At 64.8% G+C, this 49,886-nt stretch carries 51 protein-coding genes; 21 read left to right on the forward strand and 30 right to left on the reverse strand.

Features of this window, described 5'->3' with window-relative positions:
* Positions 1–51: 51 nt before the first annotated feature.
* Positions 52–741, reverse strand: a complete 690-nt coding sequence (locus U5805_RS27055; protein WP_322106581.1) for a hypothetical protein — start codon at positions 739–741, stop codon at positions 52–54.
* 170 nt (positions 742–911) lie between these two features.
* The gene (gene hpnA / locus U5805_RS27060) at positions 912–1,928 is read right to left on the reverse strand and encodes a hopanoid-associated sugar epimerase (protein ID WP_322106582.1); all 1,017 of its coding nucleotides are present in this window, start codon (positions 1,926–1,928) and stop codon (positions 912–914) included.
* Between the two features lie 135 nt (positions 1,929–2,063).
* Between hpnA and U5805_RS27065 the strand changes: the two genes are divergently transcribed.
* Positions 2,064–2,360, forward strand: a complete 297-nt coding sequence (locus U5805_RS27065) for an acylphosphatase (protein WP_322106583.1) — start codon at positions 2,064–2,066, stop codon at positions 2,358–2,360.
* A 90-nt stretch (positions 2,361–2,450) separates the two neighbouring features.
* Here U5805_RS27065 and egtD read toward each other — a convergent pair whose 3' ends face one another.
* A complete protein-coding gene (gene egtD, locus U5805_RS27070; protein ID WP_322106584.1) occupies positions 2,451–3,440 on the reverse strand; it encodes an L-histidine N(alpha)-methyltransferase in 990 nt (329 codons plus the stop codon).
* 439 nt (positions 3,441–3,879) lie between these two features.
* On the opposite strand from egtD, the gene rarD reads away from it, so the two are divergent.
* Positions 3,880–4,773: an EamA family transporter RarD gene (rarD, locus tag U5805_RS27075; RefSeq protein ID WP_322106585.1), complete on the forward strand. Its 894-nt coding sequence runs from the start codon at positions 3,880–3,882 to the stop codon at positions 4,771–4,773.
* A gap of 51 nt (positions 4,774–4,824) precedes the next feature.
* Here the strand turns inward: rarD and U5805_RS27080 are convergent, their stop codons facing one another.
* On the reverse strand, positions 4,825–5,373 hold the full coding sequence (locus tag U5805_RS27080) for a DUF962 domain-containing protein (RefSeq protein ID WP_322106586.1): 549 nt from the start codon (positions 5,371–5,373) through the stop codon (positions 4,825–4,827).
* Between the two features lie 151 nt (positions 5,374–5,524).
* Between U5805_RS27080 and U5805_RS27085 the strand changes: the two genes are divergently transcribed.
* The 3 genes from U5805_RS27085 to U5805_RS27095 all read left to right on the forward strand — a co-directional run bounded on the left by U5805_RS27085 (position 5,525) and on the right by U5805_RS27095 (position 8,429).
* Positions 5,525–6,232, forward strand: a complete 708-nt coding sequence (locus tag U5805_RS27085; protein WP_322106587.1) for a Crp/Fnr family transcriptional regulator — start codon at positions 5,525–5,527, stop codon at positions 6,230–6,232.
* Positions 6,233–6,384: 152 nt separating this feature from the next.
* The gene (locus U5805_RS27090; RefSeq protein ID WP_322106588.1) at positions 6,385–7,023 is read left to right on the forward strand and encodes an HAD family hydrolase; all 639 of its coding nucleotides are present in this window, start codon (positions 6,385–6,387) and stop codon (positions 7,021–7,023) included.
* Between the two features lie 164 nt (positions 7,024–7,187).
* The gene (locus U5805_RS27095; protein ID WP_322106589.1) at positions 7,188–8,429 is read left to right on the forward strand and encodes a dienelactone hydrolase family protein; all 1,242 of its coding nucleotides are present in this window, start codon (positions 7,188–7,190) and stop codon (positions 8,427–8,429) included.
* A 13-nt stretch (positions 8,430–8,442) separates the two neighbouring features.
* Here U5805_RS27095 and U5805_RS27100 read toward each other — a convergent pair whose 3' ends face one another.
* On the reverse strand, positions 8,443–8,703 hold the full coding sequence (locus U5805_RS27100) for a hypothetical protein (RefSeq protein ID WP_322106590.1): 261 nt from the start codon (positions 8,701–8,703) through the stop codon (positions 8,443–8,445).
* Between the two features lie 264 nt (positions 8,704–8,967).
* Here U5805_RS27100 and U5805_RS27105 point away from each other — a divergent pair, with 264 nt between their 5' ends.
* The 3 genes from U5805_RS27105 (at position 8,968) to U5805_RS27115 (ending at position 10,882) form a co-directional block, all read left to right on the forward strand.
* The gene (locus U5805_RS27105; RefSeq protein WP_322106630.1) at positions 8,968–9,264 is read left to right on the forward strand and encodes a hypothetical protein; all 297 of its coding nucleotides are present in this window, start codon (positions 8,968–8,970) and stop codon (positions 9,262–9,264) included.
* Between the two features lie 2 nt (positions 9,265–9,266).
* Positions 9,267–10,241, forward strand: a complete 975-nt coding sequence (locus U5805_RS27110) for a M23 family metallopeptidase (protein ID WP_322106591.1) — start codon at positions 9,267–9,269, stop codon at positions 10,239–10,241.
* A 68-nt stretch (positions 10,242–10,309) separates the two neighbouring features.
* Positions 10,310–10,882 (forward strand): YSC84-related protein, encoded by a 573-nt coding sequence (locus tag U5805_RS27115; protein ID WP_322106592.1) that lies wholly within the window; start codon positions 10,310–10,312, stop codon positions 10,880–10,882.
* Between the two features lie 40 nt (positions 10,883–10,922).
* Here U5805_RS27115 and U5805_RS27120 read toward each other — a convergent pair whose 3' ends face one another.
* On the reverse strand, positions 10,923–11,567 hold the full coding sequence (locus U5805_RS27120; RefSeq protein WP_322106593.1) for a DNA/RNA non-specific endonuclease: 645 nt from the start codon (positions 11,565–11,567) through the stop codon (positions 10,923–10,925).
* On the opposite strand from U5805_RS27120, the gene U5805_RS27125 reads away from it, so the two are divergent.
* Complete coding sequence (locus tag U5805_RS27125; RefSeq protein WP_322106594.1) at positions 11,566–12,003, forward strand: hypothetical protein; 438 nt, start codon at positions 11,566–11,568, stop codon at positions 12,001–12,003. The genes U5805_RS27120 and U5805_RS27125 overlap by 2 nt on opposite strands.
* A 34-nt stretch (positions 12,004–12,037) precedes the next feature.
* Here U5805_RS27125 and U5805_RS27130 read toward each other — a convergent pair whose 3' ends face one another.
* Together U5805_RS27130 and U5805_RS27135 are read right to left on the reverse strand one after the other, a co-directional pair.
* Positions 12,038–12,397: a DUF3564 domain-containing protein gene (locus U5805_RS27130; protein WP_322106595.1), complete on the reverse strand. Its 360-nt coding sequence runs from the start codon at positions 12,395–12,397 to the stop codon at positions 12,038–12,040.
* A gap of 242 nt (positions 12,398–12,639) precedes the next feature.
* Positions 12,640–13,137 carry a GNAT family N-acetyltransferase gene (locus tag U5805_RS27135; protein WP_322106596.1) on the reverse strand — a complete coding sequence of 166 codons (498 nt, stop codon included), beginning with the start codon at positions 13,135–13,137 and terminating at the stop codon, positions 12,640–12,642.
* 98 nt (positions 13,138–13,235) lie between these two features.
* On the opposite strand from U5805_RS27135, the gene U5805_RS27140 reads away from it, so the two are divergent.
* Positions 13,236–14,726, forward strand: a complete 1,491-nt coding sequence (locus U5805_RS27140) for a PLP-dependent aminotransferase family protein (RefSeq protein WP_322106597.1) — start codon at positions 13,236–13,238, stop codon at positions 14,724–14,726.
* A 1-nt stretch (position 14,727) separates the two neighbouring features.
* Here the strand turns inward: U5805_RS27140 and U5805_RS27145 are convergent, their stop codons facing one another.
* The 12 genes from U5805_RS27145 to U5805_RS27200 all read right to left on the reverse strand — a co-directional run bounded on the left by U5805_RS27145 (position 14,728) and on the right by U5805_RS27200 (position 28,684).
* Entirely contained in the window at positions 14,728–15,702 is a 975-nt protein-coding gene (locus U5805_RS27145; protein WP_322106598.1) for an aldo/keto reductase, read from the reverse strand.
* A gap of 130 nt (positions 15,703–15,832) precedes the next feature.
* Entirely contained in the window at positions 15,833–17,140 is a 1,308-nt protein-coding gene (locus U5805_RS27150; protein WP_322106599.1) for an FAD-binding oxidoreductase, read from the reverse strand.
* The gene (locus U5805_RS27155) at positions 17,137–18,429 is read right to left on the reverse strand and encodes an FAD-binding oxidoreductase (protein WP_322106600.1); all 1,293 of its coding nucleotides are present in this window, start codon (positions 18,427–18,429) and stop codon (positions 17,137–17,139) included. Before U5805_RS27155 ends, U5805_RS27150 begins: the two co-directional genes overlap by 4 nt.
* Before the next feature lie 46 nt (positions 18,430–18,475).
* Positions 18,476–20,053 (reverse strand): DUF3138 family protein, encoded by a 1,578-nt coding sequence (locus tag U5805_RS27160; RefSeq protein WP_322106601.1) that lies wholly within the window; start codon positions 20,051–20,053, stop codon positions 18,476–18,478.
* Positions 20,054–20,102: 49 nt separating this feature from the next.
* The gene (locus tag U5805_RS27165) at positions 20,103–21,008 is read right to left on the reverse strand and encodes an ABC transporter permease subunit (protein ID WP_322106602.1); all 906 of its coding nucleotides are present in this window, start codon (positions 21,006–21,008) and stop codon (positions 20,103–20,105) included.
* Positions 21,005–21,946 carry an ABC transporter permease subunit gene (locus U5805_RS27170; RefSeq protein ID WP_322106603.1) on the reverse strand — a complete coding sequence of 314 codons (942 nt, stop codon included), beginning with the start codon at positions 21,944–21,946 and terminating at the stop codon, positions 21,005–21,007. The genes U5805_RS27165 and U5805_RS27170 overlap by 4 nt, the downstream gene beginning before the upstream one ends.
* A 13-nt stretch (positions 21,947–21,959) precedes the next feature.
* Complete coding sequence (locus tag U5805_RS27175; RefSeq protein ID WP_415914675.1) at positions 21,960–23,111, reverse strand: ABC transporter ATP-binding protein; 1,152 nt, start codon at positions 23,109–23,111, stop codon at positions 21,960–21,962.
* A gap of 243 nt (positions 23,112–23,354) precedes the next feature.
* The gene (locus tag U5805_RS27180) at positions 23,355–24,467 is read right to left on the reverse strand and encodes a polyamine ABC transporter substrate-binding protein (protein WP_322106604.1); all 1,113 of its coding nucleotides are present in this window, start codon (positions 24,465–24,467) and stop codon (positions 23,355–23,357) included.
* 79 nt (positions 24,468–24,546) lie between these two features.
* On the reverse strand, positions 24,547–25,980 hold the full coding sequence (locus U5805_RS27185) for an aspartate aminotransferase family protein (protein WP_322106605.1): 1,434 nt from the start codon (positions 25,978–25,980) through the stop codon (positions 24,547–24,549).
* 19 nt (positions 25,981–25,999) lie between these two features.
* Positions 26,000–27,334 carry a glutamine synthetase family protein gene (locus U5805_RS27190; RefSeq protein WP_322106606.1) on the reverse strand — a complete coding sequence of 445 codons (1,335 nt, stop codon included), beginning with the start codon at positions 27,332–27,334 and terminating at the stop codon, positions 26,000–26,002.
* 31 nt (positions 27,335–27,365) lie between these two features.
* On the reverse strand, positions 27,366–28,175 hold the full coding sequence (locus tag U5805_RS27195; RefSeq protein ID WP_322106607.1) for a gamma-glutamyl-gamma-aminobutyrate hydrolase family protein: 810 nt from the start codon (positions 28,173–28,175) through the stop codon (positions 27,366–27,368).
* Positions 28,176–28,459: 284 nt separating this feature from the next.
* Positions 28,460–28,684, reverse strand: coding sequence for a hypothetical protein (locus tag U5805_RS27200; RefSeq protein WP_322106608.1), 225 nt, complete (start codon positions 28,682–28,684; stop codon positions 28,460–28,462).
* Between the two features lie 488 nt (positions 28,685–29,172).
* Here U5805_RS27200 and U5805_RS27205 point away from each other — a divergent pair, with 488 nt between their 5' ends.
* Positions 29,173–29,700, forward strand: coding sequence for a cupin domain-containing protein (locus U5805_RS27205; RefSeq protein WP_322106609.1), 528 nt, complete (start codon positions 29,173–29,175; stop codon positions 29,698–29,700).
* A gap of 86 nt (positions 29,701–29,786) precedes the next feature.
* Positions 29,787–31,277, forward strand: coding sequence for an aldehyde dehydrogenase (locus tag U5805_RS27210; RefSeq protein WP_322106610.1), 1,491 nt, complete (start codon positions 29,787–29,789; stop codon positions 31,275–31,277).
* Positions 31,278–31,314: 37 nt separating this feature from the next.
* Here the strand turns inward: U5805_RS27210 and U5805_RS27215 are convergent, their stop codons facing one another.
* Entirely contained in the window at positions 31,315–31,755 is a 441-nt protein-coding gene (locus U5805_RS27215; RefSeq protein WP_322106611.1) for a MarR family transcriptional regulator, read from the reverse strand.
* A 130-nt stretch (positions 31,756–31,885) separates the two neighbouring features.
* Here U5805_RS27215 and U5805_RS27220 point away from each other — a divergent pair, with 130 nt between their 5' ends.
* Entirely contained in the window at positions 31,886–33,427 is a 1,542-nt protein-coding gene (locus U5805_RS27220; protein ID WP_322106612.1) for a DHA2 family efflux MFS transporter permease subunit, read from the forward strand.
* 116 nt (positions 33,428–33,543) lie between these two features.
* Positions 33,544–33,702 carry a glycine zipper 2TM domain-containing protein gene (locus U5805_RS27225; protein ID WP_322106627.1) on the forward strand — a complete coding sequence of 53 codons (159 nt, stop codon included), beginning with the start codon at positions 33,544–33,546 and terminating at the stop codon, positions 33,700–33,702.
* A 159-nt stretch (positions 33,703–33,861) separates the two neighbouring features.
* On the opposite strand, the gene U5805_RS27230 is transcribed toward U5805_RS27225, so the two are convergent.
* From U5805_RS27230 to U5805_RS27240, 3 genes are all read right to left on the reverse strand, one after another.
* Complete coding sequence (locus U5805_RS27230) at positions 33,862–34,707, reverse strand: carbohydrate ABC transporter permease (protein ID WP_322106613.1); 846 nt, start codon at positions 34,705–34,707, stop codon at positions 33,862–33,864.
* The gene (locus tag U5805_RS27235; protein ID WP_322106628.1) at positions 34,704–35,609 is read right to left on the reverse strand and encodes a sugar ABC transporter permease; all 906 of its coding nucleotides are present in this window, start codon (positions 35,607–35,609) and stop codon (positions 34,704–34,706) included. The genes U5805_RS27230 and U5805_RS27235 overlap by 4 nt, the downstream gene beginning before the upstream one ends.
* A 188-nt stretch (positions 35,610–35,797) precedes the next feature.
* The gene (locus U5805_RS27240; RefSeq protein ID WP_322106614.1) at positions 35,798–37,030 is read right to left on the reverse strand and encodes a sugar ABC transporter substrate-binding protein; all 1,233 of its coding nucleotides are present in this window, start codon (positions 37,028–37,030) and stop codon (positions 35,798–35,800) included.
* A 358-nt stretch (positions 37,031–37,388) separates the two neighbouring features.
* Between U5805_RS27240 and U5805_RS27245 the strand changes: the two genes are divergently transcribed.
* From U5805_RS27245 to U5805_RS27255, 3 genes are all read left to right on the forward strand, one after another.
* On the forward strand, positions 37,389–38,162 hold the full coding sequence (locus tag U5805_RS27245; protein ID WP_322106615.1) for an SDR family oxidoreductase: 774 nt from the start codon (positions 37,389–37,391) through the stop codon (positions 38,160–38,162).
* Between the two features lie 127 nt (positions 38,163–38,289).
* Positions 38,290–39,351, forward strand: a complete 1,062-nt coding sequence (locus U5805_RS27250; RefSeq protein WP_322106616.1) for a sn-glycerol-3-phosphate ABC transporter ATP-binding protein UgpC — start codon at positions 38,290–38,292, stop codon at positions 39,349–39,351.
* Positions 39,352–39,409: 58 nt separating this feature from the next.
* Entirely contained in the window at positions 39,410–40,318 is a 909-nt protein-coding gene (locus U5805_RS27255; protein ID WP_322106617.1) for a MurR/RpiR family transcriptional regulator, read from the forward strand.
* Positions 40,319–40,354: 36 nt separating this feature from the next.
* Here U5805_RS27255 and U5805_RS27260 read toward each other — a convergent pair whose 3' ends face one another.
* Genes U5805_RS27260 through U5805_RS27275 form a run of 4 tightly spaced genes read right to left on the reverse strand, consistent with a single transcriptional unit; the run spans position 40,355 to position 43,879 of the window.
* The gene (locus U5805_RS27260) at positions 40,355–41,803 is read right to left on the reverse strand and encodes a cytochrome P450 (RefSeq protein WP_322106618.1); all 1,449 of its coding nucleotides are present in this window, start codon (positions 41,801–41,803) and stop codon (positions 40,355–40,357) included.
* Positions 41,800–42,663: an IclR family transcriptional regulator gene (locus U5805_RS27265; RefSeq protein WP_322106619.1), complete on the reverse strand. Its 864-nt coding sequence runs from the start codon at positions 42,661–42,663 to the stop codon at positions 41,800–41,802. The genes U5805_RS27260 and U5805_RS27265 overlap by 4 nt, the downstream gene beginning before the upstream one ends.
* The gene (locus U5805_RS27270) at positions 42,660–43,610 is read right to left on the reverse strand and encodes an IclR family transcriptional regulator (RefSeq protein ID WP_322106620.1); all 951 of its coding nucleotides are present in this window, start codon (positions 43,608–43,610) and stop codon (positions 42,660–42,662) included. Before U5805_RS27270 ends, U5805_RS27265 begins: the two co-directional genes overlap by 4 nt.
* Positions 43,607–43,879 carry a hypothetical protein gene (locus tag U5805_RS27275; RefSeq protein ID WP_322106621.1) on the reverse strand — a complete coding sequence of 91 codons (273 nt, stop codon included), beginning with the start codon at positions 43,877–43,879 and terminating at the stop codon, positions 43,607–43,609. Before U5805_RS27275 ends, U5805_RS27270 begins: the two co-directional genes overlap by 4 nt.
* On the opposite strand from U5805_RS27275, the gene U5805_RS27280 reads away from it, so the two are divergent.
* Genes U5805_RS27280 through U5805_RS27290 form a run of 3 tightly spaced genes read left to right on the forward strand, consistent with a single transcriptional unit; the run spans position 43,878 to position 46,835 of the window.
* Complete coding sequence (locus tag U5805_RS27280; protein ID WP_322106622.1) at positions 43,878–44,837, forward strand: MBL fold metallo-hydrolase; 960 nt, start codon at positions 43,878–43,880, stop codon at positions 44,835–44,837. The two genes, U5805_RS27275 and U5805_RS27280, sit on opposite strands and share 2 nt — an antisense overlap.
* A gap of 40 nt (positions 44,838–44,877) precedes the next feature.
* Positions 44,878–46,593: an FAD-dependent oxidoreductase gene (locus U5805_RS27285; RefSeq protein WP_322106623.1), complete on the forward strand. Its 1,716-nt coding sequence runs from the start codon at positions 44,878–44,880 to the stop codon at positions 46,591–46,593.
* A gap of 17 nt (positions 46,594–46,610) precedes the next feature.
* Positions 46,611–46,835, forward strand: coding sequence for a DUF2783 domain-containing protein (locus tag U5805_RS27290; protein WP_415914676.1), 225 nt, complete (start codon positions 46,611–46,613; stop codon positions 46,833–46,835).
* 117 nt (positions 46,836–46,952) lie between these two features.
* Here U5805_RS27290 and U5805_RS27295 read toward each other — a convergent pair whose 3' ends face one another.
* A complete protein-coding gene (locus tag U5805_RS27295; RefSeq protein ID WP_322106624.1) occupies positions 46,953–47,435 on the reverse strand; it encodes an Lrp/AsnC family transcriptional regulator in 483 nt (160 codons plus the stop codon).
* Positions 47,436–47,792: 357 nt separating this feature from the next.
* Between U5805_RS27295 and U5805_RS27300 the strand changes: the two genes are divergently transcribed.
* The gene (locus U5805_RS27300) at positions 47,793–48,419 is read left to right on the forward strand and encodes a LysE family translocator (protein ID WP_322106625.1); all 627 of its coding nucleotides are present in this window, start codon (positions 47,793–47,795) and stop codon (positions 48,417–48,419) included.
* 212 nt (positions 48,420–48,631) lie between these two features.
* Here U5805_RS27300 and U5805_RS27305 read toward each other — a convergent pair whose 3' ends face one another.
* Positions 48,632–49,606: a DUF2242 domain-containing protein gene (locus U5805_RS27305; protein ID WP_322106626.1), complete on the reverse strand. Its 975-nt coding sequence runs from the start codon at positions 49,604–49,606 to the stop codon at positions 48,632–48,634.
* Positions 49,607–49,886 lie beyond the last annotated feature (280 nt).

The following is a 49,886-nucleotide window of genomic DNA, read 5'->3' on the forward strand; positions in this document are numbered from 1 at the left end:
GCCGTCGACATCGACGGCTTTTTCCTTGTTTTTGCCTTGTTGCAACGCCGCCTAGCGCTGCGTGAGCATCATGTACATCTGCACGACCACGTCGGGCGAGAACGTGAACGGCACCCAGCCGTGACCCGTGTGGCGCAGCACCAGCAGGCGGTCGCCGTTGGACTGCTTCTGCACCGCCATCACCGGGTTTTTCGTCGATGCAAAACGCCAGCCGGGCGGAATGCCGGGCGGCGGCTCGGGCTGCATCGAAGCGCGCGCGTTCGCGAGTTCCTCGACCATCTGGCCGACTTGCAATGCGTTGAGCGTGACCGTCTGGCCGCCGATCGTCAGCGTGATTTCGTTCTGCGAAGGGCGCGCCAAGCGCAATTCGGGCTGCGCGTCGGCGTCTTGCATGGCGGGCGATTCGGTCGCTTCCGGGGTTTGCGTCGCTGTGTGGGCTGCGGTCGATTCCGCGGTCGCGCTTTCGGCCGTATTTCCGGCCGCGTTTTCGATCCCGCCGTCGTTCGCCGTGCCGCTTGCCGCGCCGTCGTTCGCTTCGACGTTCGCTTCGACGTTCGCTTCGGTGACAGGCGCTTCGACGGCGTTGGCGCCATCGACCGCGCCGGCGGCGTGCGCGGCGTTTCCGGCCGATGCGGGCGGGTTTCCGGCGGCGCGTTCGTCGGCGCGCGGGCTGTGCGCGGCGGCCTGAAGGAGCTGATCGACGCCCGCTTCGAGCACGCCGATCTGTTCTTGAAGATTCATGCGTGGCTTCTCAAATAAGACCGGCGATTTTACCCGCAGCGCGCGCCCGATGCCGTCGTGCCGTTGCAGGCATGTTGAAACAAAAGTTGTAACAAATTGCGCGGGGTTGACGTGCGATCAATAAAAGAGACTTAAATGCGCCCGATTCCGGCGTTGGCGGATTCGTGCGGTCAATTCAGATAACCGGCCTCGCGGAACCATGCGAGCGCATCCTTCAGCCCGTCGCGGTACGGCCGCGCGCGATAACCCAGCTCGCGCTCCGCTTTGGCCGAAGTGAAATACATCTTGTTTTTCGACATCCTGAGCGCGTCCACGGTCACGAACGGCTCGCGCTTCGTGAACCGCGCCACGGCTTCCGCGCCCATGGCGAGCGGATAGAGCGGCCAGCGCGGCAGCGCGATCGTCGGCGGCTTGCGGCCGACCATGCCCGCGATATCGGCGAGCATCTGCTGAAGCGGCAGGTTTTCGCCGCCCAGAATGTAGCGCTCGCCCACGCGCCCGCGCTCGAGCGCGAGAAAGTGGCCGTTCGCCACGTCGTCCACGTGTACGAGATTCAGCCCCGTATCGACGAAAGCGGGAATCTTGCCCGTCGCCGCTTCCACGATGATGCGGCCCGTGGGCGTGGGCTTCACGTCGCGCGGCCCGATGGGCGTGGACGGATTGACGATCACGGCGGGCAGGCCGTCGCGCTCGATCATGCGCTCCACGGCGCGCTCGGAAAGCACCTTGCTGCGCTTGTACACGCCGATCGCCTGGTCGGCCGTGAGCGGCGAGGTTTCGTCGGTGGAGTTGCCCGAGTTCGTCACCTTGAGCGTGGCCACGCTGCTCGTGTAGACGATGCGCTCCACGCCCGCGTCGAGCGCGGCGCGCATGGTGGCTTGCGCGCCTTCCAGATTGGCGCGCTCGATTTCGTGCGGATCGGGCGCCCAGAGGCGATAGTCGGCGGCCACGTGAAAGAGATAGCGCACGCCGGCAAGCGCTTTGCGCATGGAGGCGGCGTTGCGCATGTCGCCGGTCACGATTTCCGCGTCGAGCGATTCGAGATTCTTGCGCGGGCTCGTGGCGCGCACCAGCAGGCGCACGGCATGGCCTTTTTCCAGCGCGATGCGGGCGACGGCCGAGCCGACAAAGCCGGACGCTCCGGTAATCAGCACGAGGTCCTTGTTGGCGCGGGAAGTATCGGTCATTGCAGATTCGCTTTCGGGTGATGGAACGGCGTGGCACCGGATTGTACGCGGCGCGCGCGAGGCGTTGGCCGACGCGCGCAAGGGATGACGACTACAATGCGGTCCGTATCGGCAGAGGAAGCGGAGTAAGGAACGATGAGCGAACCGGATCTTGATGCGCGCGTGGAAACGTATTACGTGCGCGTGCGCGGAACGGTGCAGGGCGTGGGGTTTCGGCACGCAACGGTGCGTCAGGCGCACGCGCTGCGCATTCGCGGCTACGTGGCGAACATGGAGGACGGCTCCGTGGAAGCCGTGATTCAGGGCACGGCCAATCAGGTCGATCGCATGCTCTCGTGGCTGCGGCATGGGCCGCCCGCCGCGCGCGTGAGTTCGGTGGAAAGCGAGGAGCGTTACACGGAAAAACGCTACGAGCGCTTCGAGCAGCACTGAAGCCGCGCGAGCGGCGTCGGCATCATCGAAAAAGCGGTGCGCCATGCGAGTGGCGCACCGCTTTTCGTTGGCGAACCGCGGCGAACGCGCTCAACGCACCGCGAGCAGGCTTTCCGCGAAACCCCATTCTTTCTCGATCCACTGATGCTCGCAGACGAAGCCCGCGTCGGCGGCGATGGCGGGAATTTCGTCGGCGTGATACTTGTGGCTGCTTTCGGTCCAGATCGTTTCGCCCGCGCGCAGGTCGACGTCCAGATGCGCCGCGCCCACGTGCGCGTGTACGTCGCGTTTGGCGCGCAAATGCATTTCGATGCTGCGCACGTCCGGGTTGAAACGCGCGACGTGCTCGAAGTCGTGCAGGTCGAAGTCGGCGTCGAGTTCGCGATTGATGCGCGAAAGCAGGTTCAGGTTGAACGCGGCCGTGGCGCCGATCGCGTCGTCGTAAGCGGCCACCAGCGTCTCCACGGGCTTCACGAGGTCCGTGCCGAGCAGCAGCGTGTCGCCGGGGCGCAGCATCGCGCGAATGTCGCGCAAAAAGCGCGTGGCCGCGAGCCGCACGAAATTGCCGATCGTGCTGCCGAGAAACAGCACGCACAACTGCTCGCCGGGCTTGCGCTGGCGGCTCACTTCGGCGAGACCCGCGAGGTAATCGCGTTCGTAACCGACGATGGAAATGCGCTCGATGTCGGCGAGTTCGCGGCGGCACAGTTGCAACGCGGCGCGCGAGATTTCGATGGGGTAATACGAGGTCGGGCGCTTGCGGCACAGCGCTTCGAGAATGCGGCGCGTCTTGCGGCCGCTGCCGCTGCCGAGTTCGGCCACTTTCACGTCGGGCGGCAGCGTATCGACGATTTCGGTCGCGTAGCGCGTGAGCAGCTTTTCCTCGCTGCGCGTGACGCCGTATTCGGGCAGCACGGTAATGACTTCGAAGAGGGCCGATCCCACTTCGTCATACAAATATTTCGAAGGCAGCTCCTTTTGCGGCGCGCGCGCGAGGCCCGCGCGGACGTCGGCGGCGAATTCGGCGGTGCTGGAACGGGCGGGGTCGGCAACGGCGGGGCGGGACGCAGGAAGTGTCATGCGGGCTCCAGGATGCGTTGGACGTAAGGAAGGCGTCGAGAATCGCGCTGGCCGCCGAAGTGCGATGGAGAGGCGGCGCGCGAGCGAATGGCGAATGCGCTGTTCTGCCGGCAACGGCCGGCGGCGGCGCTGGGCGCAGCGAGACTTACGTTCTAGTCCATCGTTTCCTGGTCTGCCGGACTAATTCGCGGTGTGCGCTGCGACGGCGAAAGCGCGCATCGCGCATGCCCGCACCCGCATTAGCCGTCGCGCGCCCGCCGTGCGGCGCTTCGCAGCCGCCGCGCCGCGCGCAAACGCGCATAGAATGCGGTCTCGCCGCGAACAGGACATTCGCGCGTCTTATTCAATAAACGATTCAAATGACAACGCTTTTACCCGTGCGCGCAATGCGCCGCGTTTTTTCCGCCGTTGCCGCTTTTTCCCCGCGACGCGCCCGCCGATGAACGCCTACGAGCCCGGCCGCGGCATCGCGCTTTCCGTGGGCGCTTCCGCGTTGTTCGCGCTGATGTCGGCGTACACGTTGCTGCTCGCGCCGCTCGGCGGCCTCGACATCTTTGCCTGGCGCGTGATCTGGACCGTGCCCGGCGCGTTCGCGCTGCTGCTGTTGCGCAAGCGCGGCCCGCAACTGCGCGCGCTGCTGGCGCGCATGGCCACGCAGCCGCGCACGCTGCTCGCGCTCGCGGCGTGCGCCGCGCTGCTCGGCTCGCAATTGTGGGTGTTTCTATGGGCGCCGCTGCACGGGCGCCTGCTCGAAGTGTCGCTCGGCTACTTCCTGCTGCCGCTCATCATGGTGCTGGTGGGGCGTTTTCACTACCACGAACGGCTCGAACCGCTGCAATGGACGGCCGTCGCGTGCGCGGCCGTGGGATGCGCGCACGAACTGTGGGCCACCCATGCGTTCTCGTGGCCGACGCTGCTCGTCGCGTTCGGTTATCCGCCGTATTTCGTGCTGCGCCGCAAGATTCACGCCGATTCGCTCGTCACGTTCGCCGTGGAAATGCTGCTGCTCACGCCGGTAGCGGCCATTGAAGTGCGCGCGGGCGGCTCGCTCGCGCTGCTCGGGGCGCACGGCTTTCTCGCGTTCGTGCTGCTGCCGGGGCTGGGCCTGCTGAGCACGGTTGCGCTCGCGTCGTATCTGAAGGCGAGCCGCCTGCTGCCGATGGCGCTGTTCGGCATTCTCGGCTACGTGGAGCCGGTGCTGCTCGTGATCGTTTCGGTGACGATGCTCGGCGAGCATCTGGGCGTGCGCCAGTTGGCGACGTACGTGCCGATCTGGCTGGCCGTGGCGCTGACGGCGCTGCACGGCGCGCGGCTCGTGCGGTTTTCGCGATAACGCCGGCTGCCGTGGCGGCGGGCGCATTCGCCTCGGCGCGCGCCGCCGCGCTCAAGGCCGCGCCGCGTGAGCGCGCGGCGGATTGATGCGCGTGGGGCCGGCCTCTGCCTCGATGGCCGCGCGCAACGCGGGGCGCCAGCCCACGCTGAACAGCGCCTCGGCGAGCACGAACAGCGGCCCGATCATGAGGCCGATCACGTCGTCGACGAACGCGGGCTTGCGATGCTCCCACGCAAGGTGCCCGACGAACTGAAAGATCCAGCCGATCACGAACAACCCGACGCCCACGCCCAGCCACGTTGCGGTGCCCGCCTGCGCGACCCACGCGCCGAACGCCACGCATGCCGCCGAAACGGCCGCCATCGTCAGCCCGAGCGGCACGTCGAGCACCAGGTAATAGAGCGTCGCGGCGATAAACAACGCCCACGCGGGCGAAACCGGCAGTGTCCAGCCAAACGCGCCGAGCGCGAACGCCGGACGCGAAAGCAGCACCGCCAATGCGAGCACGATCAGCGGAATGCCGACGAAATGCGTGCCGATATTGCGCGTATCGCGGTGATAGGCGGCGTACTGCGTCAATTGCTCGGTCAGGTTTCGCATGGATGCCCCTCTATCTCCAAAATCATTATGATCGTCGGGCACCCGGGCGCGAGACTTTCGCCTGGCCGACAATTGCGCCGTGTTTTTCGCGCGGCGCGTTTCGTTGCGGTTCGTGCGCCTCGCGCGCGGCCGTCCGTCCATTTCGATTCTCATGACCGTTCCCGCCGATTCGCCGCCCGAATCTCCCGCCGATATCGCCCGCGCGCTCGACCGCGGCGCATGGTTTCGCGGCGCGCCCGAGCCGTTGCGCGACGCGCTGCGCCGCGCGGGCCGCGTGCGCACGCTCGCGGCGGGCGAGCGCCTTTTCATGCGCGGCGACGCCGACGACGGCCTTTACTGCGTGCTGGGCGGCGCGGTGCGCGTGGGCGCGGCGAGCATCGGCGGACGCGAGGCGCTGCTGGCCGTGGTCGGCCCGGCGCACTGGTTCGGCGAGATTGCGCTGTTCGACGGCGGCGCGCGCACCCACGACGCCTACGCCGAACGCGACGCCACGCTGTTTCACGTGCCGCGCGCGGCGCTGGCCGCGTTGCTCGACGCCACGCCCGCGTACTGGCACGCGTTCGGCGTGCTGCTGGCGCAGAAGCTGCGCCTCGCCTTCGACGCCATCGAGGAAACCGCGCTCTTGCCCGCCGCCGCGCGCGTGGCGCGCCGCCTGCTGCTGCTCGCCGACGAATACGGCGAAGCCGCCGCACGCCGCGTCGTGAACGTGCCGCAAGAACAACTCGCGCTGATGCTCGCGCTTTCGCGACAAACGGTGAACCAGATCCTGCGCCAGTTCGAGCGCGAAGGGCTGGTGGCGCTGCATTACGGCGAGATCGAAATCGTCGATGCGGACGGGCTGGCCGCGCACGCACGGTGAGCGAGCGCTTACATCGACGCTATGTGCTGCCGAAACGGTTTCGAGGCGACGCCATGCCGGGCGCGTTGCAGCGCGTTCGCATTTGCATCGACAATGGCGCGGGTTCGCGTTCCCGCCGGGTCGCGGCCTTTTTCTCTTTCCTGGAACGATTCATGACCGAGCGCGTCGTCGCCGCATTCGACTTTGACGGCACCATCACCACCACCGACAGCTTTCGCGCCTTCATGCTCGACACCGCCGGCCCCGCGCGCTTCGTGTACGCGGCGCTGCGCTGCCTGCCCTGGCTGATCGGCATCCAACCCGGCTGGTCGCAACGCGGGCCGACCAAGGCGCGCTTCCTTTACGCCGCGCTGGGCGCCGTGCGGCGCGACGCGCTGGAAACGGCGGCGCAGCGTTTTGTCGAACGGCGGCTGCCCGCGCTGCTGCGCCCGGAAATGCTCGCGCGCATCAAGGAACATCAGGCGCTGGGGCACGAAGTGGTGCTCGTGAGCGCGTCGCCGTCGATCTATTTGCGTAAGTGGGCGCTCACTGTGGGCATTGGCACGGTGCTGTCGAGCGAACTGGAATGGCGCGACGGCGTCTATACCGGACATCTCGCGGGGCGAAACTGCTGGGGCCCGGAAAAGGTCGCGCGGCTGCGCGGCTGGTGGGGCGCCAATGCGCCCGCCACGCTTTACGCCTACGGCGACAGCCGCGGCGACCGCGAAATGGCCGAACTCGCGCAGCATGCGTGGATACGCGGCGAATCGGCGCTGCCGCCGTTGACGCCGGCCGGATTCGGCGCGGTTTGATTGCACGACTGCACGACGAGGCACTGTCGCAACTAACAGCAGTTCCGTTGCGCCGCGAGGGAAACGGAGGCGGCCATGCAACCCGGCCGGCTCGAAATCGGCTTAAAACGGCTTAAATCGGCTCGAAATCGGCTTGAAAATCCGCTCAAGAAAGGAGACACGGCATGAACGGACAATGGACTCAGGTGAAGTCGCGCGACGGCGGCGAATTCCGCGCCTATACGGCTTTGCCGCCCGAAGGCAGCGGCCCCGGCCTCGTGCTGCTGCAAGAGATTTTCGGCGTGAACGACTATTTGCGCGCGCTGGCCGACCGCTACGCCGAAGAGGGTTACGTGGTGATGGTGCCCGACCTGTTCTGGCGTCTCGAGCCGAACGTCGATCTCAGCTACGACGGCGCCGACGCGCAGAAGGCGTTTTCGCTCTACGAGCGTTTCGACGTCGATCTCGCGATGCAGGACGTCGCGCAAACGCTCGCCGCGTTGCGCGCGCATCCCCAGCATCGCGGCAAGGTGGGCACGGTGGGCTTTTGCCTCGGCGGACGGCTCGCGTATCTCGCCGCCGCGCGCACCGGCGTGGATTGCGCGGTCGGCTACTACGCCGTGGGCCTCGAAGATCGTCTCGACGAAGCCGCGCGCATCCAGTGTCCGCTGATGCTGCACTTCGGCGCAGAAGACGCGCATTGCGACGCCGCCACGCGCGAACGCATCGCGCAGGCGCTGGCGGGCAAGCCGGGCATCGAGCTTTACACGTATCCCGGTTGCGACCACGCGTTCGCCTCGCCCGCGCGCCCGCAATTCGACAAGGCCGCGACGATGATGGCGTACTCGCGCACGCTCGCCATGCTGCGCCGCGTGCTCGGCCCCATCTACGACTTCAACGCGCTCTGGGAGGAGCATTGCTACCACGAGTTCGTCGCGCGCAATCCCGACGACGTGATGCCCACGATGGTCGCCGAGCCCTACGTCAACCACATTCCGACGATGACGGGCGGCGTCGGCCACGACGAACTCAAGCGCTTTTACACGCACCACTTCGTGCATTCGAACCCGGAGGACACGCGCCTGATCCCGATCTCGCGCACGATCGGCTCGGATCGCGTGGTCGACGAATTCATCTTCTGCTGCACGCACGACCGTGAAATCGACTGGCTGCTGCCGGGCCTGAAACCCACGGGCAAATACTTCGAAGTGCCGATGCTGGCGGTGATCTGCTTTCGCGGCAACAAGCTCTATAACGAGCACATTTACTGGGATCAGGCTTGCGTGCTCGCGCAGATCGGCGCGATCGACCCGACCGGCCTGCCGATCGCCGGCGCGCAGGCCGCGAAGAAGCTGCTCGACGAAACGCTGCCTTCGAACACGCTGATGGCGCGCGCGTGGAGCGAGAGCGAAGGCAAGCCGTTCTGATTCGCGCGGCGCGTCAGTTAAACGGGTTATCGGCGACGCCGGGCTTCTGGTCCGGTTCGTCGGCGACTTTCGCGGGCAGGTGCGGGTCGGCTTGCAGCTTCTTCACCATGTCGTCGATGGCGGCCTTGAGCGCGAGCGCCGCCGCGAGCCCGCGTTTGTCGCGCGTGATTTCCAGCGTGCCCGCGAGCGTCACGCGCGTGGTGCCGTTCGTGAGCGTGAGCGCGTCGCCCTGAACGTTCAGGACGTCTGCGTCGTTGGCGTATGCGTCGAACATCTTCGTTTCTCCTTGTGCGGTGCTGGGTCGTGCGGCCCGCATTATAGAAAGCCATGCGCGTGCGCGTCGAATTCTCGTCTGCGCTTCCTCAATTCCTACGCTTGTCGGCGAATGTTTTGCTCCATTGTCAGGGCGAGATGACAACACGCTCGCCGTGCTGACGCACATCAAACCGGCCGCGCTAAACCGCAGCGCAAACGGGCAAACCAACGATGATGACGCACCGCGCCGGTTGGCGCGAATCGTTTGGGCAAGGAGTCATCAATGGGAATTCTGGATAAGGTAGCGGAAGTCGCGGGCGCGGTCGCGGCGGTCGAAGCGGAGAAAAAGCTCAACCCCAACGCTTCGCTGTTGGCCGAGGGCGTGGCAGCCGTGCTCGGCTTCAAGGGCGGCGGCACGCTCGCCACGCTGGCGGAAGGTGGAATCGGCGCGGCGCGCGCGGCGAACGAAGCGCAAAGCGGCGCGCAAGCCGGTTCGGAAGCCGATGCAGAAGCGGTTGCGGAAGCAGGCGCGGATTCCGGCGCTCGACCGGGCGCGCAGTCCGGCGAATTTGGAGTGTGACGATGCGCGGCCTGCTCGATGGCGCTTCTGGCCGCGCGGGCGCCTTGATCCGTAGCGCGGCAATGGGCGCGGTGTTGGCGCTGGGCGTGAGTGCATGCACGATCACGCCGTGGCGCACGGCCGCGGGCGATGCTTCGCAGCCGTCGCCGGGCGCGAGCGCGAAGGGTACGCCGCTGACCGTGGAAACCTCGCCGGTGCCGACGCCGCCGGTCGCGGTGGCGGCGGCGAACGACGCGGCGGCGGCGCCCGGCTTCTATCGCGTGAAACCCGGCGACACGCTGTATCACGTCGCGAAGGCCCGCAATTTGCGTCCCGCCGACGTCGCAAGCTGGAACAAGCTGCCTGTCGACGCGAAAGTGCAGGCGGGACAAATGCTGCGCGTGACGCCGCCCCCGGCAGCGGCCGGCGCGTCAGCCGCCGCCGCTTCCGATGCCGCCGCCGACGCGAAGAACGCGGCGGCGAAAAGCGTTGCGCCGAAGCCCGCCGCCGCCGTTGCCGCGAAAGCCGAGCCGAAGTCCGAACCGAAGTCCGAACCCAAGGCCGAGCCGAAAGCGGAAGCTAAAGCGGAACCGAAAGCGGAATCCAGGGCCGAAGCCAGAACGGCGGCAACGCCCGCGCGCAGCCCGCGCTTCGTCTGGCCGATCGAAGGCAGCGTGACGCAGCCGTTCAAGGCGAAGTCGAAAGGCGTGGTGATGGCGGGCCCGGCGGGCCAGGACGTGCGCGCCGTCGCGAGCGGTTACGTGGTCTACGCGGGCAGCGGCATGAAATCGTATGGCAAGCTCGTGATCGTGAAGCACGACGCGCATCTGATCACGGCGTACGGCCGCAACGGCAAACTGCTCGTGAAGCAGGGCGATGCCGTCAAGCAGGGCGAGCCGATTGCCGTGAGCGCCACGGACAACGGCAAAGCCTCGCTCGTGTTCGAGATGCGCGAGGACGGCAAGCCCGTCGATCCGCTGGCGCGGTTGCCGCGCTAGCCGCCCACGTGGTTGCCGGGGTCATCGCCGGAATCGTCATTACAGAAAACACGGAAGCACGGAAGCGCATGAAAAGAAGAGTATTTCTCACGGGTTCGCTGGGCGCGGCGTGGCTTGCGGCCACGGCGGGTTGCACGACCACGGGTTCGTCGCCGACGAATCCCGCCGCCGAGCGTCGTGAGATCGACAGCGGCGTGGACGAAGCGCTCGAACGCCTCTATCGCACCGTGCCCGGCGCGCGCGATTTGATCGCCAAGGCGCGCGGCGTGCTGGTGTTCCCGGACGTGGTGGGCGCGGGTTTCGTGATCGGCGCGGAATACGGGCGAGGCGCGTTGCGCGTGGAAGGCAACACGATCGGCTATTTCTCGACGATGGGCGGCTCGTTCGGCGCGCAGATCGGCGCTCAATCGCGCGCCATCATCTATGCGTTCATGACGCGCACCGCGCTCGACCGCTTCAAGCGCAGCAGCGGCTGGAAAGCGGGCGCGGATGCCACCGTCGCGCTCGTGAAGATGGGCGCCAACGGCAGCGTGGACACGACCACGGCCATCAATCCCGTGGAAGCTTTCGTGATTACCAACGCCGGCCTCATGGCAGGCGTTTCGCTGGAAGGCACGAAGGTTTCGCGGCTCGACCTCTGACGTTTCAGGCGCGCCGCACGCCGGCGCGCCTCGATGCGGCTTAGAAGCCCCACTTGCTCACGGCGAAGCGCGTGCCGTTGAACGACACCTTCGCCTTCGCGGCCGCGCTCGCGGGAATGCCCGGAAACGCGATGCCGCTCTGCGCTTCCAGATCGCGCACCGAACGCACGTCGTAGCGGTTGTCGTCGGCGTTGTCGGCGACGATGGCGAACGCCAGTTGCTGCGAGGGCACGTACACCACCTTGAAGATTTGCGTCGGCACGAGCACGCGCGTGGCGCCGATCGTCTGCAACTGCGCGCCCGCGAAAAGCGGCCCGGTCACGACATACGCCTCGCCGTATTGCGTCGCGAGCTTGCGCACGGCCGTTTCGATATGCGACCACAAGCGCTGATTGTTTTCGCGGTTCTGCGGCACGACGTTCGCGAGCGAAAACGACTCGGCCATGGCCTGCGGATTCCAGCGATTGCCGGCCGGGCTCATGTGGCCGCGATCGAACCCGCTGCGCTTGTAGTCGGCGAGCGTGGCGCCTTCGCCGGCGGGCAGGCGGTCGTCCTCGAAAAAGCGGTTGGTGCGCGTCATGTCCTTCGCGGCTTCGAGATGATCGCGCGTGAGATGTTCGGCGGACCACAGCGGGCCGTGCGTGATGCCGGAATGCAGCACGACGAAATCGGAATAGCAGAGCATGCGCGTCCTGGGCGCCATGCGTGCGTTCGTGAGCGTGGGAAACTGGCCGTTGGGAACGAAATTCGAACAGGCCGGTGCTGCGAAGGCGTGGCTCGCGACGGCGAACAACGCACTGGAAAAAATCGAAACGAACAGCTTCTTCATCGAAAGGCAGATGGGGAGGAATCAAGCGGGGAGCCAGTATAGCGGGCGCGATCCCTTGTGTGCGCAATGCGGCGGAGCCAGGCGCGAAAGAATGAAAGCGCGGGCGAAGATGCGAACGAAAGCGTTCGCGAAGAAGCGCGCGAAGCGCGGTGAAAACGGGGAAAAACCGGGGAAAAAACGCGCGCCAAGCCAGCACAAGGCGCGGTCGCGATACCGCGCGAAGAAATTTTGCGGACGAAAAAAACGCCCGCTCGACGAGCGGGCATTCATGAGAAAGGTGAGGACGTTTTAGCACCGCCGCGCGGCGGCGCTAAATGGCGCGCAGCTTAACCGGCGAACAAGGCGTTCTCGGCGCTAACCACCTGGCGGTCCACCGCCTGGAGGCGCCACTGACCTTCCATTTGCGCGCGCGAGCGCTCGCACGCCCAGGTGGCGTCGCCGTGCGCGGAACTGATTTCCTGGCGCCGATTCACGTGCAGGCCGCGCAGCGTGCAGAGCGGCTCCTGCGCGAGCGGCGCGCACAGCGAAGTAACGCCGTCGACGTCGTGCAATTCGCCCCATTCGGGCAGGTCGATCCCATCGTGAGACTCGCGCGACCAGCGGCGCTGATCGGTGTCGAGCCAAAGCACTGCATAGTCGTGATTGACGGTCGGATCGGAACCGTTGATCAAGATCGTAAGTCGCATGGCATCTCCGCAAGTTGGCAGGCGCAAAGTTGGCAAGCATTTTCGCGTCCGCAATTCCACAGTCTAGGACGTGTACGCCGACAAGCAAGCCGATCATGCGAGGCTCGTGCAGGACCAATTGTCGCGCGCCATGCATGCCCCGAACGGTGCGTTCCGCATCGTTCGGCATGAACGTTCGGACTCCCGTTCAATGATGGGTCACGATCGCTGCGCCATTTTCATGCAGGCGGATGCCGCTGGCGTTACACGTCCTGGCGATACATCACGAAGCCCGGCTTCACGGCCACGTCGTCGTATAGACGCATTGCCGTGCGATTCGTTTCGTGCGTGTGCCAATACACGCGCTCCGAATTCGACGCCTTCGCGTGCGCATAAACGGCCTCGATGAGCGCGCGCCCGACGCCCTGGCCGCGCGCATCTTCCACGGTGAAAAGATCCTGCAAATAGCAGATCGGCCCTTGCAGCAGCGTATGGCGATGGTAGATGAAATGCACGAGGCCGAGCACGCGGCCGCCGCGCACAGCGACGAGCGCGTGCATGGGCTCGTAGCCGTCGAAGAAACGCGACCAGGTCGTGCGCGTGATCGCTTCGGGCAGCGCGGTGGCGCCCGAGCGGCCGTAAAAGCGGTTGTAGCCGTCCCAGAGCGGCAGCCATGCTTCGTAGTCGGCGGGCGTGACGGCGCGTACGGTCAGCGCCGCTGCGTGGATTTCCCTGGCGGGTTCAGTCGTCGCTTCATTCATGCGCGTGTCTCCTGTGACGTCGATAACCGTGTTGCAGCGTAAGCGATCTGTGGCACCATTGTTAGCCCCACCAAAACAGTGAAACATGGAGCCACCGCTTGGACTACGCGCTGATGATGGCTGCTTACGCGAAGCGCGCGGTGCGCAAGCTGACACAGCAAGACCTGCTGTACGAAAGTTTGCGCCGCGCGATTCTGGATGGCGATATCGGCTGCGGCACGCGTCTCGCTTCGAGCCGCGCGCTGGCGGAGCAGCTTGGCATCGCACGCAATTCGGTGCTCTACGCGTACGAAAGGCTCGTGGAGGAAGGCTTCGTGAACGCCACGCGGCACGGCTCCATCGTCAACGCCGTGGTCAACGCCGTGAAGGCAAACGGCGCCGCTGCACCGGCGGAAATCCCCGCGCCGCAAAGCGAAAGCGCGCCGCTGTTGTCGCGCCGCGCACGCGGCTTGCCGCCGCGCCGCGCGAGTCACGAAGGCCCCACCGCGCTGCGGCCCGGCACGCCCGCGCTCGACGCGTTTCCGCTCGCGCAGTGGCGCAGCGCGATCGAGCGCGCGTCGCGGCGCGTGCGCGCGAGCGAACTCGGTTACGGCGACAGCGCGGGCCTGCCGGCGTTGCGTCACGCCATTGCGCAATATGTGCGCGTGTCGCGCGGCGTGCGCTGCCAGCCCGAGCAGGTGTTCATCACGGACGGCACGCAAACGGGCCTCGATTTATGCGCGCATTTGTTTGCCGACGCGGGCGAGCGCGTGTGGATCGAAAACCCCGGCTATCTGGGTGCGCGCGTGGCTTTCGCGGCGGCGGGCCTGCAACTCGTGCCTATCGGCATCGACGCGGCGGGCATGGCCGCGAGCCCGCACGACTGGCACGCGCGGCCGCCGCGCCTCGTGTACCTCACGCCGTCGCATCAATATCCGCTCGGCTGCGTGTTGAGCCTCGAACGGCGGCTGGCGTTGCTCGAAGCCGCGCGCGAGTGCGGCGCGTGGATCGTCGAGGACGACTACGACAGCGAGTTGCGCCACGGCGGCCCGCCGCTGCCCTCCATACAAGGTCTTGCCGACGACGCGCCCGTGATCTATCTCGGCACCTTCAGCAAGACGCTGTTTCCGGCGCTGCGCATCGGCTTCATGATCGTGCCGCCGGGCGCGGCCGCGCAGGTCACTGCCGCGAATCGCGCGTTGCTGCGGCAAGGGCGCGTGACCGAACAACTCGCGCTGGCGGAATTCATCGAAAGCGGCCGTTACGCGCGTCATTTGCGGCGCATGCGCAAGCTCTACGAGGAGCGTCGCGACGGACTCGTTGCCGCCATCGAAAAATATCTACAAGGAATCCTGACTATTTCGGCGGACGCGGGCGGCATGCATTTGAGCGTGCGTCTCGATGCGCCGCTTGCCGACGTCGACGTGAGTCGCGCGGCGCGTGCGCGCGGTTTGTTTCTTTCGCCGTTGAGCGCGTTTTGTCTCGATGCACCCGACGCCGCGCGTTACAACGGCTTTTTGCTCGGATACGCGGAAGCGACGCCCGCCGCCGCCGATGCGCAGATGCAAACACTCGCGCGCGTGGTACACGAGTGTTTGCACGCGCGCTGACTTACTGGTGGCCCGAGATGGCGTGCGGCAGATAAGGCGCTTCGAGCGACTTGATTTCGTCGTCGGTGAGCTTGAGCGCGAGCGCGGCAACGGCGTCTTCGAGATGCTTCGGCTTCGAGGCCCCGACGATCGGCGAAGTGATGCCGGGCTTGTTCAGCAGCCACGCCAGCGCGACCTGGGCGCGCGACACGCCGCGCGCGCTCGCGATGTTCGCCACGGCTTCGATGATCGCGCGATCGGCATCGGCGCCGTAGAGCGTCTTGCCGAACGTGTCGGTTTGCGCGCGCTCGCTCGTGGCGTCGTAGTCGCGCGTGAGGCGGCCGCGCGCGAGCGGGCTCCACGGCATCACGGCCACGCCCTGATCGGCGCAGAGCGGCAGCATTTCGCGTTCTTCCTCGCGGTACAGCAGGTTCACGTGATTCTGCATGCTGACGAACTCGGTCCAGCCATGCTCGCGCGACGTGTAGAGCGCCTTGCTGAACTGCCACGCGTACATCGACGAAGCGCCGATATAGCGCGCCTTGCCCGCCTTCACCACGTCGTGCAGCGCTTCGAGCGTTTCCTCGATCGGCACGTTGTAGTCCCAGCGGTGGATCTGATAGAGATCGACGTAATCGGTGCCGAGGCGCTTCAGACTGTTGTCGATTTCCGCAAAAATGGCCTTGCGCGACAACCCTTGGCCGTTCGGGCCGGGACGCATGCGGTTGAAGACCTTCGTGGCGAGCACGATGTCGTCGCGCTTCACGAAGTCGCGCAGCGCGCGGCCGACGATTTCCTCCGACGTGCCGTCCGAATACGTGTTCGCCGTGTCGAAGAAGTTGATGCCCGCGTCGAGCGCCTGGCGAATCAGCGGGCGGCTCGCGTCCTCATTGAGCGTCCAGGGGTGCGTGCCGCGCTCGGGCACGCCGTAGGTCATGCAGCCGAGACAAAGACGCGAAACCTCCAGGCCGGTCGAGCCGAATCTAACGTAGTCCATTGCTGTTGCTCCTTGCATTTGGCGGGATATTCAGCCGATTGAAAGCGAGCGCGGCGCGTTGGACGCGCCGCGAGCTTTCGCAAGGGTATAACAGCGCGGGCGTTCGTGCATGGCGCCTCTCACGCGCCGCTCAAAACATCTCCATCAAACGGTGATAAAGCATGCCGATTTCGAGCGCGGGCCGCCGCCACGCCGGGCCGAACGGAAAGCGCGCATGACGCACCTGCTTGAAGAGATCGAACGCGGCGTGCTCGCCCGCGATGGCCTGCGCAACCACGCGGCCCGCAATGCCGGTGAGCGCCACGCCGTGCCCCGAAAAGCCCTGCACGTAAAAGTAATTCGGGTCGATGGAGCCGAAGTCCGGCGCGCGATTGCGCGTGACGTCGACGAAGCCGCCCCACGCGTATTCCACGCGGGCATTCGCCAGTTGCGGAAACACGCCGCTCATGCGCGCCCGCATGGCGGCCGTGAGTTTTTCGGGCGCGGCGCCGGTGGAGTCGGCGCGGCCGCCGAACAGCATGCGATCGTCGGCGGACACGCGAAAGTAGTCGAGAAAGAAGTTGTTGTCGCAGACCGCCGAACGTTGCGCGATCAACGAGTCGGCCAGCTCGCGCCCGAGCGGTTCCGTGGCGATGATGTACGACGCGATGGGCGCGATGCGCGCGGCCACCGCTTCGGGCAGCACGCCGCCCGGCGCCGCGTTGCAGCACGACACCACGAAGCGGCTGCGCACTTCGCCGCGCGCCGCTTTCACGACCGGCTGCGCGCCGCGCACGACTTCCAGCGCGCGCGAATGCGCGTACAGTTGCGCGCCTTCGCGGCGCGCGGCGTCGGCGAGGCCCAGGCAGTATTTGAGCGGATGCAGGTGCCCCGAAAGCGGATCGTAGACGCCCGCGATGTAGCGCTGCGACGCCACGCGCGCGCGCGTGGCGTCGGTGTCGAGCCATTCGAGGCGGTCGTAGCCCCAGCGTTGGCGCGCCGCGTCCATCCATGCGCGCAAATCCGGCACGCGCTTGGGCCGGGTCGCCACCGTCACGTAGCCCGGCGTGAATTCGCAGTCGATGCCGTAGCGCGCGATGCGCTCGCGCACGAGATTCACGCCTTCGATCGAGAGCGCCCACGCGGCGCGCACGCCGCGCGCGCCCAACTGCTTTTCGAGCACGTCGTCTTTCGCGAAACCCACGAGCGTCTGGCCGCCGTTGCGCCCCGAAGCGCCCCAACCGGGCCGATGCGCGTCGAGCACGACCACGGACAGGCCGCGCGCGCGGCACTCCAGCGCGACCGAGAGCCCGGCGAAGCCCGCGCCGATCACGCAGATGTCGGCTTCGAGCGCGCCTTCGAGCACGGGGTCGTCGGCGGCGGGGCGCGTGGCGGTGGCTTCGTAGTACAAGTGGCGGGCGAGCGCGTCCGCCTGGGCGTCGAGGTCGAATGTCGTCAAAGCAGGTCCTTGAGTCGATACCACGCCATCGCGAGCACGAGGGCAGGGGTACGCAGTGTAGCGCCGCCAGGAAAATCGCGGTGGCGGATCTTGCCGAATAAATCGAAACGCGTGGCCTGGCCGTGAATGGCTTCGGCGATCAACTCGCCCGCGAGTCCCGTGGTGTTCACGCCATGCCCCGAGAATCCCTGCGCGAAATACACGTTGGGCGAGAGCCGGCCGAAATGCGGCGCGCGATTCATCGTGATGTCGACATAGCCGCCCCATGCGTAATCGACCTTGACGTCGGCGAGTTGCGGAAACGTTTTCAGCATGTCGCGCCGCATGGCTTCGCCGAGATGGGGCGGCGCGAAAGTCGAATAGCTCACTTTGCCGCCCCACAGCAAACGCGTGTCGGGCGCGGGGCGGAAGTAGTCGAGCACGAAGCGGCTATCGCACACGGCGGCTTGCGCGGGCATGAGCGCCCGCATGCGCTCCGCGCCGAGCGCTTCGGTCGCGATCACATAGGTGCCTACGGGCATGATCTTGCGCGCGAGTGCGGGCGCGAGTTCGCCGATAAACGTGTTGCACGCGAGGACGGCGAATTTCGCGCGCACCTTGCCGCGTGCCGTTTCGGCCACCTGTAGGCCGTTTTCTTCGCGCAGGCGCGTGACGGCGCTGTTCTCGAAGATGCGCACGCCCGCTTCGTGCGCGGCGCGCGCGAGGCCGAGCGTGTAATTGAGCGGATGCAAATGCCCGCTGTCGGGATCGTAAAGGCCGCCCGGATAGCGCGCCGATTGCACGTACTCGCGCACGCCCTCGCCATCGACATGGCGGAACCGGTCGTGACCGAAGCGCCGCGCGGCTTCGTCGCGCCAACGCTCGAGCGCCTGCACGTCGCGCGAACGATTGGCGGCGGTGAAATAGCCGGCGGTGAGCGCGCAATCGATTCGATGCCGCGCTACGCGGCGCTTCACGATATCGAGCGTTTCCTGCCCCATGTCCCACATCATGCGCACCTCGGCTTCGCTCATGAACGGTGCGAACGTGTCGATGTCGCATGCGTAACCGCCGATCAATTGCCCGCCGTTGCGGCCGCTCGCCGCCCAAGCCACGCGCGACGAATCAATAAGGATCACGGAATAACCGCGCTCCGCGAGATTGAGCGCGGCGGAAACGCCGGTGAGGCCCGCGCCGATCACGCAAACGTCGGCGCTTTGCGTGCCTTCCAGCACGGGATGCTGTGTGCGGTCGTTGGCGGTGGCCGCGTACCACGAGGGCGCGTGAGGCTGATTCGCGAATTTGAGCATAGAAAAAGCGAAGCGGGCGGCGCGTGCCGGCGCCGCCCGAACTTCATTAGAACGAGTAGATGAACTGCGCGCCGAGCAGGTCGTTGCTCTTGCTGTACGAGCCGTCGTTACGGAGGAACACGCGCTGCGATGCCCAGTCGTGGCGATATTCGACCTTCACCGTAATCGCCTGGGTCGGATAGAACAGCAGATCGAGCGCCACGTCCTGGCGCACCGCGCCCTTGCATTCGAAGCCGTAACCGCCGCCCGCCTGCGAATTCGCGAGGCAGTCGGCGCCGATGCCGAAGCCGTTGTACGGGTCCATGCCGTTCGAGTTCAACGCGACGCCACCGCCGCCGCCGCCGTTCTTGCTGTCCGCAAGCAGGTCGTAGCGCACCGTCGCGCCCATGCGGCCGACCACGGGCGCGTTGAACTTGCGATGCGCGAGCAGCGAGAAGCCGTACCACTGCGCATTGCCGCCATTGAACGCGGCGCGTTGCTGCTGGCCGTAATCGAGTTCGGCGTTGTACTGGATGTCGGCGAGCGTGTAGGTCGCATCGAGTTCGCCGAACAGGAAGTAGCCGCCCGAACTCGACGCCTGGCCGCCCACGCCGTACGCGGTCGTGCCCGTGGTGGCGTCGAATGCGCTCGGCAGCGTTTGGCGTCCGACGTTGACCGAACCGCCGATATCGAGCGCGCTCGACATCGTATAGTCGGCGCGCGCCGTGAAGGTGGGAATCTTGTTGCTCGTGGTGATGGGGTCGCCCAGCGCGTTCTGGCCCGTCTGCGTGGTCGCGCCGTAGGTGCGGTATTGCTCGTTGCCGAGCATGAACTTGAACGCCCACTTGCTGCCGTCCGGCGTGTAGTTCCAACCCACGCCCACGTAACTCCCCGGATCGGAGAAGTCGTAGAGCAGGTTGTGCGTGAGCGTGAGCATCTGATTCGACTGCTGCACTTCGTAGCCGCCGAAGCTCGACATCAAGCCCGCGACGAAGGTGCTTGTCGACGTCACCGGAATCGTGATGACCGCCGTGTTCAGAATGTTGTTGCCGATATTGCCGTGCGAATCCTGTAGCAGCGTGATGCCGTTGCCGCGATTCGGCATGAGCGTGATTTCGGCCGAAGGCGCCATCGGCCCCACGCCGAAGGTCTTTTTGATGTCGAGATACAGGTCGCCGAATGTGCTGTTGAAATAGTTGTAGACGCTCTCGTGATTCGCGAACAGGAACGACGAACTGCTTGCCGCGCGGTTGTAGAGATAAGTCGGATCGAGATAGCCGGTAATGGAAAGACCCGCGAGCGGACCGGTCGTGGCCGCGTCCGTGAGCGAATCGACCTTGAGTTGCTGGCTCGCGATCTGCTGCTTCATCGAATCGACGTCGTCATTGGTCAGGCGCGCGGGCGCCTTGCCGTAGTCGGGCGAACTGATGTCGGCGGCGGCCGCGGGCGCCGCCGCCACGGCTGCAACCGGCGCGCTTTTCGCGGCCGTTCCCGAGCGCGCAATTTCGGTCTTGAGCGATTTCACCTCTTTTTGCAGGGCATTGAGCTGCGCCTGAAGGGCTTTGATCTGTTCGCTGGTCGAGTCGGCAAATGCGAGCCCCGGCAGCGCCCCGGCCACCAGCAGACAGATTAACTTCTTCTTCATTGCGAATTCTCCTTGTGGGTCGTTATTGCTGAGTCGTGTGGGTTGCGGGTTACGCGGCGCGACGCCCGATCGGCGCGCCGACCGTGCCCGCCTGCGCGGCGGGTCTTGCGGCGGGGTCGGGCTGAACGAAGGCGAGTTGCATGTCGCGCATGCGCTTCTTTTCTCGTCCGCTCATGAGCTGATTGACGGCAATCACGCCGATGGTGACGGCGGTGATAAACAGCGTGGCCAGCGCGTTCATCTCCGGATTCAGGCCCAAACGCACGCGCGAAAACACCACGAGCGGCAACGTGGTGGAGCCCGGCCCCGAGAGGAACGCGGAAAGCACGAGATCGTCGATGGAAAGCGTGAACGAAAGCAGCCAGCCCGAAAGCAGCGCCTGCGAGATGAGCGGCAGCGTAATGACGAAGAACACTTTCAACGGCGTGGCGCCGAGATCGAGCGCCGCTTCTTCGAGCGACTTGTTCATCTCTTTCACGCGCGACTGCACGATGATCGCGACATACGACACGCAGAGCATGACGTGACCGATCCAGATGGTGACGATGCCGCGGCCCTTCGGCCAGCCCAGCATCTGTTCGAGCGCCACGAACAGCAACAGCAGCGAAATGCCTTGAATGACCTCGGGAATCACGAGCGGCGCGTTGATCATGCCGGCGTAGAGCGTGAAGCCGCGAAAGCGGCCCATGCGCGCGAGCACGAAACCGGCCCACGTGCCGATCACGACCGAGGCGAATGCCGTCATCAACCCGATCTTCAGCGAAAGCCACGCGGCAGTCAGTAGTTCGTCATCCTGAAGAAGCGCCGCGTACCATTTGAGCGAGAAGCCCGACCACACCGTCACCAGCTTCGACGCGTTGAACGAATACACCACGAGGCTGATGATCGGAACATAAAGAAACAGCAGGCCGAACGTGAGCACGCCCGTTTGCAGGGTTCGATTGGGCTTGATCATTTACCTTCCTCCAGTTCCTTCACCTGGTTGTACTGAAAGAGCGCCATCGGCACGAGCAGCAGCAAGACCATCGCCACCGTGACGGCGGAGGCCATCGGCCAGTCCATGTTGTTGAAGAACTCGTCCCACATGACGCGGCCGATCATGAGCGTGTCCGCGCCGCCCAGCAGTTCGGGAATGACGTATTCGCCCACGGCGGGAATGAACACGAGCAGGCTGCCCGCGACAATGCCGTTTCTCGAAAGCGGCAGCGTGATTTGCGTGAAGGCCACCCACGGCTTCGCGCCAAGGTCGTAGGCGGCTTCGAGCAGCGCGAGGTCCATCTTCACGAGATGCGCGTAAAGCGGCATCACCATGAAGGGCAGATACGAATAGACCATGCCGATATAGACGCCGGCATCGCTGTGATATAGGCGCAGCGGCGAGTGAATCAGGCCGATCGCCATGAGCGCGTGATTGAGCAGACCGTCGTCCTTGAGAATGCCGATCCACGCGTAGACGCGAATCAGAAACGACGTCCAGAACGGCAGCATCACCGCCATCATCAGCAGGTTGCGCGTAGCGGGATTCGAGCGCGCGATGTAATAGGCGATCGGATAGCCGATCAACAGGCAAAAGAACGTGGAGACCGCCGCCATTTTCAGCGAACTGATATAGGTGGCGATATAGAGGCTGTCTTGCAGCAGGAAGGCATAGTGGCCGAGTTGCAGCGCGAAATGCACCATGCCGTCTTTCATATCGACCAGGTTCGAATAAGGCGGGATGCCCATCACCTGGTCGGCGAAGCTGATCTTCAACACCAGCACGAACGGCAGTGCGAAGAACAGCGCGAGCCACAGGAACGGCACGCCTATCACGGTCGTGCGGCCCGAGGGAACGAAGCGCCTGGCGAAGCGCGCGAGTGCGTTGGAGCGCACGGAAGGCAGCGGGGTGCTCATGATCGTGTTCTCCTCATTGCGTGAGCACGATGCCGCTTGCCGCCGACCACGACACATACACGTCGTCGTTCCAGGCGGGCGCGCCTTCGTTCATGAGATGCGAGCTGGACAGGTTCGACACCACCACCTTGCCGCCGGCGAGACGCACGTGATAAAGCGAATAGCTGCCCATGTAGGCCACGTCCGTCACCACGCCGCGCGCCCAGTTGTGAGCCGTGCCGGGCTTGTCGCGCGTTACGCGCACGCGCTCGGGGCGCACGGAAATGCCGACCGGCATGCCGAGCGGGCCGGTTACGCCGTGGCTCACGTACATGCGCGTTTCGAGGTCTTCGCTTTCGACGTAAATGTGATCCGGTTCGTCCTCGACCACCTTGCCCTCGAAAAGATTGGTCGAGCCGATGAATTCGGCGGAGAAGCGGCTATTGGGAAATTCGTAGACTTCGCTCGGCGAGCCGATCTGGACGATGCGGCCTTCGCTCATCACCGCGAGACGATTGGCCATCGTCATCGCTTCTTCCTGGTCGTGCGTGACCATCACGCAGGTGACGTCCACTTTCTCGATGATGTTCACGAGTTCGAGTTGCGTTTTCTGGCGAATCTTCTTGTCGAGCGCCGACATCGGCTCGTCGAGCAACAGAAGTTTCGGTCGCTTGACGAGCGACCGCGCGAGCGCCACGCGTTGCTGCTGACCGCCGGAAAGCTGATGCGGTTTGCGCTTCGCATAGCGGCTCATTTGCACGAGATTCAGCGCATCGGCCACGCGCTCGCGAATCTCGTTCTTCGGCACGCCTTCCTGCTTAAGACCGAATGCGACATTCGATTCCACCGCCATGTGCGGAAAGAGCGCATACGACTGGAACATCATGTTGACGGGCCGGCGGTACGGCGGCAGCGTCGCGAGGTCTTCGCCGTCGACGAAAATCTTGCCGGAGGTGGCCGTTTCCAGCCCCGCGAGCATGCGTAGCAAGGTGGACTTGCCGCAACCCGAGCTGCCGAGCAGCGCGAACAATTCGTTCTTCGCGATGTTCAGGCTCACGTTGTTGACGGCAACGCTTTCGCCGAATTTCTTGACGATATTCTCGATGCGCACGAACGCATCGTGAGCGGTTGCCGTGGCAGTTGCGCGCGCGGCTTCTGAAGCGAGGACTTGAGGCGTCGAATTCATGATGTAGCTGGGTTCCTTTCTGATCGCAGCACGTTTTCCAGGCACGAGTCGGCCCGCACGGGGCGCGCAAGGCGGCTCGCGGAAAATTAGTAGTGCGAACGTAGCTCGGGAAAGGCTCGCGCTGCGTCGTGCAATGGGCGGCGCTGCGCGGCCGGACTTCGGCATTGCGAACTTCAGGCGGAGAGGGGTCGAGCGATCCCTCTTCCGCGCACCGTCTCCTTCTTGTCTTTCCGCGTTCCGGCTTCAGTGGCCCGTTTTGAGTTGCGACCACAAACGGTTTTCGAGGCGCAGGATTTCGGCCGGCATCGGCTTCATCAGCGTCATTTTCTTGAGCACGTCGTCAGGCGGATACACCGTCTGGTCTTGCGCGACCGAAGGCGTGACGAACTGGCGCGCCGCCTTGTTCGCAGTCGGATAAAACACTTCGTTCGTAATGGCCGCGTTGACCTTCGCGTCCGAGATGTAGTTGATCCACTTCATTGCGGCTTCGGGATGCGGCGCGTCCTTCGGCACCACCATCACGTCGAACCACAGCAGACCGCCTTCCTTCACGTTCGAGAATTTGATGTGATACGAGCGTTTGGCTTCTTCGGCGCGGCGATGCGCGATGCCCACGTCGCCCGACCAGCCCACGGCCACACAGATGTCGTTGTTCACGAGGTCGTTGATGTAGCCGGAGGAGTTGAACTGCGTGATGTACGGGCGCACTTTCTTGAGCGTTTCGTAGGCCGCCTGATAATCGGCCGGATTCGTGCTGTTCGGGTCCTTGTGCAGATATTGCAGCGTGGCGGCGAACACGTCGGAAGCCTGGTCGAGGAACGACACGCCGCAGCCCTTGAGCTTCGAAAGATTCGCGGGATCGAACACCAGCGCCCAACTGTCCGTGGGCGCGTTGCCGCCGAATGCCTTCTGCACGGCTTCCTCGTTGTAGCCGATGCCGTCGGTGCCATATGCCCAGGGCACGCCGTACTGATTGCCGGGGTCGGCGTCGGCGATCATGTGCATGAGCGTGGGGTCGAGATTCGCAAGATTGGGAATCTTGGACTTGTCGAGCTTCTGATACACGCCGGCCTGAATCTGCTTGGCCATGTAATTCGATGTGGGCACAACGATGTCATAACCGGAGCTTCCTGCGAGCAGCTTCGCTTGCAGCGTGTCGTCGCTATCGTAGTTGTCGTACTTGACGTGAATGCCCGTTTGCTTTTCGAAGTCCGGAATGGTGTCCTTCGCGATGTAGTCGGACCAGTTATACACGTTCAGTTCGTTGTCGGCGGCCTGGCCCGGCGTGGCCGTGAGACCCGCGCACGTGGCGAGGGCCGCGATCGCGACCGCATGACGAAGATGACTCACACTCATGTTGGTTTCCCTGGAAGGTGAAGGTCGGCGCGCGGCGCTTGCACCCCGCATCGTGCCGCGCGTCGTTGGACAAGTAGCGTTACAAAAGACCCAGTTGTTGCGCCGTGGCGTCGACGGCATGCTTCGCCTTCGACACGATTTCGTCGATCTCGCCGCGCGTGATGACGAGCGGCGGCGAAAGCAGCATGCGGTCGCCGGTCGCGCGCATGATGAGATTGCCGTTGAAGCAGAAGTCGCGGCAGATCGTGCCGACGTCGCCGCCATTGGCGAAGCGCTTGCGCGTTTTCGGTTGCTCGGCGAGTTGCAGCCCCGCCACCAGACCCACGCCCGAAATGTCGCCGACGATCGGGTGATTCGCGAACGTTTGGCGCAAACGCTGCTGGAAATACGGCCCCGTATCGGATTTCACGCGCGCGACAATGCCTTCGTCGCGCAGCAGCTTGAGGTTTGCCACGGCCACGGCCGCCGCTACGGGGTGCCCCGAATAGGTGAGGCCATGATTGAACTCGCCGTTCTCGATGAGCGCCCTGGCGATGCGGTCGTGAATGCCCACGGCGCCCATCGGCACATAGCCGCTCGTGAGACCCTTGGCCATCGTGACGAGATCGGGTTCGAAGCCGAAGTGCTCGTGCGCGAACCACTCGCCGGTGCGGCCGAAGCCGCCGATGACTTCGTCGGCGCATAGCAGCACGTCGTATTGGCGGCAGATGCGCTGGATCTCCGGCCAATACGTGGAAGGCGGGAAGATCACGCCGCCCGCGCCTTGAAACGGTTCGCCGATGAACGCGGCCACGTTTTCCGCGCCGACTTCCAGAATCTTCGCTTCGAGCTGGCGCGCACGCGCGAGCCCGAATTCCTCGGGCGTCATGTCGCTTTCGGCCTCGCCGAAGAAATACGGCTGGTCGATGTGTACGACGTTCTCGACTTTCGAAGGCATTTGCTCGTGCATGTAGCCCATGCCGCCGAGCGTGCCGCCCGCGATGGTCGAGCCGTGATACGCGTTCTTGCGCGAAATGACGACCTTCTTCGCGGGCTTGTTCTGCGTGAGCCAGTATTGATGCACGATGCGCAGCACCGTGTCGTTGCCTTCCGACCCGCTGTTGCAGTAGAAGAAGTGATTGAACGGTGCGGGCGTGACTTGCGCGAGCAACGCGGAAAGCTCGATGACCGGCGGGTGCGTCGTCTTGAAGAACGTGTTGTAGTAAGGCAGTTCCTGCATTTGCCGATAGGCCGCATCGGCAAGTTCCTTGCGGCCGTAGCCCACGTTCACGCACCAGAGGCCGGCCATGCCGTCGATGATCTGGTTGCCTTCCGAATCCCACAGATACACGCCCTTCGCTTTCACGATCACGCGGCTGCCCGCTGCGTTGAGCGAACCCATGTCGGAGAACGGATGAATGTGATGCGCGGCGTCGAGCGCGCGGTATTCGGCCGTCGAGCGCGATGCCTGTGCGCGCAACGTTTGGGGAATGTCCTGGAGCGCGCTGCCCGGGGCGTCGATTCGATAGCTCATTGTGATGTCTCCTTGTCGATTACACGTGCAGCAGCAAGTGCTTGCGTTCCCACGAACTGATCACGCGGAAATACGCTTCGTATTCCGTCTCCTTGAGCGCGAGATACGCGCGCACGAACTTCTCGCCGAGAATGTCCTTGAGCGGTTCGCTCGCCGACATCAGCGTGAGTCCTTCTTCCAGATTGCGAGGCAACTGGTACGGCAGCGAATAGCCGTCGCTCACGAGCGGTTCGGTGGGCTTGAGATGCTGCGTCATGCCGATGTAACCGGCGGCGAGCGTGGCGGCGATGGCGAGATACGGGTTGCAATCGACGCCCGGAATGCGGTTCTCCACGCGGCGCGCGGCAGGCGACGAATACGGCACGCGGAAGCCCACGGTGCGGTTGTCGTAGCCCCACGCCACGTTGATCGGCGCGGCCATGAAGCGCGAGAGCCGCCGGTACGAATTGATGTACGGCGCGAAGATCGGCATGAGTGCGGGCGTGTACTTCTGCAAGCCCGCGATGTACGCATAGAACATGTCGGTGGGCTTGCCGTCCGCGCCGGTGAAAAGATTCTGGCCGCTTTCCGCGCTCACGAGACTTTGATGAACGTGCATGGCGGAACCCGGCTCGTTCTCCATGGGCTTCGCCATGAACGTGGCGTACATGTGATGACGCAGTGCCGCTTCGCGCACCGTGCGTTTGAAGAGAAACACGCGGTCGGCGAGATTGAGCGGGTCGCCGTGCAGGAAGTTGATTTCCATCTGCGCCGCGCCCACTTCGTGAATCAGCGTATCGACTTCGAGTTCCTGAATGTCGCAATACTCGTAAATGTCCTCGAAAAGCGGATCGAATTCGTTCACCGCTTCGATGGAGTACGCCTGACGTCCCGTTTCGGGGCGTCCCGTGCGGCCGATCGGCGGCGCGAGCGGAATGTCCGGGTCCTTGTTCATATCGACGAGATAGAACTCCAGTTCCGGCGCAATCACCGGCTTCCAGCCCTTCGCGTCATAAAGTTCGAGCACGCGGCGCAGCACGCGGCGCGGCGAAATTTCCACGGGCGAGCCGTCGAAATGCACGCAATCGTGAATCACTTGCGCGGTGGGATCGACGGCCCACGGAATGATGCGAATGGTGCTGGGGTCGGGCACGCACACCATGTCGGGGTCGGTAACGCCCGTGAAGCTGCCGTCTTCGGGATAGTCGCCGGTCACGGTCTGGATCATTACCGCTTGCGGCAGCCGCATTGATTCGCCCGATTCGAACTTGCTGCGCGGAATGATCTTGCCGCGCGCAATGCCCGCCATGTCGGGAATGATGGCTTCGATTTCGGTGATGCGATGCTTCTTCAGAAATTCGTCGATGTCATGCATGGTGGTTCTCTCTGTTCTGTGTGAGCCGGCGTCAGGCGTGAGCGGCGCGCGGCGCGTGTGCCGCGTCGAGTGCGGCTCCGCCCGGCATGCGGGCCAGCATATGGTTGCGGCAGGCTTCGCCGAACGCGCGGAAAATCGCGCGGGAGAGCGCGTTATCGGCGTATTTCCACTCGGGATGCCACTGCACGCCGAGCGCGAAACGCGGTGCATGCGCAACGCTTATCGCTTCGATCAAGCCGTCGGGTGCGTAGGCTTCGGCAACGAGTCCGGCGCCCAGCGTTTGAACGCCTTGCCCGTGCAGCGAATTCACGCGAACTTCGCGCGCGCCTTCGGCAAGCCGGTGCAACACGCCGCCTTCCACGAGCGCGAGCGCATGCGCCGGCCCGTATTGCATGTCGAGCGCATCGGCCTTGTTCTCGCGATGATCGTCGTAACCGGCAACGGCATGCACCTGCTGATGCAGCGTGCCGCCGAACACCACGTTCATCTCCTGAAACCCGCGGCAAATGGCGAGCACGGGCACGCCCGCTTCGACGGCGGCGCGCATGAGCGGCAGCGTGGTGGCGTCGCGGTGCGGATCGTGCAACGTGCCTGCATCGCTGACTGTGCCGCCATAACGATGCGGCTCGACGTTCGAATAACTGCCAGTGAAAAGCAGGCCGTCAACGGCTTCGAGAATGTCGCTTACGGCCTGGCGCTCGCCGAGCGCGGGCAGCACGAACGCGAGCGCGCCCGCGCCCTCCACGGCAGCGTCGATGTACTTCTCGCCGCTCACATGCGAGGCGTGCGCGCCGATCATCGTGCGGTCCGCGGTAACGCCAACTAATGGTTTGGTTCGCATAACTAACATTTCGCTTCCAGGCCCGCGGCGCTTGATGAAGTGCGCGGGCGTGACATGACCTTGCAGGCTTTGCCGATAAGGCAAAAGCCGCAAATCCCGGGTTGTTGCGCGCGCAGCGACGCTAACGCATGGCGCTGCGCGTGGAGATCATGTAGGCGGTTCGTTTCTTGCCGGTGTGAGGCGCGACGGTGCCAAGACGAGCGCATCCGCGACGTTTGTGCGCGGCCGGACGGCCCGCGATCAAACGACGGCAAAGACAACGAACGGCGCTGGAAAGGAAGGCGCTAGGGCAGGAGCGACGCGACTTCGTCCGTATGGACGGCAATGAAGGCGCGTGCCGAAACAGCGTTATGACGCCGCACGGAGCGGCGGGAAAGGATCGTGAAGACGGACAGGAACAGGCGAGAGGCAAGCCTGCCGCGACTGCCGTCGGCGATGGCGGTGCAGTCACTGCGAAGACACCTCGCATGACTACGATCCCATCTCACCAGAGGGCCACGGACTCTCACGATAACACTCGCTGAATGCGTTGATTAAAGATGCTCGATTTAAAACATTCGATATGTTCAATGCATTGATTCATTCACGCATTGGTCTATCAATGTATTGCGGATCGAACGCGATCGACATGCCTGTTCATTCCATTTCGCGCCGTGTTTTACGGTGCGACGTGCTTGAAGCAAGCGTTCTTCGATCTGTGTTTCAGCATATACGAGCCAAAAAGGGCGTCAATTATTTTTTTACGATTTCTATGTCAGCACTTTCCCGAGGCGCGCTACATTGACGCTGCAACTCACTCGCCATGCGCAATAGTGGCACTCCGTAGTTATATTTCGGATAACTTACAGGGGTTTGTACTGACGCAAAAAAAAGCAAACTGATTAGAATATTCAACACGTCCGCCGCGTCGTGTTCGCGCCTTTCTGTCTACAGTTTCCCTAACGTGTCCGAGCCAGCTCCTTCTTCCGCGTCCGTATCCACCGAAGTCGCAACACGCTTGCGATATGTTCGCAAACGATATGGCCTCTCGCAGCGCGAGCTGGCCAAGCGCGCGGGCGTGACGAACGGCGCCATCTCGCTCATCGAACAAAGCCGAGTCAGTCCCTCGGTGGGATCGCTCAAGAAGCTGCTCGAATGCATTCCCATGAGTCTTGCCGAATTCTTCACGTTCGACTTGTGCGAAGGCGCGGGCGTCGTGTCGCGACGCGGCGAAATGCCCAATCTCGGCAACGAATCCATCGAGTTCTATCTTGCGGGCGCGAACGTGAAGGACCGCAATATGGGCATCATGCGCGAGGTTTATCAGCCTCTCGCCGACACCGGCCCCGAAATGCTCTCGCACGCCGGTCACGAAGGCGGCGTAGTGGTGTCGGGCCAACTCGAATTGACCGTGGACGGCACCACCTGGTTGCTCGACCCCGGCGACAGCTACTACTTCGAAAGCCGCTTCCCGCACCGTTTCCGCAATCCCAGCGCAAACGAAGTCTGCGAAGTGGTGTCGGCCAATTCGCCGCCCACTTTCTGATTCTTCGCCACGCGCGCATTCGAGTCGCATGCAGCCGCTGCCGATGCCGCGGCACGCGGCGATTCGTCAATCATTGAGGCATCCTGATGGAAAAGAGAACCTTTGCATACTGGCAGGACAAGGCCGCGACGCTAGCGATCGAAGGCCGCGCATTCATCGACGGCGCGTATCGCAATGCGTATTCGGGCCGCACGTTCGAATGCGCGAGCCCGATCGACTCGCGCGTGCTCGCCAACGTGGCCGATTGCGGCGCGGCGGACGTGGATGCGGCCGTGGGCGCCGCGCGGCGCGCGTTCGACGAAGGCGTGTGGGCCGGCTTGAATCCGCGCGCGCGCAAGGCGGTTTTGCTGCGTTGGGCCGCGCTCATGCGCGAGCATGCCGAAGAACTCGCGCTGCTCGAAACGCTCGACGCGGGCAAACCCATTAGCGACACCACGACCGTCGACGTGCCCGGCGCCGCCTATTGCGTGGAGTGGTTCGCGGAAGCCATCGACAAAGTGGGCGGCGAAGTGGTGCCCGCCGATCATCATCTCGTCGGCCTCGTGACGCGCGAGCCTATCGGCGTGGTGGCCGCCGTGGTGCCGTGGAATTTCCCCATTCTGATGGCGTCGTGGAAGTTCGGCCCGGCGCTCGCGGCGGGCAACAGCGTCGTGCTCAAACCTTCGGAGAAGTCGCCGCTCACGGCCTTGCGCGTGGCGCAACTTGCGCACGAGGCCGGCGTTCCTGCGGGCGTGTTCAACGTGCTGCCCGGCGGCGGCGAGCCGGGCAAGCTGCTGGCGCTGCATCGCGACGTGGATTGCATTGCGTTTACGGGATCGACGAACGTCGGCAAGCAGATCATGCAGTACGCGGGCCAGTCGAACCTCAAGCGCGTGTGGCTCGAGCTGGGCGGCAAGTCGCCGAATATCGTGCTGCCCGATTGCCCCGATCTCGACCGCGCGGCCAACGCCGCCGCCGGCGCGATTTTCTACAACATGGGCGAGATGTGTACGGCGGGTTCGCGCCTGCTCGTGCATCGCGAGATCAAGGACGTGTTCCTCGATAAGCTCATTGCGGCCGCGAAGCACTATATACCTGGGAATCCTCTCGATCCCGCCGTGTCGATGGGCGCGATCGTCGACAAGATCCAGCTCGACCGTGTGCTTCACTATATCGACGCGGGGCGCAAGGACTCGAAGCTGCTGATGGGCGGCGAGCGTGTGAATGCGGAAAGCGGCGGCTTCTATATCGAGCCGACGGTGTTCGACACGCACCACGACGCGAGGATCGCGCGCGAGGAAATTTTCGGGCCGGTGCTGTCGGTTCTCACGTTCAACACGATCGACGAAGCGGTGCGCGTGGCCAATGAAAGCGACTATGGGCTCGCGGCCGCCGTGTGGACCGCGAATCTCACGCATGCGCACGAGATTTCGCGCCGCCTGCGCGCGGGCACCGTGTGGGTCAATTGCTACGACGAAGGCGGCGACATGAACTTCCCGTTCGGCGGCTTCAAGGAATCGGGCAATGGTCGCGACAAGTCGCTGCACGCGCTGGAAAAATACACGGAGCTGAAGTCGACGCTCGTGCGCCTGCGCTAAACGCAGTGAGGCAGACGGCGCTGAAGGTGCAACGCCTTCAGCGCTCGACCAGCATGAGGTTCGCGCGCACGCGCTGAAGCATGGCGCTGAATTGTTCGGCCTCTTCCGGCGTGAAGCCCGCGAGCGCTTCCGACTGCACCTCGTCGCCCACGCGGCGCGCGCCCGTGAGCGCGGCTTCGGCCTTGGGCGTGAGGCTCACCATCCATTCGCGGCGATCGTTGGGATTGGGCGTGCGCACGACCCAGCCGCCTTCTTCCATGCGTTCGAGCAGCCGCCCCGCGGAGATGGGCGCGACTTCCAGCAGTTCGGCCACGCTGGCCTGGTTCATGTCGCCGTAGTGGGCGAGATACGCAATCATGCGGCATTGCGCGCGCGTGAGTTCGATCGACGACTTCGCAAGCGCGTCGTAACGTTTGCCGTACAAACGGCCAACTTCGCTCACCAGGAAGCCAAAGCGCTTTTCGAGGTCGGTAGTCATCGCGCGATTATACGTGGCGGCAGGGCGCCCCGGCTCCCGCGCCCGTACCCATTCATACCGATTGCGCCAGCGAGCGCGATTCGTATAATAAGCACGCTTATCATTTTTTCATCCTCCCCGTTCCGCTACGATGACCGCAGCCACGCACGCCGGGCCGCACCCGGAGGCACCGCTCAATCGCGGCATGATCACGCTCTCGATCATGCTCGCCACGTTGATGCAGACGCTCGACAGCACGATCGCCAATGTCGCACTGCCGCACATGCAGGGCACCTTGTCGGCCTCGCAGGACGAGATCACGTGGGTGCTCACGTCGTACATCGTGGCGGCGGCCATCGCCACGCCGCTTACCGGCTGGCTTGCGGACCGCTACGGCGTGAAAACGCTGCTGAACGTGGCCGTGGTGGGCTTCACGCTGGCTTCGGCGCTGTGCGGCTTATCGGAAACGTTGGGCGAGATCGTCGTTTCGCGGCTCCTGCAAGGCGTGTTCGGCGCTTCGCTGGTGCCGCTTTCGCAATCCATCCTGCTGGACATCAATCCGCGCGAAAAGCAGGGCCAGGCCATGGCCGTGTGGGGCATGGGCGTGATGGTCGGGCCGGTGCTCGGGCCAACGCTGGGCGGCTGGCTCACCGACAGCTACAACTGGCGCTGGGTGTTCTTCATCAACGTCCCGGTGGGCGCGTTCGCGTTCTTCGGCGTGTCCACATTTTTGCCGTCGCGCACGCCCGCGCGCGAGCAACGCTTCGACGTATTCGGCTTCGCCACGCTCGCGCTCGCCATTGGCGCGCTACAGGCCATGCTGGATCGCGGCGAGCAGCTCGACTGGTTCGGCTCGCTCGAAATTCGCATCGAGGCGCTGCTGGCCGCGCTCTCGTTCGCGTTCTTCATCGTGCATACGGCCAGTTCCGGACCCAATACGTTCTTCCGCTATCAACTGCTGAAAGACCGCAACTTCGCCACGGGCACGTTCTTCATCTTCGTGATCGGCGCGGTGCTGTACGCCACGCGCGCGCTGTTGCCGCCGATGCTGCAAAACCTCATGGGCTATCCCGTCGCCACCACGGGTCTGGTCACGGCGCCCAGCGGCGCGGGCACGATGATCGCCATGCTGATTGCGGGACGCCTGCTCAAGCACGTAGACGCGCGCGCGATGCTGCTGTTCGGCTTCGTGGTTTCGGCGTATGCGTTGTGGCAGATGATGCAGTACACGATCGTGCTTTCGGCTTCAGATATCGTATGGCCCGGCGTGGTGCAGGGCTTCGGCCTTGGCTTCGTGTTCGTGCCGCTTTCCGCGCTCACGTTCTCCACGCTCGCGCCGCCGTTGCGCGCCGACGGCACCGCCACGTATAGCCTCATGCGCAATATCGGCAGCAGTATCGGCATTTCGATCGTGCAGACGTTCGTCACGCGCGGCACGCAGATCGCGCACGCGGATCTCGCCGCCAACATCACGCCGTTCAATCCCGCCATGCAGCCGCTGCTCGCAAGCGGCTCGCGATACGACCTGGCCGTGCTCAATCAGTCGATCACGCAGCAGGCGGAAATGATCGCGTATCTCAACGACTTCAAGATGATGTTCGTCGCCACCTTGCTGGTGATTCCGCTGCTCGTGTTCATCAAGCCTTCGTCGAGCGCCGCTTCCGCCGACACGAGCCACGCGGCCATGGACTGAGCGGTCTAACGGGGCGCGATGGGCGCGGCACGATGTTTGCTGTTATGTGGCCACCCAACCGCTCAGGAGAATCGACGATGAACTGGTTCCGTAACGCCAAGCGCTCCCTTCTCGCCATGACCGTGATCTTTACCGCGCTGGGCACCGGCGCCTGTACGCTCGGCGGCGCGGCCGCGGGCGGTTATGTCGGCAACAGGGCGACCAACGGCAGCGCGGTCGGCACCGTGGGCGGCGCTGTGGCGGGCGGGGTGATCGGGCACGAACTCGGGAAGTAAGCCTCGCGGCAAGCCTGGCAGTCAGCCCGGAAATCAGCCCGGCAGTTTATTTCGCCGATTGGGCGCCCGCCCACTCGTCAGCGAGTCAATCGTGCAAGTTAAAAAGCGCGCGCATCGGTCGACCGATGCGCGCGCTTTGTCGGCTAGTTCGACCGCGGCTTATTTCACTGCGCCAAGCGCCAGTCCCTTCACCATGTAGCGTTGCAGCCACGCGAACACCACGGAAACCGGCAACGTCGCGGCCAGCGTCGCCGCCATCACGAGTTGCCATTCCACGGTGTATTTGCCGGCCACCATGTCGGTGACTTGCACCGTGAGCGTTTTATTCTCTGGCGAACGAATGAGCGTGTACACCACCGCAAATTCATTCCACGCGCTGATGAACGTGAAGATAGCCGTGACCACCACCGCCGGCACCGCAAGCGGCAGAAACACGCGAAACACCGCGCCCGTGCGGCTGCATCCTTCTAGCCATGCCGACTCTTCGAGATCGCGCGGCACGGTTTGAAAATACGACGACAACATCCACACCGCGAACGCAATGTTGAAAGCCGCATAGGAAACGATCACGCCGATCTTCGAATCGACGAGATTGCCGTCGCCATAAGGAATCATCGCGGCGAGCCGGAACAGACCCACGACGAGCAGAATGGGCGAGAGCATTTGCGTGACGAGCAGGAATTGCCGATAAAGCCCGCGGCCGCGAAACGGAAAGCGCGCCAGCGCATACGCGGCGGGCAAACTGACTGCCAGTGCGAGCGCCGTCGACAAACAGCTCACGATAATACTGTTGCGCAAGGCCACGCCGAAGTTGGCGGCTTGCCACATGTCGACGTAATTTTGCCAGCGCCATTGCACCGGCAACCAGCGCGCGGGATAGACGAACACTTCCGAAGCCGGCTTGAAAGAGGTGAAAAACATCACGGCAAACGGAAACAGCACGGCAACCACCAGCGGCGAAAGCGCAAGCCAGCACCAGATGGAACGTTTGAGCTTGCGGTTCATGCGAGGTCTCCTTGTGCGTCGCCGCGCCTGCCTTGCACGCGCAAATAAGCCAACGAAAACGCGAACAGAATGACGAGCATGACGAGCGACACCGCCGCCGCTTCGCCGGGGCGTCCCAATCGGAAGCCCAGTTCGTAGAGATACGTCACGAGAATGTGCGTGCTGTCGTCGGGGCCGCCTTGCGTCATCACCCAGATGATCGGGAACGAGTTGAACACGTAGATCACGTTGAGCAATATCGCCATGTTGATGAACGGCTTCAAAAGCGGCAGCGTGAGCTGGCGAAATTGCTGCCACGCGCTGGCGCCGTCGATGCGCGCGGCCTCGTAAATGTCACCGGGCACCGACGACAAACCGCCGAGCAGAATGGTCGTGGTAAACGGAATCGACACGAGAATGCCCACGGCAATTTCCACGGGAAACGCGTATTCGGGCGTAGCGAGCCAGTGGATCGGCCCGGAAACGAGCCCGAGTTTTTGCAGCGTGACGTTGACCATGCCGTAGTCGTCGTTGAAGGCCCAGCGCCAGACCACGGCCGTCATGGTGAGCGAAACGGACCACGGCAGCATGACGATGGTGCGCGCGATGCCGCGCCCATAAAAGTCCTGATTGAGCACGAGCGCGACCGGCACCGAAATGCCCACGGTGCCCACCACCACGAAGAACGTCCAGATCACCGTGTTCTTCAGCGCGGTGAGAAACACCGGGTCGCCGAACACGTTGTAGAAGTTTTGCAGCCCGCTGAAGTCGCGGATCTGCCCGAAACGCGACACGTCGTGGACGGACTGCCAGACGATGTTGAAGATCGGGTAGCTGATGATGAACAGCGCGAGCACGAGGCTCGGCACGATCAGGAGCCAGGGCGCGCGAGGCGTGGAAACGGCACGGGTTGAGCGGCTCATGCGGGTGTGGACGCGTGTTCGGTCGGGGGCGTCGCCTGCAACGGCTTCGGCCGGCGACGGCTTGAGGGGACCCGTAGTCATGTCGAATCGTCGATACTTCGAAACGTCGTTACGGCGGTTTGCGGACAAACCGGCGCGCGCCGTTGCGAGGCGCGCGCCGGTTGTTCAGGTGCGGCGTGGCCGCGAACTTACTTGTTGAGCGACTTGTTCGCTTCGGTGGCCGCCTGGTTCAACGCGTCGGCGGGCTTGGCCTTGCCAAGATAGATCGACTGCATCGCGTTGGACACGGCCTTCGCGGTGTCTTCCCAGCCCGTCACCGTCGGCGCGAAGTGCGCATGCGGCAGCAGCGCCACGAATGCCTTCGTGTCCGGGTCGTTGAACGCCGGGTCGGTAGCTTCGGCCTTGGTGGTCGGCAGGAAGCCTTCCGTGCTCGTGAATTCCACGCGCGGACCCTTCGTGAACAGGAAGTCGAGGAACTTCCAGGCACTCTTCTTCACCTTCGAGTTCTTGAACATCATGATCGAATCGGTCACGGCATACGTGGCCTGCGTCGTGCCGACCGGGATCGGGTCGATGCCGTACTTGATGTTCGGCGCTTCCTTCTTGAGCTGCTTCGCGAGGAACGGCGCGGAGATCATCATCGCCACGCGGCCTTGCTTGAAGAGGTTCTGCACGTCTTCGCGGCTATAGCCCGTCACGCCCGGCTCCGTGAGGCCCTGGTCGATCATCGACTTGTAGAGCGTGGCCGCCTTGATGCCGGCCGGCGAATTGAACGCGGCCTTGCCGTCCTTGCCCACCACGTCGCCGCCGTTGGTCCACAGCGCGTAGTAGTAGTAGACGTCCGTTTCGATTTCCTTGCCTTGCAGACCGAAGCCCGCGATGCCCTTGGCCTTGAGCTTCTTCGACGCGTCGATCACGTCGTTCCAGGTTTTCGGACCGTTAGGATAACCAATGGATGCCAGCATGTCCTTGTTGTAGTAGAGCGCGCGCGCCGAGGCGGCAATCGGCAGGCCGTAGGTCTTGCCGTTGATTTCGCCGGGCGCGAGGAACGGGCCGATGAAGCGCGCCTTGAAATTCGCGTCCATGTACGGGTCGAGCGGCTCGGCAATGTCGTCCTTCACGAAGTCGAGCAGCCAGCGCGTGCCGATGATCGCGAGGTCGGCGTTGGCGCCGCCGGAGATGTCCGTTTGCAGCTTCTGTTGCAGCGAGTCCCAGTTCACGTCTTCGATCTTGATCGTCGTGCCGGGGTTGGCGGCTTCGAACTGCTTCGCCATTTTTTCGAAGTACGGCGCGGTGGCGTCGCTGTAGTGCGCGACGGTCACGCGCACGGTGTCGGCGTGCGCCGCGGCGGTGATGCCCGCAAACGCGAGCGCGACGGCGAGTTTGCCGAGCGTGGTGGTTGCACGTGCCTGAAACGACATCTCTCTCTCCTGTGTCGATGGGACCCGGCGTCTGGCGCTTCGTCTCATCCCCTGCGGGTTGGTGGTTCTGCTGCTGGTTTTTCCTGCTTATGCCGCCGCCATTTCCTCGCTTGCCTGGCGCTGGGTTGCGTTGTTTGAAAAAATCCTACAGGATGAAAAAAACAATGTCACCTGGTAATCTCGATATTGTTTTCCGTCCCACAATTTGCCTAACATGCTGTAAAACAGGGGAAATTCATGCGGCGCAGCAGGGCGGCGGGATTCGTGTAAACCCGTATTCGCGGTATTGCGCGCCGTTCGTATGTAGGAAATTTTCAGGTTTGCCAGCTCGAACCGGCGGACCGCACGGAGAGTTCACATGAGCCGGGTTGTTCTGGTGACGGGCGCGGGCGGCGGCATTGGCCGCGCGCTCTGCAAGCGGTTTCTGGAAGCGGGCGACGCGGTGATCGCGCTCGACCGCAACGCGGCAAGCGTGGAGTCGCTCGCGGCGGAATTCGGCGCGGCGCGGCTCACGGCCATCGTTGCCGACGTCAGTAGTCAGGAATCCGTAATAAATGCGGTCGGGCAGGGCGTGGCGGCGCACGGTCCGGTCGACGTGGCCGTGGCGAACGCGGGCGGCGCGCTCGGCACCACGCTCGCGCATACCGACGCGGCGGCCTGGCGGCGCGACGTCGAACTGAACCTCAACGGCACGTACTACACGATCGAAGCCGTGCGTGCCGCGATGATCGAACGCAAGCGCGGCGCGATCGTGCTGATCGGCTCGGTGAACGGCCTCACGTCGCTGGGTCATCCCGCGTACAGCGCGGCGAAGGCGGGCCTCGTGAGCTACACGAAGGCGCTCGCGATGGAATTCGGGCCGCACGGCATTCGCGCGAACATCGTGTGCCCCGGCACCGTGAAAACGCCCGCGTGGCGCGCGCGCGTGGCGCAGCATCCGAAGATTTTCGAAGAGCTGAGCAAGTGGTATCCGCTTGGCGACGTGGCCGAGCCCGAAGATATCGCCGACGCCGTGTACTTTCTCGCCTCGCCGCAGGCGCGCGTGATTACGGGCGTGGCGTTGCCGGTGGATGCGGGTCTCATGGCGGGCAACCGGCTCATGGCGAACGAACTCACGCTCGATCCGTATTGATCGCGGCATTCGGGCGTTTCGTCGGCAGTCCGAATCAAAGCGCACATTCGAACGCAAACGCAAACGCAAACGCAAACGCAAACGCAAACGCAAACCCAGAACGCACGCACCTACGCATGAGGAAAGCATGGCAGCGGTACAACTGAACGGCATCTACAAGCGCTACGGCGACAATCAGGTCGTGCATGGCGTCGATCTCGACATCGAGGACGGCGAATTTGTCGTGCTCGTCGGGCCTTCGGGCTGCGGCAAGACCACGCTGATGCGCATGATCGCGGGCCTGGAGGACATCAGCGGCGGGGATCTCACGATTGGCGGCACGCGTGCGAATACGCTGCCGCCGCAGCAGCGCAATATTTCGATGGTGTTCCAGAGCTACGCGCTTTATCCGCATCTGTCGGTGTACGACAACATTGCGTTCGGCCCGCGCATTCGCAAGGAACGCGAGGGCGCGTTCAAGCCGCGCATCGAAGCCGCCGCGAAAATGCTCAATCTGTCGAGCTATCTCGAACGCTTGCCGCGCGCGCTCTCGGGCGGCCAGCGTCAACGGGTGGCGATGGGGCGCGCGGTGGTGCGCGAGCCGTCGCTGTTCCTCTTCGACGAACCGCTCTCCAATCTCGACGCCAAATTGCGCGTGCAGATGCGCACTGAAATCAAGGCGCTGCACCAGCGCCTGCGCAACACGGTCGTGTACGTCACGCACGACCAGATCGAGGCGATGACGATGGCCGACCGTATCGTCGTCATGAACGCGGGGCGTATCGAGCAGATCGGCCGTCCGCTCGATCTCTACGACAAGCCCGCGAATTTGTTCGTCGCGAGCTTTTTGGGTTCGCCTTCGATGAACTTCGCCGCAGGCACGGTGATGAGCGATACGCGCGGCACGGCGCTCGTGCTCGACGACGGCGTGCGCATTCCGCTGCCCGAAGGGCGTGCGCAAGCCGGTGCGCGCGTGACGCTGGGGGTGCGGCCCGAGCATGTCGAAGCGGGCGGCGACGTGCCGTTCGGTGTGGAGGTCATCGAGCCGACTGGCGCGGAAACCCACTTGTACGGGAAAATAGGCGGCTCCACATGGTGCGTCACGACGCGCGCGCGCCCGGACGTTGCCCCGGGGCAGCGCATGACGCTCGGATTGCCTCTCGCGCACCTGCATCTGTTCGATACCGAAAGCGGCAAGCGGCTCGATTGAAGCAACGGCTCGCGTCGAAGGATTGCGGGCGCCTCGTCTTTTCCACGGGAAAAACAGCTTGCCGGTCTCCAACCTGATCCATCACATCCGCAATGTCGCGGAGTCGCTGCGCCCCGCCGAGCGCAAGGTCGCGGACATGGTGCTCGCCGACATCGACTTCGCGATGCGCGCGAGCATCACGGAACTCGCGTTGCGCGCGGAAGTGTCCGAGCCGTCGGTCACGCGCTTTTGCCGCGCGGTGGGCGCGCACGGTCTGCGCGACTTCAAGATGCGGCTGGCGCAGAGCGCGGCGGGCAACGTGCCGTTCGCGCTCGCGACGGAAACCGCGGGAGACGAGGGCGGCGGCGCGAACTGGGGCGGCGTCGGCGCGTTGCTCGACAAGGTGACGGAGTCGGTCGTGCAAGGCGTGACGCACGCGCGCGCGTCCCTCGACCCGGCCGTGTTCGAAGCCGCGGTGGCGGCGCTGGGCAGCGCGCGGCGCGTGTTTTTCTTCGGCGTGGGCGCGGGTTCGGGGCTGGTCGTGCAGGACGCGGCGTTGCGTTTGCTGCGGCTCGATATTGCCGCGAGCGCATTCACGGACGCGCATTTGCAGCGTCTTTACGCGGGCTTGCTCGAACCCGGCGACGTGGCGTTCGCGATCTCGCAGTCGGGCCGCAGCGTGGAAGTGAACGAGAGCATTCAGATTGCGAAGGAACGCGGCGCGACCACCATCGCGCTCACGAGCGCGGGCTCGCGGCTCGCGTGGGTCGTCGACATTCCCTTGCTGCTGCGCGTGCCCGCCGCCGCCGACCCGCATGCACCCGCGGTCGTGCGCATCGCGCATCTTGCGGTGCTCGATGCGCTGGCGCTGGGCGTGTCGCTGGGTTTGGGGCCGCAGGCGCTCGAGAAGATGCGCGACGCGCAGGCAAGAAGCGACGGCGTGGCGGACGATGGCGCCGCACTGGACGTGCCGGAGGGCGGGCGCTGAGCGTTGCGCCGCGCTCGAACACGGCGCGCGCGCCGCTCACACGCGGCTGTTCTCGCGCATCCTCAACCGCACCGGCATTTTTTCCGGCACCATCGTGAACGCCTGCACTTCGCGAATCTCCGCGGGGTCCATCGCCAGTTCCACGCTGAACGACTTCATCAGCATCGAAAGCGCGAGCCGCATTTCCACGGTCGCGAGATGCCTGCCCGGACACACGCGCGCGCCCGCGCCAAACTGCAAATACGCGCGCACGTCATGCGCTTTTTCCGGCGCGCCTTCGCCGGCTTCGCGCTTCATCCAGCGCCACGGATCGTAGCGCTGCGGATCGGCGAAATGCCTGGGATCGAGCATCGCGGGCCGCGCGACGAAGAACATGCGCGTGCCCTTGGGCAGCGCCACGCCGTCGAGCACCACGTCTTCGAGCGGCTCGAACGAATGCACGGAAGCCACCGGCCGCAAACGCGTCGCCTCGATGCAAACCGCCTCGAAAATATCGAGGTCTTTCAGCGTCGCGTAGTCGGGGCAGACGGCGTGTGCGCTCAGCACGCGCTGCGCTTCGCCGTTCAGGTAGCGCTGCAAATCGGCGTCGGCGGCGAGATACGGCAGCGTCCACGCGATCGAATCGGCGGTCGTGTCTTCGCCCGCGAGCAGCAGCGTGAGCGCGTTCGCGCAGATTTGCTCGTCGGTGACGGGCTCGCCCGCCGCCTGCTGCATCAACATCGCTTCAAGCAGATTGCGAGGCGTGCCGGGTGTTTCGGGCGGATCGTCGCGCAGCCGTTCGCGCGCGCGTTCGAGCATCGCGCGCACGTAGCGATGCACTTCCGAGAGCGAGCGTTCGAGCGCGCGGTCGCGCGGCAGCTTCACGTAACGCCAGTACGGAACGAGCGCATTGATGCGGCCCATCACGCCCGGCAAGATGCGTTCGAGATGCTCCTGAATCACGCCATGATCGCGTTCGAGCGTGCGCGGGTCCTCGCCGAACGCCAGCGCGCTCGTCACGTCGACGGTGAAGCGCTTGAGGTCGGCGGTCATCTCCACGATCTCGCCGCGTTGCGCCGCGCGCAGCCAGCGCGTGTGCAGGCGCTGCGTGATCTCGGCGAGCGTCGGGTAGAACGCCTTCACGTTGGGAATCGAAAGTGCCTGCATCACGAGCTTGCGCTGCGGCTGCCACGCCGCGCCTTCGGCGGAAAAAAGGCCGTTGAAGCCCATTTCCGCGAACACGGCTTCGATTGGCTGATAACGCCGATACCGGTGCGGCCGTTCGCGCATGACCTGCTGGATCAGCTCGGTGTCGGTCCAGATCGTGACGGGAATGCTGCCGATCTGAAAGCGGTACGGCGTGCCCAGTTCGGCGGCCCATTGTTCGAGAATCTCGTGCAGGCGCGGCGGCGAAAGCTGGAGCAGGTTGCCGATCACGGGCAGTCCGCGCGGGCACGGCAGGTCGGCGACCTGGCGCGTCGCGGCGGCGGGGGAAACGGAGTTCATCGGCGATCCTCGGGATGTTTTGGCGCATTCGCCATGTAACCAAATCGGCGTGACAGGCGCTCGGCGGCGGCGCTCAGCGCCTGCGCGGCCGCGCCTTCGCGTGCGATGTCCAGACTGCCCGACGGCCCCATCACCGCGAGCACGAGGCAGACGCTGCCGGTGTGATCGAACACGGGCGCGGCCACGGTGCTAATGCCGGGAATCGGCTTGTCGAGCGCGGTGTCGAGCCCGAGCGCGCGGATCGTCGCGAGGCGCGCGAGGTAGTCGGACGCCGCGCCGTCTCGTCCGTTCGCGCCCGCGAGGCGCAGCGTGTCCTGCGCGAGCAGCGCGGCGCGCACGTCGTCGTCGAGCCATGCGGCCAGCACGCGGCCGATCGCGGTATTGACGAGCGACATCACCGTGCCGGGGCGCAGGCTCACGTGCAGCGGCAGCGCCGATTCTTCGAGCCGCACCACGGTCGGCCCGAGCGGGCCAGGCACCGCGAGCGCGACGCTCATTGCCGTGGCGGCGGCGAGACCGACGAGTTCCGCGTCGGCTTCGCGCACGGGCGAGAGGCGCGCGAGGCCGATCAACCCGAGTTCGAGGCTAAGCGGTCCGGCTGCGTAGCGGCCCGCCGCGTCGCGCGCGAGCAGGCCGATTTTCTGCAAGCTCACGAGATGCGGGAACGCCTTCGCGGGCGCCATGCCGGCGGCGGCGGCAAGGTCGCGCAACGGCAGCGGCGCGCCGGCCGCGACCAGCGCCGCGAGCAGTTCGCCGGTCACGTCGAGCGACTGGATGCCGCGCTGCGGCTTTTCGGCGATGCCGGCGCTATCGGCGCTATCGGTGCTTTCCGGCGCGTGGTGAGCGCTCGCTTTTGTCATGTCGATGTCGAAGGAAACGCGGCCCTGGCGATTTCGGCGGCGGCCTCGCGCAGCGCGCGCACCACCGCGCCGTGGTGACGCACGTCGATCGCGCCGCTCGCGCCGATGGCCGTGAGCGTGAGGCTCAGCTCGCGCGCGGCGCTCAACACCGGCACGCAAACGCTGCTCACGCCGGGGCTGGGTGCGTCCACGCCGCGTTCGTAGCCGCGCGCGCGGATGGCGCCGAGCGTTTCGGCGAAGGCGGCGTCCGGCGCGCCCGTTGCGTTGAGTGCGGCGGGGACGGTGGGCAGCGCGGGCACGTTCGGCGCGGCATGCGCCGTGCCGCGCCAAACCGGCTGCGCGGTCTGGTTCGCCCACATCGCCTGCAACGCCTCCGGCGCGAGGAACGCGCAGAACACGCGCCCCGTGGACGTGGCCGGCAGCGACATCACCGTGCCCACATGCAGATTCACGTGCAGCGGCAGGCTCGCATGTTCGTAGCGCACGATCGTCGGTCCCTGCGGCCCGGCGATGCACAGCGCCACGCTGCAATTGAGCGACTGCGCGAGCGCCGCCGCGCGCGGCACGGCTTCGCGCAGCGCCGGTTGTTGCGCGAGATGCAGCAAGCCGAGGCGCAGTGCGAGCGGCCCCGGTTCGTAGCGGCCGGAAAGCGCGTCGCGCTTGATGAGGCCGAGTCGCGTGAGGCTCACGAGATAGGCGTGCGCCTGGCTCGACGGAATGTCGCCGCTGGCCGCGAGGTCGCTGGGCGCGAGCGGCGTGCGCGCGTTAGCAAGCGCGCGCAGCAGCCGGCCGCCCACTTCCACGCTCTGAATGCCGCGCTGCGTGCGGCCCGGCGCGGCGGCTTCCGTCGGCGGCGCGCCAGGCGCCGGCGAAGCGGGTTGCGCTCCGGCTCGCGCTTCGGCGTGCGCTTCGGAATGTGCTTCGGCGCGGTCGTTGCGGCGTCTCATTCGCGCGTTTCTCTCGCTAAAAAAGGGTCCATGTTAGCTGAACGGCGGCGCGCCATGGCGAGCCGGATCGCCGCCGCATACGTCGCCAAGATTAACCAATGGCGATATATTTTGCTATTGACAAATAAAAATGCCGGCACGATGATGGCCCCACCCCGGCACACCATTTCATACAAACGGGGCGAGACAAACTGGCCGGCGCGCCCGCGCGTGGCCGCCTGCGTTCGCCCCGCCCGGTTTATCCGCCCCTCGATACGGAGACTCCACATGGCAAAGGCGTTCGCATCCCAGGCCGACCTCGAAGAAAAGAAGGTCACGTTCACGCAACTTTCCGATAACGCCTACGCGTACACGACCGAGGGCGATCCCAACTCGGGCGTCATCATCGGCGACGACGGCGTGCTGATCGTCGACACCACGGCCACGCCCGCCATGGCGAAGGATCTTATCGCGAAGATCCGCGGCGTCACCGACAAACCCATCAAATACGTCGTGCTCTCGCACTATCACGCGGTGCGGGTGCTGGGCGCGTCGGCGTATTTCGCGGAGGGCGCGCAGCAGATCATCGCGAGCCGCGGCACCTGGGAGATGATCGTCGAGCGCGGCGAGCAGGACATGAAGTCGGAAATCGAGCGCTTTCCGCGTCTTTTCGCGGGCGTCGAAACGGTGCCGGGCCTCACGTGGCCCACGCTCGTGTTCGAGAAGGAAATCGCGCTCTTTCTCGGCAAGCTCGAAGTGAGGATCGCGCATCTCGGCTCGGGTCACACGAAGGGCGACACGGTGGTGTGGCTGCCTTCGCAAAAGGTGCTGTTCTCCGGCGACCTGGTGGAATACGACGCGGCCTGCTATTGCGGCGACGCGCAACTGGCCGAATGGCCCGCCACGCTCGAAGCGCTGCGCGCGCTCAACGCCGAAAAGCTCGTGCCGGGACGCGGCCCCGCACTGCTCGATCCCGCGCAGGTCAACAAGGGTCTCGATTACACGAAGGACTTCGTCACGACGCTGCTCGCGCAAGGCCGCGCGGCCGTCGAGCAGAAGCTCGATCTGAAGGGCGCGATGGCGCTTACGCGCGAGGCGATGGACCCGAAGTTCGGCCATGTGTTCATCTACGAGCATTGCTTGCCGTTCGACGTGACGCGCGCGTTCGACGAGGCGAGCGGCATCTCGCACCCGCGCATCTGGACGGCGCAGCGCGACAAGGAAATGTGGGACGCGTTGCAGGACTGAGGCGGCGGTCGATCGCCGGAAGGAGACAGGAGACACCCACATGATCGACTATCAAACGTTGACCTTCGACTACGCGCGATGTCGTGAGCAAGGCGAAGGCGCGGAAAAACGCGTGTACCCGGTCGTGGTGGTCGGCGCGGGGCCCGTGGGTCTCGCCACGGCCATCGACCTTGCGCAGCAGAACGTGCCCGTCGTGCTGGTCGACGACGACTGCACGCTTTCCACCGGCTCGCGCGCCATCTGCTTTTCGAAGCGCTCGCTCGATATCTTCGACCGGCTCGGCTGCGGCGAGCGCATGGTCGAAAAAGGCGTGAGCTGGAACGTGGGCAAGGTGTATCGCAAGGACGAACTCGTCTACACGTTCAATCTGCTGCCCGAAAGCGGACATCACCGGCCGGCGTTCGTCAATCTTCAGCAGTATTACGTCGAAGGTTTTCTGCTCGAACGCGCGCAAGCGTTGCCGAACCTCGAAATCCGCTGGAAAAGCAAGGTGACGGGCCTGGCCCAATGCGATGCCTGCGCCGAAGCCGAGGCGCACGTCGCGCTCGAAATCGACACGCCCGACGGCCCGTACACGCTGCTCGCGCGCTACGTGGTGGCCGCCGACGGCTCGCGCAGCCCGCTGCGCAAGCTGCTCGGTCTCGACAGCCACGGCCGCACGTTCAAGGACCGCTTCCTGATCGCCGACGTGAGGATGGAAGCCGATTTTCCCACCGAGCGCTGGTTCTGGTTCGATCCGCCGTTTCATCCGAATCAGTCGGTGCTGCTGCATCGCCAGCCCGACAACGTGTGGCGTATCGACTTCCAGCTTGGCTGGGACGCCGACCCGGCGCTCGAAAAAACGCCCGAGCGCGTGATGCCGCGCGTGCGCGCGCTGCTCGGCCCCGACGTCGAATTCGAGCTGGAATGGGTGAGCATCTACACGTTCTCGTGCCTGCGCATGGATCGTTTCCGGCACGGCAACGTGCTGTTCGCGGGCGATTCCGCGCATCTGGTTTCGCCGTTCGGCGCGCGCGGCGCGAATAGCGGCTTTCAGGACGGCGAGAACCTCGCGTGGAAACTCGCCATGGTGCTGGCGCATCGCGCGCCGGATGCGCTGCTCGACACCTACGCGAGCGAGCGCGAATACGCCGCCGACGAAAATATCCGCAATTCCACGCGCTCGACCGACTTCATCACGCCCAAAAGCGCGGTGAGCCGCGTGTTTCGCGACGCCGTCCTGACGCTGGCGCGTGAGCATCCGTTCGCGCGCCAACTGGTGAACAGCGGGCGGCTTTCGGTGCCGGCGGTGCTGCGCGAATCGACGCTCAACACGCCCGACGCCCAGGCGTTTTCCGGCGCGATGGAGCCGGGCGCGTCGTGCGCGGACGCGCCTGTCATCGACGTATCGAAAAGCGCGCAAAACTGGCTGCTCGCGTATCTCGGCGACCGCTTCGCGTGCCTCGTGTTCGGCGGCGCGGGATCGGCGTTCGACACGGCGACGCTCGCCACGCTCGAAGCGCTGTCGCGCGCGAGCGTGCCGCTGCGTTGGGTCGTGGTGCTCGACGCCGATGCCGTCGTGCCCGCCGGTTTGCCCGCCTCGGCGGCGGTGCTGCGCGATGCCGAAGGGCTCGCCGCGCAGCGTTACGGCGCGCAGGAAGGCGCGTTCTATCTGATTCGCCCGGACCAGCACGTGTGCGCGCGTTGGCGGCGCGCGGACGCGGCGCGGGTGGAGGCGGCGCTCAAGCGGGCGCTGTGCGTGGAAGGCACGGCATAAAAAGGCAAAGGACGATCATGCTGAACACCCAACCCAATTTCACGCGTCCCGACGACTTCTACGAAGCGCTGATCGAGATGCACCGCGATCTCGACGAAGCGCAGAGCCAGTCGGCGAATGCGCAATTGATTCTGCTGCTCGCGAATCACGTTGGCGATCACGAAACGCTGCTCGAAGCGATTCGCTACGCGCGTGCCGGCACTCTCGCGCCGGCGAGCCACGGCGCGAAGCTCGCGGCTTGAAGCCTTGAAGCCTTGAAACCTTGAAGCCTTGAAGCGGCTGGCGGTGCAACGAAAGGCGGCCGGTGTGGCGCGCACCGGCCGCTTTCCCTTTTGCCGAAAGTTGATTCGGATCGCTAACTAAACTTGCATCGAAGGCACGTCCTTCATGCAGCGCAGCGCGAACATCGAACGGCTGTGCCGGATGCCCGCGATGCGATAAAGCTTCTCGCGCAGAAAGCGCTCGTAACCGGCGGTGCCGTCCACGGCCACCTTGATCCAGTAGTCGTATTCGCCGGAGACGAGATAGGCCTCCAGCACTTCGGGCAACGCGGCGAGCGCGGCGCCGAAGCGCGCGAGCGCGTCGTCCTCGTGGCGGTCGAGCGTGACTTCGAGAATCACGATATCGGCGTAACCGAGCTTCTGCTGATTCACGAGCGCCACGTAGCCGTCGATATAGCCGTCGGTTTCGAGCTGGCGCGTGCGGTTCCAGCACGCCGTGGACGACATGCCGACCTGCTCGGCGAGTTCGGCGTTCGAAAGACGCGCGTTTTTCTGGAGTGCGCCAAGGATCTTGCGGTCCTGAGCGTCGAGCGTGCGGGCGGGGCGTTCGCGGGTGGCCATCGTCGAAAAGAATTTTGTTAATCAACAAAGCATTTTATCGGAAGAACGTTCCGAATCTTGATGCCGATTGCCGGAAACAGGAAGCCTATCCCGCGCCGCGGCCGGTATATTTTCCGACATGCCTTGCATGCCCGGCACGACCTGCCCGGCCATCACGCCGGTGCGGGGCGCGCTGCCGCGGTCACGAACCGCGGCGGACCGTCAGGGCCGATTCGCCGCCACCGTGGCGGCCCCGGACGCGCCCGCGTCCGGCCGGGCAGCAACGCATGTTTCCGGCCGATTTGAAAAAAGCGACGCCAAAAGCGTCGGCAAACGGCCGCCCGCTCTCCGCGTGTTCTCCCTCTACACAATAAAAAGATGCCGCTCCAGTTGTATTGCTCGTTTCTCGCCGCCGCGCTCGTGCTGGTTTATACGCCCGGTCCCGTCAACGTGCTGACGATGAGCCAGGCGCTGCATGCGGGCTGGCGCCGCGCGTTGCCGTGCGTTTGGGGCGGCACGCTCGCCGTGCTGCTGCAACTCGCGCTCACGGCGCTGTGCCTCAATTCGTTGCTGCTCGTTAGCGAGCATTCACTTGGCGTGCTGCGCTGGCTGGGCGCGGCTTATCTCGTCTGGCTAGGTTGCAAACAGTGGCGCAGCCGGTCGCTCGCGGGCGGCGAGCCTTCGGCCGAAGAGGGCGACGGAGACCGCCGCGCGCTGTTCTGGCGCGGGTTCGCGACTTCGGGACTCAATCCCAAGACCTTGCTGTTTTTCCCGTCGTTTTTTCCGCAGTTCATGAGCGCGGACGCCGCATGGAGCGCCAACCGTCAGTATCTGCTGCTGGCGGCGACGTTTGCGCTGGTGTTCGCGGGCGGCGTGGCGTCGATGGCGCTGTTTTCGCATCGCCTGCGTCACGTGCTACAGCGGCCGAAGCGTCTGCGCGCGGTGAATCGGCTGATGGGCGGCCTGCTCGTGGGCATGGGCGCGATGATGGCGGGATTGCGCTGATTGCGCTGGCTACGCCGAAATTTGCGCGTATTTGCGATGATTTATGCGGGCTTGAGCAGATTTGCGCGGATTTCGCGTGAGTCGTGCCGATTCGCGCTACACGGGCAAAGGCGCGGATTGATGCCCGATGCGCGGATTTTTCCGACGTAGTGCGATCACGCGAGGCATTGCGCACCGCGTGACCCATCCGCGGGAAAGCGGCGCGGCGGCGCTCAGGGCGCGGTGGCGCTTGCCGGCGAGGCGGTCGCCGGTGCCGCCGACGCACCGCCCGCGTTCGTGGGAACGTTGCTCTCGCCGGGCGCCGAAGCCGCACCCGTCGCAATCGCCGACGAAGCGGCATTCGCGCCCTGAACGTTAGTGCTCACACTCGCGGGCGCGGCCGTGGGCTGCTGCGGCAGTGCGGCCGGCGCGACGCCGGTCAGCGCGGCGGCGGCGTTGGCCGTGGCGTTCGGCGCGGGCTGCGCCGTCACCATCGGCGTGGCCGGCGTCGCCACGCCGTGCAGCGCGGCGGCGCCCGTCGCGGCGGCGGCCACGGCGGCGGCGGGCGCGGCGGAACCGACAGTGGGCGCGGCGGGCTCGGCGCTCGCGGCGGTCGAAGGCGCGAGGGGCGGCGGCAACGGCGCGATCGTGATCTTGCCGACGTTCGGCACCGGTTCGCTGCGCGCCACCGTGCTCAAATAGCGCCCGACCAGCTCGAAGAAGCGCGTGTAGAACGAGCCGGATTGAATCGTTTCGCTCGAAATCTTCACCATTTCGTCGCTATTCGAGCGAATCGGCAGCGAAACCGACCCCAAAATCGACAGCCCGACGCTCGCCGAAGTGTCGCTTTTCTTCAGCGCATAGCCGTTCTGGATGGCGTTCACGTACACCATGCTCGAATTCGTCGCGTCGCCGGCCGTACACACCACGTGAACCTCCACGACGATGTGCTGATCGACCGTCGGCTGGAAGTTCTTGTTGGCGTCGACGGTGTCGCCGTGCGTCATCGTCGTCATGTAGCCCTGGCTCAGCAGTGCGCGGCGCGAGGACTCGCAGGCGTCCGCGCTCGAGTACGGAAAGCTGCGCGAGAACTGGTTCGGGCCGTTGCTCAGGAGCTGATCCTCCTGGAACTTGGGCTTGGCCGACGAGCATGCGGCCAGCGCCACGGCGAAGGCGGCGACGGCGGCAAAACGAAACGGAGCGGGCAAGAGCGGAATAACCTTTGAAATACGGGACATGTTCGGGCAGGCAAGACGGCAATGCATCGGACGGCATGCATTGTAGTTTGATTCCGTGTCGCGCGACCGAACGCTCGTTTTTTCGAGTTATTTCAAAAGCTTCCGGAGGGCGGCGCCGCGCGGGAGCCGCGTTTATCGAGATTAGCCCCGCGCCCGGTCGCGGTGTGTAAACCGCTACGGCGCGAAGGGAATTGCGTGGCGATTCGACACAATCCGCGAAAAAAAAACGGCCGCCTGAAGCGGCGGCCGC

Origin of the sequence: Paraburkholderia sp. J41, assembly GCF_905220235.1 — a bacterium.
GTDB lineage: Bacteria > Pseudomonadota > Gammaproteobacteria > Burkholderiales > Burkholderiaceae > Paraburkholderia.

Excerpts from the sequence above, each read along its gene's own strand:
- U5805_RS27055 (WP_322106581.1), bottom strand. The coding sequence starts at position 741 with ATGAATCTTCAAGAACAGATCGGCGTGCTCGAAGCGGGCGTCGATCAG.
- U5805_RS27300 (WP_322106625.1), top strand. The coding sequence starts at position 47,793 with ATGCCGCTCCAGTTGTATTGCTCGTTTCTCGCCGCCGCGCTCGTGCTG.
- U5805_RS27130 (WP_322106595.1), bottom strand. The coding sequence starts at position 12,397 with ATGCGACTTACGATCTTGATCAACGGTTCCGATCCGACCGTCAATCAC.
- U5805_RS27275 (WP_322106621.1), bottom strand. The coding sequence starts at position 43,879 with ATGTGGAGTCTCCGTATCGAGGGGCGGATAAACCGGGCGGGGCGAACG.
- U5805_RS27190 (WP_322106606.1), bottom strand. The coding sequence starts at position 27,334 with ATGCATGACATCGACGAATTTCTGAAGAAGCATCGCATCACCGAAATC.
- U5805_RS27280 (WP_322106622.1), top strand. The coding sequence starts at position 43,878 with ATGGCAAAGGCGTTCGCATCCCAGGCCGACCTCGAAGAAAAGAAGGTC.
- U5805_RS27215 (WP_322106611.1), bottom strand. The coding sequence starts at position 31,755 with ATGACTACCGACCTCGAAAAGCGCTTTGGCTTCCTGGTGAGCGAAGTT.
- U5805_RS27160 (WP_322106601.1), bottom strand. The coding sequence starts at position 20,053 with ATGAAGAAGAAGTTAATCTGTCTGCTGGTGGCCGGGGCGCTGCCGGGG.
- U5805_RS27290 (WP_415914676.1), top strand. The coding sequence starts at position 46,611 with ATGCTGAACACCCAACCCAATTTCACGCGTCCCGACGACTTCTACGAA.
- U5805_RS27250 (WP_322106616.1), top strand. The coding sequence starts at position 38,290 with ATGGCAGCGGTACAACTGAACGGCATCTACAAGCGCTACGGCGACAAT.
- U5805_RS27120 (WP_322106593.1), bottom strand. The coding sequence starts at position 11,567 with ATGCTCTGCTATTCCGATTTCGTCGTGCTGCATTCCGGCATCACGCAC.
- U5805_RS27110 (WP_322106591.1), top strand. The coding sequence starts at position 9,267 with ATGCGCGGCCTGCTCGATGGCGCTTCTGGCCGCGCGGGCGCCTTGATC.
- U5805_RS27115 (WP_322106592.1), top strand. The coding sequence starts at position 10,310 with ATGAAAAGAAGAGTATTTCTCACGGGTTCGCTGGGCGCGGCGTGGCTT.
- U5805_RS27235 (WP_322106628.1), bottom strand. The coding sequence starts at position 35,609 with ATGAGCCGCTCAACCCGTGCCGTTTCCACGCCTCGCGCGCCCTGGCTC.
- U5805_RS27105 (WP_322106630.1), top strand. The coding sequence starts at position 8,968 with ATGGGAATTCTGGATAAGGTAGCGGAAGTCGCGGGCGCGGTCGCGGCG.
- U5805_RS27210 (WP_322106610.1), top strand. The coding sequence starts at position 29,787 with ATGGAAAAGAGAACCTTTGCATACTGGCAGGACAAGGCCGCGACGCTA.
- U5805_RS27180 (WP_322106604.1), bottom strand. The coding sequence starts at position 24,467 with ATGAGTGTGAGTCATCTTCGTCATGCGGTCGCGATCGCGGCCCTCGCC.
- U5805_RS27145 (WP_322106598.1), bottom strand. The coding sequence starts at position 15,702 with ATGGACTACGTTAGATTCGGCTCGACCGGCCTGGAGGTTTCGCGTCTT.
- U5805_RS27155 (WP_322106600.1), bottom strand. The coding sequence starts at position 18,429 with ATGCTCAAATTCGCGAATCAGCCTCACGCGCCCTCGTGGTACGCGGCC.
- U5805_RS27230 (WP_322106613.1), bottom strand. The coding sequence starts at position 34,707 with ATGAACCGCAAGCTCAAACGTTCCATCTGGTGCTGGCTTGCGCTTTCG.
- U5805_RS27080 (WP_322106586.1), bottom strand. The coding sequence starts at position 5,373 with ATGCGAAACCTGACCGAGCAATTGACGCAGTACGCCGCCTATCACCGC.
- rarD (WP_322106585.1), top strand. The coding sequence starts at position 3,880 with ATGAACGCCTACGAGCCCGGCCGCGGCATCGCGCTTTCCGTGGGCGCT.
- U5805_RS27270 (WP_322106620.1), bottom strand. The coding sequence starts at position 43,610 with ATGAGACGCCGCAACGACCGCGCCGAAGCACATTCCGAAGCGCACGCC.
- U5805_RS27260 (WP_322106618.1), bottom strand. The coding sequence starts at position 41,803 with ATGAACTCCGTTTCCCCCGCCGCCGCGACGCGCCAGGTCGCCGACCTG.
- U5805_RS27085 (WP_322106587.1), top strand. The coding sequence starts at position 5,525 with ATGACCGTTCCCGCCGATTCGCCGCCCGAATCTCCCGCCGATATCGCC.
- U5805_RS27185 (WP_322106605.1), bottom strand. The coding sequence starts at position 25,980 with ATGAGCTATCGAATCGACGCCCCGGGCAGCGCGCTCCAGGACATTCCC.
- U5805_RS27170 (WP_322106603.1), bottom strand. The coding sequence starts at position 21,946 with ATGAGCACCCCGCTGCCTTCCGTGCGCTCCAACGCACTCGCGCGCTTC.
- U5805_RS27240 (WP_322106614.1), bottom strand. The coding sequence starts at position 37,030 with ATGTCGTTTCAGGCACGTGCAACCACCACGCTCGGCAAACTCGCCGTC.
- U5805_RS27065 (WP_322106583.1), top strand. The coding sequence starts at position 2,064 with ATGAGCGAACCGGATCTTGATGCGCGCGTGGAAACGTATTACGTGCGC.
- U5805_RS27225 (WP_322106627.1), top strand. The coding sequence starts at position 33,544 with ATGACCGTGATCTTTACCGCGCTGGGCACCGGCGCCTGTACGCTCGGC.
- U5805_RS27125 (WP_322106594.1), top strand. The coding sequence starts at position 11,566 with ATGCGCGTCCTGGGCGCCATGCGTGCGTTCGTGAGCGTGGGAAACTGG.
- U5805_RS27195 (WP_322106607.1), bottom strand. The coding sequence starts at position 28,175 with ATGCGAACCAAACCATTAGTTGGCGTTACCGCGGACCGCACGATGATC.
- U5805_RS27285 (WP_322106623.1), top strand. The coding sequence starts at position 44,878 with ATGATCGACTATCAAACGTTGACCTTCGACTACGCGCGATGTCGTGAG.
- U5805_RS27295 (WP_322106624.1), bottom strand. The coding sequence starts at position 47,435 with ATGGCCACCCGCGAACGCCCCGCCCGCACGCTCGACGCTCAGGACCGC.
- U5805_RS27175 (WP_415914675.1), bottom strand. The coding sequence starts at position 23,111 with ATGAATTCGACGCCTCAAGTCCTCGCTTCAGAAGCCGCGCGCGCAACT.
- U5805_RS27165 (WP_322106602.1), bottom strand. The coding sequence starts at position 21,008 with ATGATCAAGCCCAATCGAACCCTGCAAACGGGCGTGCTCACGTTCGGC.
- U5805_RS27220 (WP_322106612.1), top strand. The coding sequence starts at position 31,886 with ATGACCGCAGCCACGCACGCCGGGCCGCACCCGGAGGCACCGCTCAAT.
- egtD (WP_322106584.1), bottom strand. The coding sequence starts at position 3,440 with ATGACACTTCCTGCGTCCCGCCCCGCCGTTGCCGACCCCGCCCGTTCC.
- hpnA (WP_322106582.1), bottom strand. The coding sequence starts at position 1,928 with ATGACCGATACTTCCCGCGCCAACAAGGACCTCGTGCTGATTACCGGA.
- U5805_RS27095 (WP_322106589.1), top strand. The coding sequence starts at position 7,188 with ATGAACGGACAATGGACTCAGGTGAAGTCGCGCGACGGCGGCGAATTC.
- U5805_RS27245 (WP_322106615.1), top strand. The coding sequence starts at position 37,389 with ATGAGCCGGGTTGTTCTGGTGACGGGCGCGGGCGGCGGCATTGGCCGC.
- U5805_RS27135 (WP_322106596.1), bottom strand. The coding sequence starts at position 13,137 with ATGAATGAAGCGACGACTGAACCCGCCAGGGAAATCCACGCAGCGGCG.
- U5805_RS27265 (WP_322106619.1), bottom strand. The coding sequence starts at position 42,663 with ATGACAAAAGCGAGCGCTCACCACGCGCCGGAAAGCACCGATAGCGCC.
- U5805_RS27090 (WP_322106588.1), top strand. The coding sequence starts at position 6,385 with ATGACCGAGCGCGTCGTCGCCGCATTCGACTTTGACGGCACCATCACC.
- U5805_RS27100 (WP_322106590.1), bottom strand. The coding sequence starts at position 8,703 with ATGTTCGACGCATACGCCAACGACGCAGACGTCCTGAACGTTCAGGGC.